This window comes from Pseudomonas sp. REP124 (assembly GCF_020164475.1).
GTDB lineage: Bacteria > Pseudomonadota > Gammaproteobacteria > Pseudomonadales > Pseudomonadaceae > Aquipseudomonas.
The window spans coordinates 1-55,543 of the sequence record NZ_JAIQWX010000026.1; the positions used below are offsets into that span (position 1 = coordinate 1).

General features: G+C 61.7%; 43 protein-coding genes. 28 read left to right on the top strand and 15 right to left on the bottom strand.

What is annotated here, in order from left to right:
* Positions 1-46: 46 nt before the first annotated feature.
* Positions 47-802 carry a precorrin-6A synthase (deacetylating) gene (cobF, locus tag K9857_RS09055; RefSeq protein WP_224535015.1) on the bottom strand — a complete coding sequence of 252 codons (756 nt, stop codon included), beginning with the start codon at positions 800-802 and terminating at the stop codon, positions 47-49.
* Complete coding sequence (locus K9857_RS09060; RefSeq protein WP_224535017.1) at positions 802-1,374, bottom strand: histidine phosphatase family protein; 573 nt, start codon at positions 1,372-1,374, stop codon at positions 802-804. The genes cobF and K9857_RS09060 overlap by 1 nt, the downstream gene beginning before the upstream one ends.
* 588 nt (positions 1,375-1,962) lie before the next feature.
* Here K9857_RS09060 and K9857_RS09065 point away from each other — a divergent pair.
* From K9857_RS09065 to K9857_RS09090, 6 genes are all read left to right on the top strand, one after another.
* Positions 1,963-2,979 (top strand): arginine N-succinyltransferase, encoded by a 1,017-nt coding sequence (locus K9857_RS09065; RefSeq protein WP_224535019.1) that lies wholly within the window; start codon positions 1,963-1,965, stop codon positions 2,977-2,979.
* Between the two features lie 49 nt (positions 2,980-3,028).
* The gene (astA, locus tag K9857_RS09070) at positions 3,029-4,063 is read left to right on the top strand and encodes an arginine N-succinyltransferase (protein ID WP_224535021.1); all 1,035 of its coding nucleotides are present in this window, start codon (positions 3,029-3,031) and stop codon (positions 4,061-4,063) included.
* A 173-nt stretch (positions 4,064-4,236) separates the two neighbouring features.
* A complete protein-coding gene (locus K9857_RS09075) occupies positions 4,237-5,106 on the top strand; it encodes an oxaloacetate decarboxylase (protein WP_224535024.1) in 870 nt (289 codons plus the stop codon).
* Positions 5,107-6,289: 1,183 nt separating this feature from the next.
* Positions 6,290-7,741 (top strand): flavin-containing monooxygenase, encoded by a 1,452-nt coding sequence (locus K9857_RS09080; RefSeq protein WP_224535026.1) that lies wholly within the window; start codon positions 6,290-6,292, stop codon positions 7,739-7,741.
* A gap of 22 nt (positions 7,742-7,763) precedes the next feature.
* Entirely contained in the window at positions 7,764-8,720 is a 957-nt protein-coding gene (locus K9857_RS09085) for an alpha/beta fold hydrolase (protein WP_224535027.1), read from the top strand.
* A gap of 112 nt (positions 8,721-8,832) precedes the next feature.
* Entirely contained in the window at positions 8,833-10,212 is a 1,380-nt protein-coding gene (locus tag K9857_RS09090; protein ID WP_224535030.1) for a VOC family protein, read from the top strand.
* A gap of 188 nt (positions 10,213-10,400) precedes the next feature.
* Here the strand turns inward: K9857_RS09090 and K9857_RS09095 are convergent, their stop codons facing one another.
* The 7 genes from K9857_RS09095 to K9857_RS09125 all read right to left on the bottom strand — a co-directional run bounded on the left by K9857_RS09095 (position 10,401) and on the right by K9857_RS09125 (position 18,658).
* The gene (locus tag K9857_RS09095) at positions 10,401-11,078 is read right to left on the bottom strand and encodes a type 1 glutamine amidotransferase domain-containing protein (protein WP_224535032.1); all 678 of its coding nucleotides are present in this window, start codon (positions 11,076-11,078) and stop codon (positions 10,401-10,403) included.
* Between the two features lie 736 nt (positions 11,079-11,814).
* Entirely contained in the window at positions 11,815-11,985 is a 171-nt protein-coding gene (locus K9857_RS09100) for a hypothetical protein (protein WP_224535033.1), read from the bottom strand.
* 10 nt (positions 11,986-11,995) lie between these two features.
* Positions 11,996-12,238, bottom strand: a complete 243-nt coding sequence (locus tag K9857_RS09105) for a hypothetical protein (protein WP_224535035.1) — start codon at positions 12,236-12,238, stop codon at positions 11,996-11,998.
* A 231-nt stretch (positions 12,239-12,469) separates the two neighbouring features.
* On the bottom strand, positions 12,470-13,543 hold the full coding sequence (locus K9857_RS09110) for a lipocalin-like domain-containing protein (protein WP_224535038.1): 1,074 nt from the start codon (positions 13,541-13,543) through the stop codon (positions 12,470-12,472).
* Positions 13,533-16,004: an ABC transporter permease gene (locus K9857_RS09115; RefSeq protein ID WP_224535098.1), complete on the bottom strand. Its 2,472-nt coding sequence runs from the start codon at positions 16,002-16,004 to the stop codon at positions 13,533-13,535. The genes K9857_RS09110 and K9857_RS09115 overlap by 11 nt, the downstream gene beginning before the upstream one ends.
* A 1-nt stretch (position 16,005) precedes the next feature.
* Complete coding sequence (locus tag K9857_RS09120; protein WP_224535041.1) at positions 16,006-16,674, bottom strand: ABC transporter ATP-binding protein; 669 nt, start codon at positions 16,672-16,674, stop codon at positions 16,006-16,008.
* A gap of 286 nt (positions 16,675-16,960) precedes the next feature.
* Complete coding sequence (locus K9857_RS09125) at positions 16,961-18,658, bottom strand: sulfatase-like hydrolase/transferase (RefSeq protein ID WP_224535043.1); 1,698 nt, start codon at positions 18,656-18,658, stop codon at positions 16,961-16,963.
* 387 nt (positions 18,659-19,045) lie between these two features.
* Between K9857_RS09125 and K9857_RS09130 the strand changes: the two genes are divergently transcribed.
* From K9857_RS09130 to K9857_RS09210, 17 genes are all read left to right on the top strand, one after another.
* A complete protein-coding gene (locus K9857_RS09130) occupies positions 19,046-20,398 on the top strand; it encodes a UDP-glucose dehydrogenase family protein (protein ID WP_224535045.1) in 1,353 nt (450 codons plus the stop codon).
* Positions 20,395-21,450 carry an NAD-dependent epimerase gene (locus tag K9857_RS09135; protein ID WP_224535046.1) on the top strand — a complete coding sequence of 352 codons (1,056 nt, stop codon included), beginning with the start codon at positions 20,395-20,397 and terminating at the stop codon, positions 21,448-21,450. The genes K9857_RS09130 and K9857_RS09135 overlap by 4 nt, the downstream gene beginning before the upstream one ends.
* Entirely contained in the window at positions 21,447-22,193 is a 747-nt protein-coding gene (locus tag K9857_RS09140) for a sugar transferase (protein WP_224535048.1), read from the top strand. The genes K9857_RS09135 and K9857_RS09140 overlap by 4 nt, the downstream gene beginning before the upstream one ends.
* Positions 22,193-22,840 carry a CpsD/CapB family tyrosine-protein kinase gene (locus tag K9857_RS09145; RefSeq protein ID WP_224535050.1) on the top strand — a complete coding sequence of 216 codons (648 nt, stop codon included), beginning with the start codon at positions 22,193-22,195 and terminating at the stop codon, positions 22,838-22,840. The genes K9857_RS09140 and K9857_RS09145 overlap by 1 nt, the downstream gene beginning before the upstream one ends.
* A gap of 25 nt (positions 22,841-22,865) precedes the next feature.
* Positions 22,866-23,891, top strand: coding sequence for a polysaccharide biosynthesis/export family protein (locus K9857_RS09150; RefSeq protein ID WP_224535051.1), 1,026 nt, complete (start codon positions 22,866-22,868; stop codon positions 23,889-23,891).
* Between the two features lie 17 nt (positions 23,892-23,908).
* Positions 23,909-25,501, top strand: coding sequence for a GumC family protein (locus tag K9857_RS09155; RefSeq protein ID WP_224535053.1), 1,593 nt, complete (start codon positions 23,909-23,911; stop codon positions 25,499-25,501).
* Complete coding sequence (locus tag K9857_RS09160) at positions 25,498-26,586, top strand: glycosyltransferase family 4 protein (protein ID WP_224535055.1); 1,089 nt, start codon at positions 25,498-25,500, stop codon at positions 26,584-26,586. Before K9857_RS09155 ends, K9857_RS09160 begins: the two co-directional genes overlap by 4 nt.
* Entirely contained in the window at positions 26,583-27,950 is a 1,368-nt protein-coding gene (locus K9857_RS09165) for an O-antigen ligase family protein (RefSeq protein WP_224535057.1), read from the top strand. Before K9857_RS09160 ends, K9857_RS09165 begins: the two co-directional genes overlap by 4 nt.
* Positions 27,947-28,915 carry a glycosyltransferase gene (locus K9857_RS09170; RefSeq protein ID WP_224535059.1) on the top strand — a complete coding sequence of 323 codons (969 nt, stop codon included), beginning with the start codon at positions 27,947-27,949 and terminating at the stop codon, positions 28,913-28,915. The genes K9857_RS09165 and K9857_RS09170 overlap by 4 nt, the downstream gene beginning before the upstream one ends.
* The gene (locus K9857_RS09175; RefSeq protein ID WP_224535061.1) at positions 28,908-30,044 is read left to right on the top strand and encodes a glycosyltransferase family 2 protein; all 1,137 of its coding nucleotides are present in this window, start codon (positions 28,908-28,910) and stop codon (positions 30,042-30,044) included. The genes K9857_RS09170 and K9857_RS09175 overlap by 8 nt, the downstream gene beginning before the upstream one ends.
* A gap of 11 nt (positions 30,045-30,055) precedes the next feature.
* Positions 30,056-31,057 carry a polysaccharide deacetylase family protein gene (locus tag K9857_RS09180; RefSeq protein WP_224535063.1) on the top strand — a complete coding sequence of 334 codons (1,002 nt, stop codon included), beginning with the start codon at positions 30,056-30,058 and terminating at the stop codon, positions 31,055-31,057.
* Positions 31,054-32,358, top strand: coding sequence for a lipopolysaccharide biosynthesis protein (locus K9857_RS09185; protein WP_224535065.1), 1,305 nt, complete (start codon positions 31,054-31,056; stop codon positions 32,356-32,358). Before K9857_RS09180 ends, K9857_RS09185 begins: the two co-directional genes overlap by 4 nt.
* Entirely contained in the window at positions 32,355-34,274 is a 1,920-nt protein-coding gene (locus K9857_RS09190; RefSeq protein WP_224535067.1) for a hypothetical protein, read from the top strand. The genes K9857_RS09185 and K9857_RS09190 overlap by 4 nt, the downstream gene beginning before the upstream one ends.
* 86 nt (positions 34,275-34,360) lie before the next feature.
* Positions 34,361-35,050, top strand: coding sequence for an N-acetyltransferase (locus K9857_RS09195; RefSeq protein WP_224535069.1), 690 nt, complete (start codon positions 34,361-34,363; stop codon positions 35,048-35,050).
* A gap of 4 nt (positions 35,051-35,054) precedes the next feature.
* A complete protein-coding gene (locus tag K9857_RS09200; protein WP_224535071.1) occupies positions 35,055-36,269 on the top strand; it encodes a GNAT family N-acetyltransferase in 1,215 nt (404 codons plus the stop codon).
* Complete coding sequence (locus K9857_RS09205) at positions 36,241-37,035, top strand: ChbG/HpnK family deacetylase (RefSeq protein WP_224535074.1); 795 nt, start codon at positions 36,241-36,243, stop codon at positions 37,033-37,035. The genes K9857_RS09200 and K9857_RS09205 overlap by 29 nt, the downstream gene beginning before the upstream one ends.
* Positions 37,036-37,238: 203 nt before the next feature.
* Positions 37,239-37,931, top strand: a complete 693-nt coding sequence (locus K9857_RS09210) for a GNAT family N-acetyltransferase (RefSeq protein WP_224535076.1) — start codon at positions 37,239-37,241, stop codon at positions 37,929-37,931.
* A 224-nt stretch (positions 37,932-38,155) separates the two neighbouring features.
* Here the strand turns inward: K9857_RS09210 and K9857_RS09215 are convergent, their stop codons facing one another.
* Positions 38,156-38,959, bottom strand: coding sequence for a class I SAM-dependent methyltransferase (locus K9857_RS09215; RefSeq protein ID WP_224535078.1), 804 nt, complete (start codon positions 38,957-38,959; stop codon positions 38,156-38,158).
* Positions 38,960-39,088: 129 nt separating this feature from the next.
* Between K9857_RS09215 and K9857_RS09220 the strand changes: the two genes are divergently transcribed.
* On the top strand, positions 39,089-39,472 hold the full coding sequence (locus K9857_RS09220) for a hypothetical protein (protein ID WP_224535080.1): 384 nt from the start codon (positions 39,089-39,091) through the stop codon (positions 39,470-39,472).
* Positions 39,473-39,543: 71 nt separating this feature from the next.
* On the opposite strand, the gene K9857_RS09225 is transcribed toward K9857_RS09220, so the two are convergent.
* From K9857_RS09225 to K9857_RS09245, 5 genes are all read right to left on the bottom strand, one after another.
* Positions 39,544-40,974, bottom strand: a complete 1,431-nt coding sequence (locus K9857_RS09225; RefSeq protein WP_224535082.1) for a sigma-54-dependent transcriptional regulator — start codon at positions 40,972-40,974, stop codon at positions 39,544-39,546.
* Positions 40,943-42,439 (bottom strand): ATP-binding protein, encoded by a 1,497-nt coding sequence (locus K9857_RS09230; RefSeq protein ID WP_224535084.1) that lies wholly within the window; start codon positions 42,437-42,439, stop codon positions 40,943-40,945. The genes K9857_RS09225 and K9857_RS09230 overlap by 32 nt, the downstream gene beginning before the upstream one ends.
* Positions 42,440-42,541: 102 nt before the next feature.
* On the bottom strand, positions 42,542-43,678 hold the full coding sequence (locus K9857_RS09235) for an SCO family protein (RefSeq protein ID WP_224535086.1): 1,137 nt from the start codon (positions 43,676-43,678) through the stop codon (positions 42,542-42,544).
* A 29-nt stretch (positions 43,679-43,707) separates the two neighbouring features.
* On the bottom strand, positions 43,708-46,509 hold the full coding sequence (locus tag K9857_RS09240) for a multicopper oxidase domain-containing protein (protein WP_224535088.1): 2,802 nt from the start codon (positions 46,507-46,509) through the stop codon (positions 43,708-43,710).
* A 223-nt stretch (positions 46,510-46,732) separates the two neighbouring features.
* A complete protein-coding gene (locus K9857_RS09245; protein WP_224535090.1) occupies positions 46,733-48,181 on the bottom strand; it encodes an ATP-binding protein in 1,449 nt (482 codons plus the stop codon).
* A gap of 299 nt (positions 48,182-48,480) precedes the next feature.
* On the opposite strand from K9857_RS09245, the gene K9857_RS09250 reads away from it, so the two are divergent.
* From K9857_RS09250 to K9857_RS09265, 4 genes are read left to right on the top strand one after another with little or no spacing between them, the layout of a single operon-like run.
* The gene (locus K9857_RS09250) at positions 48,481-49,827 is read left to right on the top strand and encodes a hypothetical protein (protein ID WP_224535092.1); all 1,347 of its coding nucleotides are present in this window, start codon (positions 48,481-48,483) and stop codon (positions 49,825-49,827) included.
* Positions 49,828-49,862: 35 nt separating this feature from the next.
* Positions 49,863-52,118, top strand: coding sequence for an Ig-like domain-containing protein (locus K9857_RS09255; protein WP_224535093.1), 2,256 nt, complete (start codon positions 49,863-49,865; stop codon positions 52,116-52,118).
* Between the two features lie 59 nt (positions 52,119-52,177).
* A complete protein-coding gene (locus tag K9857_RS09260; protein ID WP_224535095.1) occupies positions 52,178-52,642 on the top strand; it encodes a curlin in 465 nt (154 codons plus the stop codon).
* A gap of 27 nt (positions 52,643-52,669) precedes the next feature.
* Positions 52,670-54,118 carry a curlin gene (locus K9857_RS09265; protein WP_224535097.1) on the top strand — a complete coding sequence of 483 codons (1,449 nt, stop codon included), beginning with the start codon at positions 52,670-52,672 and terminating at the stop codon, positions 54,116-54,118.
* Positions 54,119-55,543: the final 1,425 nt, after the last annotated feature.

A 55,543-nucleotide genomic window follows, 5' to 3' on the forward strand; every position in this document is an offset into this window, starting at 1 on the left:
GGGAGCGAGCCTGCTCGCGATGGCGTCAGCCCGCCCAACCAATGACTCAAGGCTTACGCAACAAATAGGTGTCCATTATCCACCCATTCTCCACCCGCGCCGCCTTGCGCACCCGCTCGATCTCCTGCTCCACATCCCCCAGCCGGCCACTGATCAGAATCTCGTCCGGCGTGCCCAGGTAAGCACCCCAGTAAATCTCGGTGTCCTTGTCCTCCACCTGCTGGTAGGAATCGTGCGCATCGAGCATCACCACCAGGCAATCGGCATCGCTCACCTGCCCCGCCGCCAATCTGCGACCGGTGGTGATTTCCACCGAACGGCCGATCTGGTTCAACGGCACCTTGTGCTGCGCCGCCAGAGCCTGGACGCTGGTGATGCCGGGGATAACGTCGAACTCGAAGGCACAGGTGCCCGAGGCGAGAATCGCCTGCAGGATGCGAATGGTGCTGTCGTACAGCGCCGGGTCGCCCCACACCAGGAAACCACCGCACTGGCCGTCGGCCAATTGCTCGTTGATCAGCTTCTCGAAGGTGCGCTGCTTGGCCAGGTTCAGGTCATCGACGCTGGAGGTGTAGTCCACATCACCGCGCTCGCGTTCCGGGCTCTGGGCTTCGACGAAGCGATAGTCATGATCGGTGATGTAGCGTTCGCAAATCTCCCGACGCAGGTCGATCAGCTTGTCCTTGCTTTCACCCTTGTCCATGAGGAAAAACACGTCCGCCTGATTCAGCGCCTTCACCGCCTGCATGGTGATGTAGTCGGGATTACCGGCGCCAATGCCGATGACCAGGATTTTTTTCATCAAAGGGTTCCTTCGGGCTCGGTGCCCGGCAAGCGCAGTCGCCAGCAGCCATTGAACTGCAGTTCGATGGCCGACAGCGGCTCCACATCAATCAGATTGAACGCCGAACTGTGCAGCACATGGGTCAGCGCGGCGCGGATGATAAACGGATGGGTGATGGCGACGACATGCCCGGGTGTCGATTCCAGGGTCGTCAGCCAGTCGGCGACTCGCTCGATGACCTGTGTCACCGACTCGCCGCCGTGTGGTGCGCTGTCCGGCGCAGCAAGCCAGCCTTCAAGATTTTCCGGCTCGCTCTGCTGCAGGTCTTTGATGCGAACACCGCTCCAGCGTCCGAGATCGCAATCCCGGAGTGCCTCGACAATCTCCACCGTCTCACCGAACAGCTCGGCGGTCTGCCGGGCGCGCAGCTCCGGCGCACTCATCAGCCTGGGAGAGCCCTTGAACTGAGCGCTGCGCGAACCCTTGGCCGATTGCCAATCCATCTCCACGGGCTCGTTTGTAGGAAATCTCGCCAATTTTTGTGCGACGGTTCGAGCGTGGCATATCAGTGTCAAACGGGTCGCCTGCACGAAAAATCTCTCTGTCGTGACTTCAAAAACAGCCTGGGGCCGCGTAATAGAGGGCAATTGTGCCGTAACGAAAGGATCTGGGGGCGTTTTGTTTCAGTTTGAGTCACGCACACCCTCAGGTAATTCTTCCCACAAGAAAGACTTTGTCCGACAGCCTTTCAGGCAGAGGCCTACAAGGTCAATCGACATCCCTGTAGCCCTTTGACCCGAGAGCCCATACCTCATGTTCAGGCACCCGGAACCGCGCCAAAATTAACTAGACATGCAATAGCCGTAGACTAAATACTGGTTTCAAAGGATTACCGTTTTCTCATCCAGCAGGAGCCCGGATGCCCTCATTCAAAGACCCGATCTTCGATCCAGGTCTGGACATTGTTTTCTGGATATCTCCCAGTCCGAACATTGCCCGTCCGAACACAACGCCGAACGCGCCGATGCCCCGAGACTGCGCGTCGCTTGTGGCCATGAAACCGTAATCAATAAAAAAGAGCGGAGCCTGATAACGCGCCCGCCGTTTCAATGCGTGGAAACCGACAGTGATAGTCCGGTCCGGTGCCCGACACCGAGCCTTTGATAAGGAGTGCATCCATGCTGGTCTTGCGTCCAGTGCAATTAAGCGACCTGCCCCAGTTGCAGCGACTTGCCCGGGAAAGCCTGGTGGGCGTCACGTCCCTGCCGGACGATGGCGAACGCCTGCGGGACAAGATTCTCGATTCCTGTACCTCGTTCGAGCACGACGCGTTCAGCCCCGGTCCCGAGAGCTACTGCTTCGTACTGGAGGACCTGACGAACCGCTGTCTGGTGGGCTGCTCGGAAATTCTCGCCACCGCCGGTTTCACAGAACCGTTCTATAGCTTGCGCAACCGGCACTTCAACAGCGCCTCGCGGGAACTGGACATCGAGCATGACGTGCCGGCACTGTCGGTCTGTCATGACCTCAGCGGCCACACCTTGCTGCGCGGCTTCCACATCGATGCAGCACTTGAACGCTCGGCGTTTTCGGAGCTGTTGTCGCGGGCGCGCCTGCTGTTCATCGCGGCTTATCCCCGGCGGTTTTCCGATGCGGTCATCACCGAAATCGTCGGCTACAGCACCGACGAAGGCCATTCGCCGTTCTGGGATGCGGTGGGCAAGCACTTTTACGATCTGTCCTACGTCGAGGCCGAGCGGCTGTGTGGCCTGGAAAGTCGGCGCTTTCTCGCCGAACTGATGCCGCAATACCCGATCTACGTGCCGATGCTGCCCCAGGCCGCGCAGGACTGCATCGGCCGCATCCATCCCGATGGCCAGGATGCCTTCGATATCCTCGAGCGCGAAGGATTCGAGACCAACAGCTACGTCGATCTGTTCGACGGTGGCCCGACTCTTTTTGCACGCACCCAGGGCATTCGCTCGATCGCCAACGGCCACACCACCGTGGCCCGGCCTGGCTCGGTGATCGACGCCCGCGGCCGCTATCTGGTGAGCAATGACTCGCTGGAGAACTATCGGGCCATCGTCGCCGATCTCGATCATGTTCCCGGTCAGCCTGTGACACTGGACGCCAGCATGTGCGCCGCGCTGAAAGTCAGCGAAGGCAGCCCGATCCGGTTGATCGCCCTGTGAGGCTCGATCGGCCCCGGCGCCCGAGCCTGCGCGAAACAGGAGTTGCAGCATGATCGTCCGTCCCGTTGAGGTCACCGACCTGCCCGCCCTGCGTGCCCTGGTCCGGCAGGCGGGCCGTGGACTGAACAGCCTGCCGGCCAACGAAGAACGCCTGAACCACCGTCTGCGCTGGGCCAAACGGACGTTCGCCGAACAGGTCGAGCGCGCCGATGCCGATTACCTGTTCGTGCTCGAAGACGACGACCAGCAAGTGATCGGCGTCAGTGCCATGACCGGGGCCATCGGCCTGCGTGAACCCTGGTACAACTACAGGGTCGGGATGACGGTCAGTTCGTCGGCGGATCTGGGGATCCAGCGGCAGATGCCGACGCTGTTTTTGAACAATGAGATGACCGGGCAATCGGAGCTCAGCTCGCTGTTTCTGCGCCCCGATCAACGTCTGGAAGGTCGCGGGCGGTTGCTGTCACTGGGGCGCCTGCTGTTTGTCGCCGAGTTCCCGCACCTGTTCGGCGACAAGCTCATCGCCGAACTGCGCGGCAGTGCCGACGAGCGCGGTTGCTCACCGTTCTGGGACAGCGTGGGCCGGCACTTTTTCAAGATGGATTTCAGTCATGCCGATCATATGTCGTGGCTGGGCAACAAGGCGTTCATCGCCGAACTGATGCCGCGCCAGCCGCTGTACACCTGCCTCCTCACCGAGCAGGCCCAGGCGGTGATCGGCAAGCCCCATGCGAACAGCGAACCGGCGCTGAAAATACTCTCCGCCGAGGGATTTGCCCACCAGGGTTATGTCGACATCTTCGATGCGGGACCTGTGATCGAGGCGCCGGTCTCGAACATTCGAACCGTGCGTGACAGCCAGTTGCTGGATCTGTCCCTCGGCACCCCGGACGATCAGGCGCCGATGTGGCTGATCCACAACCGGCGCCTGGAAAACTGCCGCATCACCATGGCCCCGGCGCGACGGACGGGGCATTGCCTGACCGTCGATCGGCTGACCGCCAAACGTCTGCAATTGCAACCCGGCGATTCAGTACGTTGCGTACTGCTGCACAACCGGCAGCGACAGGCGGTGGCGGCTTAATCCTTTCAGCCTGTGAGGGGCGATTCAGACGGCTTTCGCGGCCTGCGCCAGACAGAATGGCCGTATTCACCCTAAATTCGTCATCATTCGATACATCCACCCGTGATAGCCTTTAACACTTTCGGCGTTGACACTTTTGCTCAAGCCCTTCCATTTCCATTGGTGGAACTCATATGTCCAGGCTGTCTCATCAAGATTTGCGCCGCAATTTCCGTCAACTGTTCGCGTCCAACACCTGCTACCACACCGCATCGGTCTTCGATCCAATGTCGGCGCGCATCGCCGCCGACCTGGGGTTCGAGGTGGGCATCCTGGGTGGTTCGGTCGCGTCGTTGCAGGTCCTGGCCGCCCCTGACTTTGCCCTGATCACCCTCAGCGAATTCGCCGAACAGGCCACCCGCATCGGCCGCGTCGCCCAGCTGCCGGTGATTGCCGACGCCGACCACGGCTACGGCAACGCGCTCAATGTCATGCGCACCATCGTCGAACTCGAACGCGCCGGCATCGCCGCCCTGACCATCGAAGACACCCTGCTGCCGGCGCAATTCGGCCGTAAATCCACCGACCTGATCACCGTCGCGGAAGGCGTCGGCAAGATCCGCGCAGCCCTCGAAGCCCGCTGCGACTCGGAAATGGCGATCATCGCCCGTACCCACGCCGGGATCCTGCCGGTCCAGGAAATCATCAGCCGCACCAAGCAATACCAGGCCGCAGGCGCGGACGGCATCTGCATGGTCGGCATCAAGGATTTCGACCACCTGGAAAAAATCGCCGAGCACCTGACCGTACCACTGATGCTCGTGACCTACGGCAACCCGCTGCTGCGCGACGACAAACGCCTGGCCGAACTGGGCGTACGCGTGGTAATCGACGGCCACGGCGCCTACTTCGCCGCCATCAAGGCCACCTACGACAGCCTGCGCGAACAACGCCAGATCTTCACCCAGGCCTCGGACCTCAGCGCGACTGAACTGACCCATACCTATACTCAGCCGGAGGAGTACATCCGTTGGGCTGAGGAGTTCATGAGTGTGAAGGAATAACCGCGCGAGGTTTCTGGCAAGGCAACACAACATTGTGGGAGCGGGCTTGCTCGCGAAAGCGGTGTTTCAGTCAACGGTGATGGTGACTGATACACCCCATTCGCGAGCAAGCCCGCTCCCACATTGGTTTTGGGTACATCCGCAAGAATCAGGTCAGCTGTCAGGCCGCCATCGCTGGCAAGCCAGCTCCCACAGATTCTGTAGCTGTACGCACAATCTATGGCGACCCCGAACCACTGTAGGAGCGAGCATGCTCGCGATGGTGGTTAACGATGACGTGGGCTGTCTGAATGTCTGCGGTGCCTGGGCATTCATCGCGAGCGGGTTCGCTCCCACAGTTTTGGTCTGGGTGCATTCGCGAAATCGGGTTGTCTGCGAGGCCGCCTTCGCGAGCAAGCCCGCTCCCACAGTGGGTCGGTGTGCATCCGTGAGATCTGGTCGATTGTCAGGACGAATTCGCGGGCAAGCCTTGCTCCTACAGGGGCTGTGGTGGACGCAAAATCTGCGGGCGCCCCGAACATCTGTAGGAGCTGTCGAGTGGAACGAGGCTGCGATCTTTCAAAATCAAAAGATCGCAGCCTTCGGCAGCTCCTACACGGGACCGTGCCAACAGACAGGTCGAGTGTCAGCTCGCCTCGGCGGCTTTGGCTTTTGATTTTGATCCACCCGCCCCGTCGGCAGGCTGAGTGGAGGCATTTATCCGGGGGTGAGGCGCGTAGCGCCGTGCGGCGCAGCCGCACACATCGAGAGGAGGTGCAGCGAAGCAAACCGGAGGCGATGCCCCCGGATGAATGCCGGAGCGAAGGAACCCCGAGCTCTAGCGAGGGGCCGAACGTTGGGGCAAGACTTTTTGGTTACTTTTGGCTGGGCCGGCATTCCGGGCGTTTGCCAAAAGTGACCCGACCGTCAGGGCGGAACCGACAGCCGCCGCGACCGCAGCAATGGATATGTTCACAGACCAAAAAGCTCGCGAGCAGGCTCGCTCCCACAATGGGGATCTGGGTACATCCGCAATGTAAAGGTCGCCTGTAAGTAAGCCTTCGCGAGCAAGCCCGCTCCCACAGTGGGGCTCTGGGTACATCCGAAGAATCAGGTCGACTACCAGGCCGTCGCCGCAGGCAATACCCCGCACTTTGGCTATACATGAAGGACAAGGGTCAAACCCGTTTCCCTCAGGACGTCCATGCAGACCTTCCAAGTGTTGATCATCGGCAGCGGTTTTGGCGGTCAGTGTGCCGCGGTGAATCTGCTCAAGGCCGGCATCACCGATTTTCGTATGCTCGAACGGCGGGATTTTTTTGGCGGGACCTGGTGCCAGAACACCTACCCGGGCGCGGCGGTGGATGTGCCGTCGCCACTCTATTCCCTGTCTTTTGCCCCCTACCGCTGGACGCAGATGTTCGCCGAACAGGCCGAACTGCATCTCTACACTCGCCATGTCGTCGAGCATTTCGGCCTGCGCGACCGGGTGCAACTTGAGGCCAACGTCGAGCGGGTGGAATGGGACGAATCCGCAAAAAAATGGACCGTACACACCGCCAAAGGCACCTTCCACGCACAGTTCCTGATCAACGCCACCGGGCCATTGAGCCAACCGGTGGTGCCGCACTTCCCCGGCCAGGAACGTTTCAAGGGCAAGACCTTTCACACCAACAACTGGGACCATTCCTACGACTACCGGCAAAAACGCGTCGCCATCGTCGGCAGCGGCGCCAGCGCGGCTCAGGTCATCCCGGCAATCGCCCCGGACGTCGAGCACCTGCACGTGTTCCAGCGCACACCGCATTGGGTGCTGCCCCGGGCGGATCGCACGTTCGGGCGTTTCCAGCGCTGGCTGCTGGGGTTCAAGCCGGCCTACAAACTGCTGCGCTGGATGATCTACTGGCAGTTCGAAACCCGGGTGATCGCCTTCAAATACTCCAAGCCGGCGGTGCGCATGGTCCAGCATCAGGCCCTGCGCTTCATCAAACGCCAGGTACCCGACGCCGAACTGCGGCGAAAACTCACGCCGGACTACACCATCGGCTGCAAGCGGGTGATTCTCTCCAGCACCCTGTATCCGGCGCTCGCCCGGCCCAACGTGACGCTGCACAGTCGCGAACAGGGCATTGCCGAGATCGACGAAACCGGCATCGTCATGCAGGACGGCCAGCACATCGACCTCGACCTGATCGTCTGGTCCACCGGCTATGACGCCACCGACGGGGTGATTTCCTACCCGGTCACCGGCAGACACGGCACCCAGTTGCGCAATGTCTGGGCCGAATACCCCCGGGCCTACCTCGGCACCGCCCTGCCCGACTTTCCCAACCTGTTCATCGTTACCGGCCCGAACACCGGGATCGGCCATACATCGGCGCTGTTCATCATCGAATCGCAGATGAACTACATCCTCGACTGCATTCGCACGCTAAAAAATCGGGGTTTGCGCAGCATCGAAGTGCGCCCCGAGGCAGAACGTACCTACACTGAAATGATCCATAGAGAAATGGAACGCACGGTGTGGAAGTCCGGAGGCTGCCACAGTTGGTATCAAAGCAAGAGCGGTCATGTGGTGGCGATGTTCCCGGGGTTCAGTTTCAGCTTTCATCGACTGACCCGAGCCCTGAAACCGGCCGACCACATATTGTCCTGATCCGTCAGAAGGAAGACGACAGATGCTTTTACTGGTAGTCGCTATCGCGGTGTTTGCGGCCTGGTGCTGGCTGAGCTACCCGGCGGTCGGGTACTGGCTGTACAACTTGAGCGTGGCCGCCGAGGCCAGGCTGTACAAGTTGCACAAAATTGTCGTGCCGATCAACGAGATGACCGTCTCGACCTGGCAGGGCGGCCCCTATGAAGCATCCAGCAGTGTCTTGATGCTGCATGGCTTCAGTGGCGACAAGAACCTCTGGCTGCGTTTTGCCCGGTACTTCGTCGGCAACTACCGGGTGATCATTCCCGACATCGCCGGCCATGGCGAAACCGGCTTCAAGGCCGGTGGCGGTTATGACATCCCGTTGCAGGCCAAGCGCATGATTCAGTTGCTGGATGTGTGCGGGGTCGAGAAGGTCCACGTGATCGGCAACTCGATGGGCGGGTGGATCGCGGCCTGGATGGCGGCGCATTACCCGGAGCGAGTCGTTTCGGTCGCCCTGTTCGATCCGGCGGGTGTGACCTCGCCCGAGCCCAGCGATCTGGCGCGGCACCTGGCTAATGGTCACAACCCCTTCCTGATCGAGTCCCGGGAGGAATTCAAATACTTCTACGCCATGCTCATGGCCGATCCACCGTGGATGCCGCAGGTGGTGCTGGACGCCATTGCCCATCGTTTTCAACAGTCCCGTGATGAACTGGAGGAGATCTTCGACGACTTCCACGCCAGCCCGCCCATGGAGCCGGAACTGCCGGCCATCAGCGCACCGGCGTTGTTGTTGTGGGGACGCAAGGATCGCCTGCTCGACGTCAGCAGCGTGGCCGTCTGGAGCAAGGGCATCGTCGATTTGCGGGTGGAAATCTGGGAAGGCATCGGTCATATGCCGATGGTCGAAGCGCCGGCAGGTTCTGCTCGCCTTTATCGGGAGTTTTTGGCATCCCTGCGCTCGGAAAGCCCTCAGGATCAACGGCTGCATTGAGGATGCAGTCCTTGGCAGAATGAAGTTCGTCAGAAACTTCGTTTGTCGGCGGCGCTGAAGGCTGCGATCTTTTCTCCCATCCTTCACGTCACCCGCGCCAGGAACTCCGTTCATGACTCACCCGAACTTCGTCAGCCCCGACCTGATCCGTCAACGCTTCTCCAAAGCGATGTCCGACATGTACCGCGAAGAAGTGCCGCTGTACGGCGCGCTGATGGAGCTGGTGGAGAAGACAAACCGCCACGTGCTCGACAGCGATGCGCAGGTGGCGAACCAATTGAACAGCACCGGCGAGATCGAGCGCCTGGACATGGAGCGCCATGGCGCGATCCGGGTCGGCACTGCTGCGGAACTGGCCACCCTCGCCCGCCTTTTCGCGGTGATGGGCATGCAGCCGGTGGGTTATTACGACCTGACCCCGGCCGGGGTTCCGGTGCACTCCACCGCTTTTCGTGCCGTACATGAGGCGTCTCTGCAGGTCAGCCCGTTCCGCGTGTTCACCTCGCTGCTGCGTCTGGAACTGATCGAAGACCTTGAGCTGCGCTCTTTTGCCCAGTCGGTGCTGGACAAGCGTTCGATCTTCACCCCCACCGCGCTGACGCTCATAGAGCGCGCCGAACACCAAGGCGGCCTCACCGAAGAGGAAGCCCAGGAGTTCGTGAAACAGGCGCTGGAAACCTTCCGCTGGCATCACAGCGCCACCGTGACCGCCGAGCAGTATCAGAAGCTCAGCGCCCAGCATCGCCTGATCGCCGACGTGGTGGCGTTCAAGGGCCCGCACATCAATCACCTGACGCCGCGCACCCTGGACATCGACATCGTCCAGGCGCAAATGCCGGTGCATGGCATCACCCCGAAAGCCGTGATCGAAGGCCCGCCCCGTCGCCAGTGCCCGATCCTCCTGCGCCAGACCAGTTTCAAGGCCCTCGACGAGCCGGTGGCCTTTACCGATCAAGCCGGAAATCAGGGCAGCCACAGCGCCCGTTTCGGCGAAATCGAACAACGTGGCGCTGCCCTCACGCCCAAGGGGCGCGCTCTGTACGACCGCCTGCTCAATGCCGCCCGGGATGAACTGAAGGACTTCCCCAACGAAGCCAACGCCACGCGCTACAACGCGCTGATGACCCAGCACTTCAGTGAATTTCCCGACACCTACGACGGCATGCGCCAACAGGAACTGGCTTACTTCCGCTACTTCCTGACGGAAAAAGGCCTGGCGGCGGCCGAGCTGCAAACCTTGCCGCTGGAAGAGTTGGTCAGCGCCGGCTACCTGCGGGTTGAACCGCTGGTGTATGAGGATTTCCTGCCGGTGAGTGCCGCGGGGATTTTCCAGTCGAACCTGGGGGATGCCGCGCAGACCCACTATGGTGTGCATTCCAATCAGCAGGCGTTCGAGACGGCGCTGGGGCGCCAGACCATTGATGAGTTGGGGTTGTATGCAGAGACGCAGCGGCGTTCGATCGAGCAGTGTTTTGCGGCGTTGAATCGATAAAAGATAGTTACCTCTGGAGAGGGGATTATTTGTGGCGAGGGGGCTTGCCCCCGTTGGACTGCGCAGCAGTTCCATCTTTTGGGGCCGCTTCGCAGCCCAGCGGGGCGGTGCGACGTTTCGACAAGCCCCCTCGCCACAATGTCCTCATCGCCTGGTCAATCTATTAAACGATTGGCATACGGCGGGCTCTATTTCAACTTGGCCAACAACGCCTCAGCCCCCGCCTTGGACGACGCCGGGTTCTGCCCGGTGATCAGCAGCCCGTCGGTCAGCACATAGCTGGCCCAATCAGGGCCTTTGGAAAATATCCCGCCCTTGGCCTTGAGTTCGTCCTCCACCAGAAACGGCACGACGTCGGTCAGTTGCACGGCGTCCTCTTCGCTGTTGGTGAACCCGGTGACTTTCTTGCCCTTGACCAGCGGCTGGCCGTCCTTGTCCTTGGCGTGGCGCAGCACTCCCGGGGCGTGGCACACGGTGGCAACCGGTTTACCGGCGTTGTAGAAGGATTCGATCAGGGCGATGGAGTGTTTGTCTTCAGCCAGATCCCAAAGCGGGCCATGCCCTCCGGGATAGAAGACGGCATCGTAGTCGCCGGCATTCACCGAGTTCAGCACCACGGTCGAGGCCAATGCCGCCTGGGCGGCGGAATCCTTGCGAAAGCGCCGGGTTTCCTCGGTTTGAAAGTCGGGCTCGTCGCTTTTCGGATCTAGCGGCGGCTGGCCGCCCTTGGGCGAGGCCAGGGTCAGTTGCGCGCCGGCATCCTTGAAGGCGAAATACGGTGCTGCGAATTCTTCCAGCCAGAAGCCGGTTTTCTTGCCGGTGTTACCCAATTGATCGTGGGACGTTAAAACCATCAGGATTTTCATGTCGTCATCACTCCATCTCGGGGCTGCGGAAATGTGCAGGAAGCTGCGCGTTGAGCCTGGCATGTGACCGTTGCGCTGGACTGATCGTTCGGCCTGCCAGGCGATTGACTAAGGTGCGCCTGAAGCCGGTTTTTGTCGCGGGGTTTTCCGAACCGCCGTTGAAAATTGTTCGCTTCTAGGGGCGGGTCAGGATGCCGGGATCGGCAACTTGTGACGCGGATAACGAGCCAAGATCAACGCGCCAAAGATTGTAGGAAAATTCTCTTTTTACCTTGGGATCCCGGGAATATGCGCAATAAAAAAGGGCGATCATTTTGATCACCCTTTTCGGTACAAGTCGCTGGAAGTTTACAAAAAACTCCGCGGTGGTGTCCGCCCAGTGCAATGGCCTTGGCAATCCATGCACTGGTAAAGAGCCCTGACACTGGGCGAACGCGGCGCATTTTAATGGAACCTGGTACGGATGTCCGCGATTTATAAATGAAATTTGCAGATACACACTTCAACAATTTCGGCGCCGAGAGTTGAAGCTCACCAGTCAGCCCAAAGAGCCGCTTATTCCTATACAGAAAGTTGTACAGGGATAACCGCCTGATCCTTAACTTCCGATCTTTCTGCTGACCTTCAAATTGCCTGTATAGATCTGTTGTCCAACTTTCAGTTCGTTGAAATCCTGTTGAACGCCTTGTTGTCCGTAACGACGAACGGCACTGAAAACCGATTCTGTGCCGACCGCTTACCGGGACTGTTTCGCCGTTTCCTGCGCCGTGGACTCTCCGCTGGCCGTGCCTTTACCGCTGTCCTTGCGCCGGGTCGGGTCGGTGGGGCGCAATGCGTCGTTGTCGCGCTCGGTCTCGCCAGGTGGCCGTGGTTCGTCGGGGTGCTGCTGGTCGGCTGTGGGCTTCATGGGGATGTCCTCAGGCGTCGGGATCGTCGACTTCCCGCGCCACGTTGATGGCTGGCGAGTCTTTGTGGGACTGCGCCGCTTTGGCGTTAAGGTCCTGCCACTGCTCAAGGTCGATGGCGCCCTGCCCCAATAGATCGTCGGCCAGGCGCAGCAGTTCGATGTAATGGGCGTCGGGGGACTGTTGCCAAAACGCCTGGTCATCGAACACGCGCTGCCACATTTTGAGGTCGGGTGCTGTCAGGTCTTCACGCATGGCGGGCTCCGGTGCGGGGATTCCTTTGGTAGAGGGTCATGATGGCACCATAGTTCAACACAGATGCAGCTGATTCTTCGTTCCAAATACCTCGCCATTCGTCGACTAACCAAACCCTGTAGGAGCAAGCTTGCTCGCGAAGAACGCATGGACACCGCGGGGTGACAGGTTTCCCGCGTTATCGTTGGCCTCCATCGCGAGCATGCTCGCTCCTACAGTGACGGTGGTGATTCAATAGCCGGTCATTTCCAGGTAACCCTGCCCGCCGTGGCTGCCGCTCAGGCGTACGGGGCCCTCCCAGTAGGGGATGCGCAGATCCATCCAGGCGTTGGGGTTGAGGGCGTCGATGACGATGTCGAGGTGTTTGCCCGGAATCCGGATGGCCCAGCGTACCGGCATCGACCGCCCGGCGACGCGGGCGGTGTCCTGTGGGGTGAGTTGGATGTCGGCACTGTGCAGCATCTGCGTCCCGCCCTGGGCGTCGATCCAGGTGCCGGTCAGGTAAGGCGCGCCGTCCTTGTGCCGCATGCGATAGAGCATCACCTGCTCGCCGCTGTCCAGATGCAGGGAAAACCAGTCCCAACCGGTCTGATTGGCGGTCAGCGGCTGGCTGCTCCATTCGCGATCAAGCCATCCAGCGCCCTTGACCTGATGAACCTTGCCGTCGATCTCCAGGCTGCCGCTGGCCTGAAAAAACGGCTGGCTGTAGTAATACGACGCCTGACCCTGCTCGGATTTCTGGCTGAAGCCCTGCTCCCCTTGCAGCACAAGCGGACGATCCGTCGTCAGCCGCAGTTGATAACCGAAATCCTTGTCCCGGGCGCTCAGTTGCAGATCCGCCAGCGGATCGGCGTCGCTCGACTGACTGGCGAAGCGCCAATCGTCGATCCACGCATTGAACGGCGTCAGGCTCACCCCGGCCTGGCCCACGCCACCACGGGCATAACGTTCGGCGGCATGGTGGACCGTCGCCGAAGTCACCGCCGCGTGCCCGAGCCAAAGGGTCTGGTTCTCCCAGCCCGCCACCTCGGGCGTGGCTTTCAGGGCGCTGCGAAACAGCGTCCACTGCACGCCAAATTCGTTGCCCTGCTCGTCCTTGAGATTGGCGGTGACATACCACCATTCGATGCGAAAGCCGTCATGGGGGCCGTGATCCGCCGGGAAGCTGAACACTCGACCGGGCACCACGGGAGTGAATGCCGCCGCCTGATTGCCCAGCCCGGCGAAGCCTTCTTCCTCGGGCGCCGGTTGATCGCAGCCGCTGATCAACAAGGCCAGCAGCCACAGCGCGCACTTAATCCTCACGGGCAAACGTCCTCAACAGATCCGCCGGCTGCGTGCGATACAAGGCGTACAGCGGCCACGCCGAAGCCAGCAAGGTCGCCACCACCGCCAGCCCCATCAACTGCAGCAGTTGCAGCGGAAACAGCCGCAACGGCAGGCGCCAGCCGAAGGCCTGGACGTTGATCACCGCGTCCAGGCACCAGGCCAGAGCGATGCCCAATGGCAACGCCAGCACCAAGGTCAGCAGCGCCAGCAACCAGGTCTGGCCGAGGTTGAGCAGCATCAGTTGCCGGCGCGTCACCCCCAGCGCCCACAGCGGCGCCAGTTGCCCGAGACGACTCTGGCTTTGCGTCAGCAGGCTGATGAACAGCGCCACTCCGGCCACGCAGAGCGTCAGGCTGTTGAGGGCGGCGGTGGCGGCGAAGGTGCGCTCGAACACTTGGGTGGACCAACCCTTGAGCCGGGCCTGATCGACGATACGACTGTCTTCCAGGGCGAAACGCGCTTGCAACGTCGTGACAAAAGGCGCGATCAACGCCGGCTCGATGCGCAGATTGAAACGATTGGGCGCCAGCTGCGGCCAGCCGCGCAGCAAGTGCCTGACGTTGACCAGAATGTGACCCTTGGGATTGCCGTAATCGGCGTAGATCCCGACGATGCGCGGCGACCACGGGCCGTTGGGCGTGTCGATCGTCAGATGATCGCCCAGTTGCACTTTGAGGCGCCGGGCCAGTTGTTCGCTGAGCATCATCGCGTCGTCAGCGGCCAGGCGCTCCCATGCCGCGTCGCCCAAGGCTTCGAGCAGCGGCCAGTGCTGGCGATAGGTCGGGTGATCGATGACGCCGAAGATGTCCGTCGGCCAGCCCTGCACCTGGACCGCCACCTGCCAGTTGGGCAGCACCGCCGTGGGTTGCGGCTGCTGCTTTAGCCAGCTGTGCAGTTCCAGGGCCTGGGTCGGGTTTTGCGGGTTGAGGTAGAGCTCGGCGGTCAGCCGTTGTTCGAGCCAGTTGTTGAAGGTCTCGCGGAAACCGGCGGTCATGCTGCCGGCACCGATGTTCGCCGCCAGGGCCAGCAGCAGCGCCATCAGGGCCAGGCTCAGGGCCGGCAATTGTTGGCGGCAATCGGCGATGAACCACTGACCGAGCACCGAACGGCTGTGCCCCAACATGCCGTCGAGCACGGCATTGAGGACCACCGGCAACGCCAAAGCGGCGCCCAGCAACAGCGCGGCCATCAACACGAAACCGCTGGCCAGGCTGTCACCGCGCAACAACGCCAGCAACGCGATTGCCAGGGCCAGCGTCGCTACCCAGGCCTGGCGCCGCAACCAGCGTGCATGGGCCTGATGCCAGGCCTGCGGATCGGCCAATGCCAAAAGTGGCAAGCGCGCCGCCCGCCACAAACTGTTGGCCCCGGCGAGCAAGGCGCCGAGCAGCCCCAGCCCGACGCCGCCAAGCCACCACAACGGGCTCAGGGTCAACTGCCCCGCCACTTCGGCGCCGTACAGGCCGCGCAGGCTGGCGGCGACATCCGGCAACAGCACGCTGGCCAGCAGATAACCGCTGACCACCCCGGCCACGCCACCGATCAGCGCCAGCGCCGCCAGTTCCACCGCCAGACAGCCGATCAGCATCCGCGCACTGACTCCGCAAGCGCGCAGGGTCCGCAGCAGGCCGCGACGCTGCTCCAGCGCGAGGCCGATGGCGGCGTGGACGATGAACAGCCCGACCACGAACGACAGAAAGCCGAGCGCGTCGAGGTTCAGGTGGAAGCTTTCGGTCAGGCGCGCGAGATTGTTTTCTTCGCCGCTGCTTTTGAATTGCAACTGGCCTTTCAACGGGTCAGGCAATGGCGCGGTGAAATCCTTGGGCAGCAGCAGGCGCGAAAGCTGGTCCGGCAGTTCGAGGATCTGCTGGGCGAAGCCGATGTCCACCAGCAACAGCCCAGGGGCCATGTCCGTTTGCGCTTTCAAGGGGGGCAGCGCCTGGCCGTTCAGCGCCTGCGGGCGATCGCCTTCCTTCAGTCCCAGCGCCTGCAAGGTCTGCGGAGAAATCCAGGTGCTGCCCGGCGGGGTGAAGAACTCGACCACCTGATCGATGGCCATGCTCTGCCCGGCCACCACGCCGCCCGCCGGCAACGACACCGGCTCGATGCCCATCAGTTGCAGACGCTGATCCTCATGACCCTTGAGCGTCACCCGCCCCTGCAACACCGGCGACACCGGCCAACCGGCGCGGCGCAGGTCGATGAACCATTGCTGAGGAAAGGTCGCGCCGGCAAGAGCGCTGAGGCTGGCCTGGGGTTCGCCGCCGATCAACTGGCTGGCCCTGGCGTAGCTTTCGCGCGCCTGACTGTTGAGCGCCTGCACGCCGATCAGCAGGCTGGTGGCCAGCCACAATCCGGTGAGCACGCTGAAAAACTGCACCGGGTGCTGGCGCCAGTGGCTGAGCAGCGCTCGCAGGGTCTCGCGGAAGATGGGCATCTCAGCGCCCGTCCACACCGGCCAGACGACCGCCATGCAACACCACTTTTTCCGCCAGCCGCGCGGCGACGCTGGGGCTGTGGGTGACCATCAATAAGGTGGTGGGGCTGTCGTCGAGCAGTTCCAGCAGCAGCTTGAGCACTTCGGCACTGGTGGCTTCATCGAGGCTGCCGGTGGGTTCGTCGGCCAGCAGCAGTTTCGGTTGCGAGGCCAGGGCTCGGCCCAGGGCGACCCGTTGTTGCTGGCCGCCGGAGAGTTGTTCCGGATAGCGCTTGAGCACATCGGCCAAACCCAGGCGCTGCACCAGATGCGCCTGCCAGCGCGGATCATGGCGCCCTGCCAGACGCGCCTGAAACGCGAGATTGTCCTCCACGCGCAAACTGCCGATCAGGTTGAACTGCTGGAACACCAGACCGATTTCCGTGCGCCGCCAATTCGCCAGTTGCCCTTCGCTCATCTGCTCCAGCCGATGTTCGCCGCTGCGGATGCTGCCGCGATCCACCTTGTCCAGCCCGGCAATCAGGTGCAGCAAGGTGCTCTTGCCACTGCCCGACTCGCCCATCAACGCCAGGCTGCTGCCGGGTTTGAGACGCAAGTCGACACCTTGCAGCACCGGCAAAGGGCCCTGCGGAGTGGCGTAGCTTTTGAAGACGCCCTGCACTTCAAGCATGGGGAAGGCTCGCTGACGGGAGTGAGCCTAGGATAGCGGAGGGCGAAGGCCGCAGGTGAAGCGTTCTTTGCGGACATCCGCGAAACCATGTAGCAGCTGCCGAAGGCTGCGTCCGGCTGCGCAGCAGTCGTCTCAAGGCTCGAAATCTTACGTGTCGGAGTGACGACCGCTTCGCAGTCGGACGCAGGCTTCGCCAGCTGCTACAGGGTTGTGCTCATCCGGACCTCGAATCGATCATTTGTGGGAACTAGCCTGCTCGCAATTGAATGCTGGATTCAGCGAAAAATCACTGCCCCACCGCCACACTCGTCGGCGCCTTCTCCGGCACCACAATGTTCTGCAAATCGATGTGCTTCCATTCCGGACTCGCGCCCAACCGCGCATTGAATCGGTAGTTGAAGGTGAACTCATCCGCCGTCGGCTCGCTCAGTGGCTTGCCGTACTGCGCCTGCACCGCAGCCAGGTCGTAGCCCATCAACTGCAGCAAGGTCGGGAAGATGTTGTAGTGGCTGGAGCGGTCCTTGTTGTCGGCCAAGTGTGCCTGCCAGTCCAGGGTTTTCAGGCCGCTGCCCTGAATCACCACCAGCGGCACCAGTCCCTCTTCGGCTACCGGCGCGCCGCCGCAATGGGTGTTCAGCCCCGGATTGCCGCGCTCATGCAGATCCTGTCCGTGGTCGGAGGTGTAGATCAGCAAAGCATTGTTCAGATTCGCCTGGGCGAACACCCGGGAAAAGAATTCGCCGACATTCCACAGCAGCGTGTTCTTGTAGGCGTTGCGGTACAGCACCCAGTCGTCGGGCTGGCCATTGAAGCCGTCGCGCTCCCCCGAGTCCGCGACTTCGACGAACTGCCCCCTGGGCAAGGTCGGACGATAAGCCATGAATCCGTCAGGGTATTTATCGTGCACCGGGAAGTGTGCACCCACCTTATTGACGATCACCAGTTGCGGCTGATCGTCGTTGAGCAATTCGATCATTTTCGCCGCTACCGCCATGTCGCGTTCGCGCACGCTGGTCTGGTCGAACTGGACGAATTGGTCGATGTCCTTTTTCTCGGTTTCGCTCATCAGGTTCTGCAAGTGGCCGCCGGTGCGTTGCGCATCGATGTAGACCGTGTGCATCCCGGCTTTTTTCGCGTACTGCCAGATCGAAGGCAGGGTGCTGTTGATGCGCACATAGTCGGCGCGGGTACCGCCGTAGCGCAGGGTCACGTTGGTGTCGACGCTGCAGTTGGCGATCGAGGCGGCGTAGCCGAAGTTGAAAATATCTACGCCAGGACGCGGCTCCTTGAGGTTGCTGTGCACGCCGTAGGGAGTGTTGATATCCAGGTAGTTGCCCGAAACACTCTCGTCGATCACCAGCACGATGTCGTGGCTGACCGGTTGCCCGGTGCGCGCCAGCGTGACCGGTTCGCGCGGGCCAACGGTATTGTGCAGGGCCTCATAGGCGAACAGGTTCAGGTAGGCCAGTGGCGTGTACATGAACGGCAATCCCCGCGCGCCCTCTCCCGCACGCACGAACAACACCGCGCTGAGCAAAAGGGTGGCCATCAACGGTGCCGCCACCAGCCATGCCCCCGGCACCGGTGCACGGCGGCGTGGCTTGAGAGCGATGCCCACGAGCAACGGCAGGCTCGTGAGTACACCGCTGATGATCGCATCGCGGTACTGATACAGCGCCTCTTCGATGAACCCGCCCGAATAAACCAGCGAGACGAAACTGCTGTAGGTCAGGTAGTCGGCCGTCACCCGTGAATACACGTCGAAAAACACTGCCGAGGCAAAGATCACCAGCGCCAGGCAATGGCGGATCAGTGTCTGGCGTACATAGGCCGCCATCAACAGTGCCACGGTCAAAACGACAAACATGCCGCCAAACAGCATCAACGGGAAACCAACGCCCAGCGCACTGATACGACTAAAGTAATAGTCATAATGAGTGGCAAAACTGACAGCCATTAAAATTTCTTTGAGATACCTGATCATTCGCTCGACCACCCAATGACGGGGACGACAGAAACTTGCCGGCCATTTTTTGAAACTAGCACTGTGCCAGCCGAGAGCAAAGAATCCGATGAAAGGAACGTAAGCGTCAAAAAACCGTTTGATTCATTTCTGACACACTAAAGTTGTTACAAACCTTTAAATTCAACACTTTCGACCGTCCATCGTTTTATTGAAATTTTTTTTTGACGCAGCTTTTCGAGGCAAACCCAGCAGGGACAAGCGTTTGATGGCAATTGGCCCCAAAGCTGGGGGATGTATTACCCGTTTTACATGTCATGTGGCTGTAATGCTTTTCCACAGCTGCGCTATACCCCTTTTGTCTTCCCCATTTTTGATCTCTTTCAACCGACTTACGAGGCGGCCGATATGGACGTGAGCGTATTTGGTACGGGCTACGTTGGCCTGATACAGGCAGCGGCGCTGGCCGATGTGGGACATCGCGTCCTGTGTGTCGACATCGATCCAAACAAGATCCGGCAACTGCAATCGGCCGTACCACCGATCAGTGAACCGGGGCTGTCCAGCACGCTGGAAGAAAACATCAAGGCCGGGCGATTGCTGTTCTCCACTCAGGCCAGTGACGCCGTCGAACACGGCGATCTGATTTTCATCGCAGTCGGCACTCCGGCCGATGAGGACGGATCCGCCGACCTCAGCCACGTGCTGGAAGTGACCCGGCAGATCGCAAGCTTCATGGAGGCCGACCGCACCCTGATCATCAAGTCCACGGTTCCGGTCGGCACGGCGGATCAGGTGGCGACCACCGCCCGCCAGGAACTGCACCGCCGCGAAAAGGATTCGCTGCAGGTGCGCGTGGTGTCGAACCCGGAGTTTCTCAAGGAAGGCAGCGCCCTGGCCGACTGCATGCGCCCGGACCGGATCATCATCGGCACCAGCGACGACACCGCGTGCGAGCAGATGAGCGAGCTGTACGCGCCCTTCTGCCGCAACCGCGAAAAGCTTATGTTCATGGACAACCGCAGCGCCGAACTGACCAAGTACGCCGCCAATGCGATGCTCGCCACGCGCATCAGCTTCATGAACGAACTGGCCAACCTCACCGAACTGCTCGGTGCCGACATCGAAGCGGTGCGCAAAGGCATCGGCTCGGACCCGCGCATCGGTTACCACTTCATCTACCCCGGTTGCGGCTTCGGCGGTTCGTGCTTTCCCAAGGACCTGCGCGCCCTGCTGCACACCGCTGAACACAACGGCATGCCGTTGCGCCTGCTGCGCAGCGTCACCGACGTCAACGACAGTCAGCGCCACATCCTGTTCAGCAAACTCAAGGCGCAATTTCCAGAGGGGCTGGCCGGCAAGTCCATCGCGATATGGGGACTGGCGTTCAAACCCAATACCGATGACATGCGCGAAGCGCCCAGCCGTTACCTGATGGATGCGTTGTGGGCCGAAGGTGCCAGCGTACAAGCGTATGACCCTGAAGCAATGGCCGAATGCCGGCGCCTCTACGGTTATCGCAATGACCTGCACCTGTGCGCCACCCGCGACGACACCCTGGAAGACGCCGACGCGCTGGTGATCTGCACTGAATGGAAAAATTTCCGCGTGGTCGATTTCGACCATCTGGCGACCAAGCTGCGCTCGCGGGTGATCATCGACGGACGCAATCTCTACAACCCGGAACATGTTGCGGCAGCGGGCCTTAACTACAGCGGCATCGGCCTGCGCCACATCCTGCCTCAGGTGCTGCGCCCATGAAAATCCTGGTGACCGGCGCGGCCGGGTTCATCGGTGCCCACTGCGCATTGCGTCTGCAGCGCGACGGGCACGAGGTGATCGGGCTGGACAATTTCAACGACTACTACGATCCGCAACTCAAGCACGACCGGGTGCGCTGGGTGTGCGGACAGGTCGGTCCTTTCCAGCTCTCACCGATTGACCTGGCCGATGCTCAAGCCATCGAAACCCTGTTTGCCCGCGAACGGCCCGAGGTGGTGATCAACCTCGCGGCGCAGGCCGGGGTGCGTTATTCCCTGGACAATCCCCGGGCCTATCTGGACAGCAATCTCAACGGCTTCCTGAACGTGCTCGAAAGCTGCCGCCGGCATCCGGTCAGGCACCTGATCTATGCCTCGTCCAGCTCGGTGTACGGCGCCAACCAGCGTACGCCGTACTCGGTCAGTGACGGTGTCGATCATCCGCTGTCGTTGTACGCGGCGACCAAGAAAGCCAATGAACTGATGGCGCACAGCTACAGCCATCTGTTCGGCATTCCCTGCAGCGGCCTGCGGTTTTTCACGGTGTACGGCCCATGGGGACGGCCCGACATGTCGCCGATCCAGTTCGCCCGGGCGATCACCGAAGGCACACCGGTGAAGCTGTTCAACCACGGCGCACACCGCCGCGATTTCACCTACATCGACGACATCATCGAAAGCATTGCGCGCCTGATCGATCAGGCGCCGCAAGCCAACCCCGAATGGAACCGGGAACAACCGGACCCGGCCAGCAGCATGGCGCCCTGGCGGATCTTCAACATCGGCGGTCAGCAGCCGGTGGAGCTCAAGACTTACCTCTCGCTGCTGGAAAAACACCTGGGGCAAACCGCCCTGGTCGAGTTGCTGGCGCTACAGCCGGGAGATGTGCTCGACACCTGCGCAGATGCCGGCGACCTGGCGCGCGCCACCGGTTTCCAGCCACGGATCGGGCTGGATGAGGGACTGGGACGTTTCGTTGCCTGGTTCCGCGACTACTACCCATTGCCCAACGCCCAAGGCGCTCGTGGCGCAAGCGTGTGGAGGACACCATGACTGGACTCGAAAAAGGCATACCGCTGCAACAACTGCGCAGAGACAAGCGCCTGGATCCGGAGCAACGAATGCGCCTTGACGCGGCGATCCACATGCAGGGCCGAGGCTGGGTGACCGGCCGCGACGGCGCGCGGCCATGGACTTTGTCGCGGACCAATCGTGTGCTCTCCTGCCTGGGTGCGCTGGTGATCCTGCTGCTGGCTTCCCCCTTGCTGATCGGCCTGGCGTTGGCGATCAAACGCACCAGTGCGGGACCGGTGCTGTTCGTACAGAAACGCACCGGTTACCGCGGCCGCGTGTTCGGCATGTTCAAGTTCCGCACCATGGTGACCAACGCCGAGGAGCTCAAGGAATCTCTGCGCTACCTCAACAAGCACGGCGCCGACGCCATCGATTTCAAGATCGACAACGACCCGCGCATTACCGGTATCGGCGGCTTCCTGCGCCGCACCAGCCTCGACGAGCTGCCGAACCTGATCAATGTGGTCACCGGCGACATGCGCCTGGTCGGCCCCAGGCCCACCTCGTTCAATGCCTGCCGCTACAAGGACAACCATCTGGCGCGTCTGAGCATCTACCCCGGCATGACCGGTCTGTGGCAGATATCCGGGCGCAGCAATATCGACTTCGACCAGCGCGTTGAGTTGGACCTCAGCTACATCGCCGAGCAGAGCCTGCTGCTTGATCTGAAGATCCTGTTGAAAACCCCCTTCAAAGTATTCAGCGGCCACGGAGCAAGCTAATGGACGGTTCAACTGCAAAGAGTCTCGACATCGCCAACCCAAGCGAATCCAACCTGACATCCACGGTGCTCGACCAGGATCTGCGCATCCTGCTGCTGACCGCCGCCAACCCCGGCGCGGGCACGACCACCAGTGCCATGGCCATGGCCGGTCAACTGGCCCAGATGAGCAGCGGCAAGGTGCTGCTGGTGGACGCCAGCCAGTCAGCCGGCAACCTTTCGCAGCAGTTGGGGCTGACCAAGGAGCGCGGTCTGCACGATCTGCTGTTCAACACCCAGAACCCGCCCTTGCTGCAGGACTGTGTGGTGGACGTGTCCAGTCTGCCCTTCCACGTATTGCCGGCAGGCCGCTTTCCACGCAGTAACGAGCATCTGACACCGGAACGACTGAGCCATCTGCTCGACGACCTGGGCAGCCGCTATCGCTTCGTGGTGATCGACGGCGATGCGGTCTATTCGGCTGCCGACACCCTGGTCATCAGCACCCAGGTTGACGGCGTGATCATGGTCGTGCGTTGCGAAGACACCCGCTGGGAAGTTGCCCAGGCCGCGGCACAGCGCCTGACCCAGGCCGGCGCGACGCTGGTCGGCAGCGTGTTCAACCGGCGCAAGTACTACATGCCCAAGTGGCTGTACAAAAACCTGTAAGCAACCGCCAGAAAGGATGACGCTTATGAACGCCAAGATGCTTGTCCTGCTGTTGCTGCCGCTTGCGGGTTGCACCAGCACTTCAGATACCCGCAGCATGCCGGTGCAGATTCTGACCGCCGCGCCGGCCAACGCCCAGGCCACCGACATGCCCAAGGTCGAACAGACCCTGCGCCCGCAAGACGTGCTGGACGTGATCTTCCACATCAGCACCAGCGGCTCGGATGCCTACCGCATCCAGTCCGGTGATCAGGTCGGCCTTAACTTCACCGCCGCCAGCCAGCTCAACGGCAATCAGCTGGTGCTGCCCGACGGCAGTATCGAACTGCCGGGAGCCAACACGTCGGTGAAAATCGCCGGGCTGACCAGCGACGAAGCGCGCCAGGAAATCCAGCGTGCCTATAACCGCAAGGCGCTGTTCCAGCCCAACCGCAACCAGCTGACCGTGCAGATCATCAGCCCGCTGACCAACGAGCAGAATCTGAAAAGCGCGCTGAACCACCCCGCCACCGGCATGAGCCGCGAGATCACCGTCGGCACCGACGGCTACGCCAGCTTTCCGGAAATCGGTTCGGTGCCGCTGCAGGGCATGACGGTCAATCAGCTCGAAGCGTTCCTCAATAAGAAGTACGCGCAACTGCCGGGACGCATGACCGTCGATGTGCTGCTCAAGTCCACCGCCGGCAACGAGATCTACGTACTCGGCGAAGTCGGTCAGCCGGGCTCCTACCCGATCCGCCGCCCGGTCTCGGTGCTCGAGGCGCTGACCCTGGCCCGCGGCTCCAACGTCAAGGCGCGCCTGGATTCGGTGGTGATCATGCGTCGCAACGGCAACCAGGTCGAAGCCCGTCACTACGACGTGGAAAAAGCCCTGGCGGGCGATGCCTCGCAGATCGCCTACCTGCAACCGGAAGACATGCTCTACGTGCCGAAAACCAAGCTGGCCAGCGCCGGCGAACTGGCCCGGCAACTGGCCGACGTGGTGCTGTTCCAGGGCGTCGGGTTCAGCTTCGGCTACCGCGTCGACAACAAAGACAGCGACAACAACTGACTCTCAGGTGATCTGACATGAATCCAAAGGAAAACTACCTGCACGAGTTCTTCAGGATCTTCTTCGCCAACAAGCAGCTGGTGAAGCGTGTGTTCCTGGTCTTTGCAGTGATTGCCCTGGTGCTGCCGCTGTTGCTCAAGCAGAGCTTCGATATCACCGCGCAGGTGATCGTGCAGTCGAAAAAGCTTTCCCAGGGCGACGCCACCACGTCGCTCAATCAGGAGAACGCCACCTTCATTCCCCCTTCTCTGGCGGACATGGAAACCGAGAGCAATATCCTGCGCTCGCCCGCCCTGATCCGGCAGACCATCAGCGAACTGCGCGATGCCGGTGAGTACAGTCCGCCACCGGGCATGTTCGACAAACTGGTGGCGCAACCGCTGAAAAATCATGTGGTCACGCCGTTGCGCGAGCACATGATCAATCCCCTGAAGTCGGCGTTGGGCATGGAAACCGATCCGGTGCGCGACACCGCTCTGGACGGCTTGACCCAACAAGCGATCGATAGCCTGAAGATCGAAACCCTGCCCGGCTCCAACGTGATCTCGATCATCTACAGTTTCCCGGACCCGGCACAGGGCACGAAGTTCGTCGCGGCGCTGCTGCAAAACTATCTGGTCAGTCGCCAGGCGCTGCAATCGATCGATCTGCCGCAAAGCTTCTATGAATCCAAGAAGACCCAGTATCAGGTGCGCCTCAACGGCCTGGAAGGCAACCGCCAGTCCTTGCTCGAAGCGGTGGGCGCGTCTGATCCCAAGGAAGAAATCACCTTTCGCCTGAACGCAATCAACACCGAGGAACAGGCGCTCAACCTGTACCGCGATCGCCTGCTGCAAAGCCAGCGCTGGCTCGACTACCTGAAAACCAGCCTGGCCGCCGCCAAGGATTCCAAACTCAACGACTACACCTTCCCCTACACCTTCACCACCACCGTGGACAACGTCGCCTTCGAAGATCGCGAGATCAAACAGATGGGCGAGGCGCTGACCAGCCAGGTCAGCCGCTACATGAACGACCTGGCAATTTTCCAGCCCGGCAGTGAACCGATGCTGTTGACCCGCGAGCAGATCGCCCGCACCCGCCAGCAGTTCCTCAAGGTGGTCAGCAATCGCATTCAGGAGCGCACCAACGACCTGGCGATCGTCAGCTCGGTGATCGAGCAGAAGACCGCGCGCATCGCCGAGTACAAGAACCGTATTCACCTGTTGCAGGAAACCCAGAGCAAGTTGCGCCAGGTGGACACTGAAATCGACGCCCTGCACGCGGCATTCTCCACCTACGCCCAGCGTTTCGCCGAAAGCAGCACCGCCCGTTCGCTGGACAACGACCTGTCCAACGCCCGGGTCCTGAGCCCACCGTTCGAGCCGACCGAAGCGGCGTTTCCCAAGCCGATGCTGATCATTCCGTTCGGATTGTTCACCGGTCTGCTGCTGGCGATTGCCCTGGTGTACGTGCGTGAGTTCTTCGACCACCGCTTCAAGCACCCTGCACAAATCAGCCATGAGCTGGGCCTGCCGGTGCTGCTGGTGATCAACGAACAGAACGTCGAGCCCACCAGTGCGAACAAGAGCTGGAGCGTGCCGGGGCTGGTCCATTGGGTGCGCAATTGAACGCGCCCTTCACCCCACCGCTGCCGATCATTCATTTGCTCAGCAGCGGCGGTTTCTACGGCGCCGAGCGGATGTTGCTCGACCATTGCCTTGCGACCCCCGGACAACATCAGGTGCTGTTTCTCGATGCACCCTACGAGTTGCTCGCGCGGTTTCGCGAGGCCGGGGTGGACTGTCGCGGCTGCACGGGACTGGGAGCCTTGCTGGCGCACTTGCGCCAGCGCCGGGCGGAGCGGCCGTTGATCAACACGCACAACTTCAAGGGCCTGCTGTTCGGCTGGATCGGCGCAACCCTGTTGCGCCTGCCGCTGGTGATCACCCAGCACGGATTCACGCCACGCAGTCGCAAGCAGAAGTTCTACACCTGGCTGAGCCTGCAACTGTGCCGCACCGCCTCGGTCAGCCGTGTGGTGTGCGTGGCCGAGAGCATCGCCACGCTGTGTCGCCAGGCCAGCGTGGATGCCGAGAAGCTGCAAGTGATCCCCAACGGCCTGCCCGCCGCTCTCGATGCGCCGTCGCCGGCCATCGACCGCAAGCGCCGGCTGGTCGGTTACGTCGGGCGCCTGAGCAGCGAGAAAGGCCCCGATCTGTTTCTCGATGCGCTGGTCCCGTTGTGCTGGCGCCACTCGCAACTGGACGCGGTGATGCTGGGCGACGGTCCCGAGCGTGACCGTCTACTGGGGCAAATCGAGGAGGCCGGTCTGGCGTCACGCATCAGCCTGCCCGGTTACCAGAACGACATGCGCCCCTGGTGGCGGCAACTCGACGCGCTGGTGATCAGTTCGCGCACCGAAGGCACACCGATGATTCTGCTTGAGGCCATGCAGGCCGGGGTGCCGGTAGTGGCCTTCGGCGTCGGCGGGATTCCCGATGTGCTGCAGGACGGGCACAACGGTTTGCTGGCGACGCCTGCCGACGTCCCCGCGCTCGCCCGACAGATCGACGCCCTGCTGAGTGACCCGGCGCTGGGCCGCGAGCTGAGCTACAACGCCAGACGCACGCAAATGGATCGCTATGACCTCAAGGCCCTGGCTGAACGCTGGTCGCAGCTGTACATCCGCACTGCACGGGAGACACGCGCATGATTTTCCCGCTCTCGATCGTCAGTCTGGTGGGGCTGGTGTGCCTTGCACTGCTGATCACCCCTTATCCATTCCTGGCGCCGGGAGCGGTGTTGGGCCTGATCGGTGTCGCGACCCTCTACCGCAAGCCGTCCTGGGGCCTGCTGGGCATCGCGGCACTGATTCCCCTGGAAGGCTTTTTCAAGGACAGCGCGTTGTCCGGCACCAAACTGATCGGTGCCTCGCTGGCGCTGATTCTGATGATGCAACTGGTGCTGCGGCAGATTCCGGCCGAGCGCCTGCGCAGCAACCTGTGGCGTTATCTGATCGCCTTCATGGCCTTGTATCTGTTGAGTCTGCTCAACACCGACGACATGGGCATGTCCCTGGGTCATCTGCGTGAGTTGAGCGTGGGCTTGATCCTGTTTGTGATCACGCTGCTGATCGGGCGTGAGATGAACATGGACCTGTTCGCCAGACTGGTGACCCTCAGCGTCACCCTCACCTGCGCGCTGGCGATGTTTTCCGCCCGCTACCAGGATCAGGGTCGCGCCGCCGGCCTGCTGGAAGACCCCAACGCTTTTGCCATGCTGATCGCCTTCGCCGTACCGCTGGCCCTGCTGCTGGTGATCCGTGGCCCGAACCCGCTGCATCGGCTGTTCTGGCTCGGCTGCTTCATCTTGCTGCTGGGGGGCATGACCAAGACCGAATCCCGTTCCGGACTGGTGGTGTTGTTCCTCAGCCTGATGATCGGCCTGTGGCACTATCGCGCGCACCTGTCACGCATCCGTCCACGTCATCTGGGCTTCGCCATGCTGGGCCTGACCATCGTGATTCCGCTGGCGATCTACGCGATGCCGGCCGGTTACGTGGCGCGCATCCAGTCCTTGAGCATTCTGAGTTCGGGGGCCAAGGCCCAGGACGAATCCCTCGGCCGGCGCGCGTCCTACATTGTGGTCGGCAGCCAGATGATCAGTGAAAACCCATTGTTGGGCACAGGTCCCGGCACCTTCCCGCTGCACTACGCCACCACCGGTTATGCCAAGGCATTTTCCGCCAATCGCAAGATCGGTGACCTGTATCGCCGTGCCCACAACACCTACCTGGAAATCTTCAGTGAACTGGGGGTTCCCGCCGGTTTGCTGTTCGTCGGCATGCTGGCTTTGGGGCTGTACAACCTGATGCGCGCCCGACGGACCTGGATGCAGCGCCATGACTGGCGACAGGCCGACCTGATGACTCACCTGGGCATGAGTTTCCTCTCGTTGACGTTGTTCCTGATGTTCCTCAGCGCGCCCAATCAGAAATACCTCTGGATCATGCTCGCCATGACCTGGGTGCTGCGCCTGAAGGCCGAAGAAAATCCAGTGACGGAGAAGCATTCATGAGCTGCGTCAGTATCGTGATTCCGATGTACAACGAAGCCGGGCATATCGCCCGCACCTTGATGGCTGCGCAACGCGCCGCCAACTTTGCGGGCCTGGAATGCCAGCTGATCGTGGCCGACAACGGCTCCAGCGACGAAGGACCACAGATTGCCCGGCAGTTCGGGGCGCAGGTGCTGGTGTTGCCGGGCCTGCTCATCGGTGCCTTGCGCAATCGCGGCGCGGCCGTCGCCCACGGCGAATGGCTGGCCTTCATCGACGCCGATATCGAGCTGCCGGAAAACTGGCTGACGCTGTTGCTGCGCATGGAGTCGGAAGGCCGGGGCGATGTCATGGGCCTGGATCTGCACACACCGGCCCAAGCGCCCTGGTACGCCGGCGCGTGGCAACGCCGCACCCTGCGCCCCGGCGCGCAACGTGCCCAGGAGGTGCAGTGGTTGCCCAGTGCCAATCTGTTGATGCGTCGCTGCTGGTTCGACCGGGCCGAAGGCTTCAACGAAAACCTGCGTACCGGCGAAGACAAGGAACTCACTCTGCGCATGGCCGCCAGCGGAGCCTGTCTGCTCGCGGTCAATCAAAGCGTCGCGCTGCACTGGGGTTACGAAGCCAGCTGGCGCGAATGGATGGGCAAGGAACTCTGGCGTCAGGGCAGTCTTTTGCAGTTGCTCCAGGCCCAGGGTCCGAGCCTGCGCCTGCTGCGCTTTCCGCTGCTGTCCATCGCGGCGTGGATCATCGATTTCATGGCCATTTCCGCCCTGCTCGGCGGCTATCCACACCATGCCGCGATCATGCTGATGCTCACTGTCCTGCCTGCCCTGGCGCTAAGCCTGCGCCAGAGTTTCAGGCACCGCGACCCGCTGCTGACCCTGCAACTGTGGGGGCTGCACTGGGTGCGCCTGCACCTGGCAGGCGCCGGTTTGATTCTCAGTCTGTGTCAATGGAATGCCAGGAGGCCTGCCCGTGGCTGAATTCATTTTCTGGTCGTGCCTGTTATTACCGGTCTACGCCTGGCTCGGTTATCCGCTGCTGCTGACAATGCTGGCGCCGTTTTTCCCGTCGCGGCGTCATGCGCCGGCGCCGCCGATGGACGTGAGCATCGTGATTGCCGCACACAACGAGGCGCGGCACATCGAAGAGAAATTGCGCACCGTGCTGGCCCAGGATTATCAGGCGCGCTCGCTGCAAATCATCCTGGCCAGCGACGGTTCCACCGACGACACCGTGGCCTGCGCGCGCAAGGTGGTCGACCAACGGATCACCGTGCTCGACCTGCCACGCCAGGGCAAGGCCGCCACGCTCAATGCCGGCGCCGCCCTGAGCACTGGCGAGATTCTGGTGTTCACCGACGCCGACAATCAATGGGCCACCGACACCCTGGGCCATTTGCTCGCGCCCCTGGTCGATCCCCGGGTCGGCGCCTGCGCCGGGCACATGCTGATCCCGGTGACGGGCAAGGGGCTGAGCATCGGCGACAGCCTGTATCGGCACTACGAAGGCTGGGTGCGCAAGGTGGAAAATCGCACCGGCTGCATGGTCTCGGCCGACGGCGCGTTGCTTGCGCTGCGCCGGGAGCTGTTCCAGAACGTGCCGGCCGAGGTCAACGACGACTTTTTCATCAGCACCTGCGCGCCGGTTGCCGGCAAGCGGATCATCTACGTGCCCCAAGCGCGGGTCACCGACACCGGCGTGGATGAAGCCGACAAACAGTTTCGGCGTCGCCAGCGGGTCACCGTCGGTGGCTTGCAAAGCCTGGCGCAGCGCCGCGAATTGCTCAATCCGCTGCGCCACGGCCTGTACGCAATTGCGTTGATCAGCCACAAATTGATCCGGCGCCTGGCCCCGGTCCTCCTGCTGCCGTTGCTGCTGAGCAATCTGTGGCTGTGGGATGAGCATGGCTTTTACCGCCTGAGCCTGGTCGCGCAGTTGTTCGGTTACACAGTGGCCATCGCCGGCCTGCTGGATGCGCAGCACCGTCTGCCCAAACCCTTTCGCCTGGCCGCATTCCTGCTGGTGACGCTTGTCGGCATGAGCATCGGCCTGTGGCAATTCCTGCGTGGCCAGCGCTATGCGCAATGGAATCCCGAACAGAATCGATGAGATCAGATGCCATGGCGATCAAACAACTCTTCAAGCGAACCAGCGGCTGGCTGTACCTGCATTCTCCAGTCGGACGCCAGCAACTGGACGGCGCCGGCGTGATCCTGATGTTGCACCGGGTGCTGGCCGACGACAACGCCGCCGAACTGCCCCATCGCAATGAATTGTGCGTGGGGCCCAAGGCTTTCGAGCATTTGCTGGTCTGGCTGAAAAAGCATTTCGATTGCGTGCCGCTGATGGACATCCTGCAACCGGGGAGCTTGCGCTCGCACCGGCCGAAAGTGACCCTGACCTTCGACGACGGTTGGCGCGACAACGCGGACAATGCCTTCGCGCTGCTGCGTAAATATCAGGTGCCGGCGAGCATCTTTCTGTCGACGGACTTCATCGGCAGCCGCCAGCGCTTTTGGTGGGAAAGCATTGGCGAAACCCTGTGGAACAGCCATGGCGAACCGGCGCGTCAACGCTTGATCGACTGCCTGCGGCGCATGGATCAGCCGTTGCCCGAGGCGTGTGAACATAGCGACGAGCAACGCCGCAGCCTGGCGCTGCTGCACTTTCTGCAACAGCTCAAAAGCCTCTCGCCACTGGATCTCGATCGCTTGACCGATGCCTGCCCACAGCAGTCCTTGCCCCAGGCCATGGACTGGCATCAGGTGCGCTCGCTGGAGGCTTCGGGGCTGGTGCGCTTCGGCCCTCACGGCGCCAGTCATGCGATCCTAACCGGCCTGGACGATCAACGTCTGGATGAAGAACTGACACGCAGCCGCCAGGCCCTGATGAACGGCTGCAACCGGCCGCTACCGGTGTATTGCTACCCCAACGGCGACCACGATGCCCGGGTGCGACAGGCAGTGGCGGCGCATCGGTTCGGGTTTGCCCTGGGCACCGGAACCGGGATCTACCGCGGCGACCAGGACCCGCTGGCCTTGCCACGCTTCGGTGTCAGTCAGCGCACCGCGCGAAATCCCGAGCTGTTGTCCTGGCGTATTTTTCGCGGGGCACGCCCATGAGCCGTAATCGCTATCTCAAGCATCTGGCCCTGAGCATGGGCACCAAGCTGGCAATGATTGCCCTGCGCTTGCTGCGCAATGTGTTGCTGGCCAGGATTCTCGGACCCAGCGAGCGCGGATTGTTCGCCTTGCTCAGCACCCTGCCGGACCTGATCAGCGCGGCCACCAGCGGCGGCTTGAATTCGGCGGTGGGCTATCACGCGGCCAAGCAACGTTCGATGGGTCTTCTGCTCAGTCAGGTGCTGGTGTTCGGCTGCCTGCTGGCCGGCTTGCTGACCTTGCTGGTGGTGGCGCTGACCCGCGAGTTCGGCAGCGAACTGGACATCACCATGCAGCTCGGTCTGCTCGCCTGGCTGTTGCTGCTGGCGGTGCCGCTGACCGTGCTCAAGAGTGGTCTGCTGACCTTGCACAATGCGTCGGGGGGCGTGGTGGCGTTCAACGCCTTGCGGCTGATCGAATCGCTGGCGCCGCTGCTGCTGTTTCTGGCGCTGTTCTGGATGTGGAAAAGCGCCGCGCTGGAAGCGGCGCTGGTCAGTTGGCTGGCCGGCATCAGCCTGGTGGTACTGGTCGGCTGGCTGTGGCTCAAGCGTAACCAGCCGCTCACCCTGCAATGGGATCGCGCCAGCCAGAACGAGCTGCTGCGCTACAGCGCCCGCAGCCATCCGGACCTGTTGTTCCAGCAAGTGATTCTGCGCTCCGATTACCTGTTCATCGGCGCCCTGCTCGGCAGTACCGCACTGGGTCACTACGCGATGGCCAGCGCCGCCGCCGAGCTGCTGCTGATCGTTCCGGAAGCGGTGACCACGCCACTGATGAAACGGTTGCTGCAACAGGAAGAAGGGATCGAGAAGGTCACGCCGCTGGCCCTGCGGCTGACGGCGACGGTCATGCTCGGCGCCTGCCTGACCATGGCGGTGATCGGCGAGTGGCTGATCGTCACCCTGTTCGGCGCGGCCTATCAGCCGGCCTACCCGGCGCTGCTCGCGCTGCTGCCGGGACTTTTGGGATTGTGCTACGCGAGCATTCTGCGCCTGGACCTGCTGGGCAAGGACCGACCCGGTTCGATTTCGTTGATGATGGGTTGCGGCGCGCTGCTTAACCTGGCGCTGAACCTGTTGTTGATTCCCGCGTACGGCATCGTCGGTGCCGCGGCCGCCTCGTCCATCGCCTATCTGGCGGTCACGCTGGCGATGCTGGTGTTGTATTGCCGCCTCAGCCGGGTGCCGGTCTGGCAAACCCTGATCATCCTGCCCAGCGATCTGACGCCGATGCTGCACATCCTGCAACGGAAGTCGGCATGAAGTACTTCGCACTGGCGGTGAGCATGGGCCTGTCGCTGGATGCCTGGGCGGGGTCGATGCGTTGGGCCGACATCCGCGACGGCAGTCTGTACCTGCAAGCCGATTCTCCGGATAACGTGACCGTGCGCTGGGCGCCGGCCTGGCAAGCCGATGCGAACGAAGAGCATCTGTACCTGCTTGACGGCCAGGGCCGGCTGGCGGGCGAGCGCCGGATCGCCGCCAGTGAAACCCGCGGCACGCAAAGCTGGCCGCTGGCACCGGGTGCCGCCAGTTATCGCCTGGAGATTCCCGGCTACAGTTTCCGCCGCTACAAGATCGAACATGACGAGCGCACGGTGGCGTTGTTCGCCCCGGCCAAAGTGCACTTCAGCAGCGAGACCCGCGACGGCGACGAGTTGTTTTTCAAGGTCGCGGCGGGTGAACACGCCGTTCTGGCCGGCAAGTTCCACGGCGGTGTCGGCGCCTTGCAGGCGCGGCGCGTCGAAGACGGCAAACAGCTGTCGCTGGCGCTCAAGCCGTACCGTGCCTACTGGCAGTTCGATCAGGTTGCCTTGCCGGTTTCCAACGCCGATCAGGTTTGGCGCCTGCGCCTGCAAGGCAGCGGCAAGGCGGCGTTCTGGCTCGACGGCACGGCCAATCTGTTCGCGCAGAATGCGCAGCAGCTCAAACCGCTGCGCGAAGACCAGGGCCAGGTTCGCCTGACGGTGCACGACAAGGTGGTGGGGACCACGCCGAACCTGGGCATCGCCCTGCCCTACGTGATGCCGCCGCCCGCCAGCCATTCCGCGCTCGATGCGCTGAAACCGCGGGCGGGGTCTTACTACAGCTTCGTCGATATCACCGCCCGGCAGCCCGACTACGAAAACGGTTTTCGCCAGCTGTATCAGCAACGCTTCGGCATCACTGAGGACATCACTCTGCTGGCCGGCAGCAAACGCCAGGCCGACCTGCGCGCCGACACCACCAGCAATGCCGGCCTCGACGCCTGGCTCGCCGCGACCCGCGCCCTGGGTGGCAAAGGCACCCATTACATCGGTTTCGCCGACGAGCCCAACCTCAACTATCCGGACTACCAAAGCTACCAGCGTATTTTCACCAGCATGGCCCGCCAGGTCCGCGCCAATCCCGACAACGCCAAGGCCGGCGTTCGGATCGCCATGCCTGCCAGTTCGCGACTGGTCAACGGCCCGCTCGCCGACAACGCCGCCGACAAGCGCGGGATCGACTGGGCCCGACGCCTGCTGGCCGAATCGGGCGACAGCATCGATGCACTGGCGTGGCACGAATGGATGATTCGCGATTTGCTGGCGACTCGGGTCTACCGCGACAGTGTGAAGCGCGCCGCCGAGCTGGTGGGACTGGACGCCAACGGTCGACCACGCAAGGCGCTGCTGCTGGACCAGACCAACATGTCCAGCGGATCGAGCCTGAGCCCCTACGATCAGGAGACCCATTACGCCTCGCTCTGGTGGGCCTCGGTGGCGATCAATTCAGCCCAGGACGGTTTGCTGGAGATGCTCAACTGGTTCCAGGCCGCCGACGAGCCCGAGTACCCCAAGGGCATGCTGCGGGTACTGGGCGACGATCGATTCGAACTCAAACCGGTAGGCCTGGCCCAGCAATTCATCCAGCAACATTGGCTGCACGATGTGCTGTACCTGGAGAACGATGCGTTCGAGGTCGATGTGCTGGCCATGGCCGACGATTCCAAGCGCAGTCTGCTGGGGGTCAACAAGGCATCACGCCTGCAGCGAGTCGACATCGCCGGCGTACATTGCCCGCTGGCCAATGGATCGCTTCGATACTTCGGCGCCGACAACCGTAGCCGCGACGCACCCTCGACCTGCAAAGACGGTCGCGTGCGCTTCGAGTTGCCGGGACAAACCCTTTTCGCCCTGACATGGAACGCCACGTGATTGTCGCTCTGCAGCCTGGTCGTGCCGGCATTCCGGCGCGCACCGGATCATGCCACTTTCGGGTCGACCCGACTGGAGTCAACATCATGGGTGCAATGCACAAACTCAGCCAACACGTTAAACACAATGGCCTGCGTCCGACTTTGAAAAAGGTCTGGAAACACTACATTTTTTCCCATCAGGAACTACTGTGGATGGAGCGCGACCTGGTGACCCCGGTGCCGGCGCACAAGCTCAGATCCTATCCGCCCTTGCAGGTCGTCAGCATCACGCCGGGCAACGCCAAAGCATTCGCCCGCCACTTCGGCGACCGCGTACAGACCATGGCCGAGCTTGCCCGCGAAGGCCATACCGGGCAGATGCATCTGGACGAGAACGGGGATGCGGTGGCGTTCATCTGGGGCGCCGGTCGCGACTACCACGACCGGCATTACTACGGCTGCTGGTTCCCGGTGAAAGACGGCGAGTTTTTCGAATTCGGCGGTGAGTTGAGCCGCAGTTACTGGGGCACGTCGCTGTCCATGGATCTGCAGACAGAACTGTGGAAGGCCATGCTCGAGCAAGGTTTCAACAAGGTTGTGGATGTTTGCGAGTGGCATAACGTGCCGGCCTTGAAACTGCATATCCGCACCGGGTACGAGGAACAGGGGCGGATCACCAACGTGTATCAACTGTTCGGCCGCTGGCGTTTTTATCGCGAAACCCGCTACACCGGCTCACGCCTGGACACCCTGCGCAAGCCGGAACGCTCATCTGCGCAAGCTAAGGTGGTATGACCCTATGACAGTGCGATTGCAATGGCGTGCTTCGTTGTGCGCCGCGGATTTCCCCGCAGAGGCTTATGAGGCTCTGCGGCTGCGGGTGAAGGATCACACGCCGTTCAACGCGCTGGAATGGATGTGTGCCTCGGAACAGGCCCTGCCGGCAGATCAGCGCTTGCATGTGCTGCTCGGCTGGCAGGGTGACGAGTTGCTGTTGTGTCTGCCGCTGGTGACGTGCGTGGAGCGCTTCGGCGGATTGCCCTTTCGGGTGCTGCATCATCTGGGGTACCCGCTGGCCGATCGTCTGGCGCTGCTGACTCGCCTGGATGCCGCGCACATGCGCCAGGTACTGGGCGAGATCCGCCGTCGACTGCCCCATGCGCTGTTGCAACTCAACGAGCTGTGCGAATCGCTCGATGCAGTCGGCGGGCTGGGTCAGTGGCTGGGGCGCAGTTCCACCGGCGAACGGCGCTTGAGTTGTCGGGCGCCTGTCCACCGGATCAGCGAAGCCGATCACCAGGAAGTGTCCGGGGATCCACGCTACAAGCTGCGCCGCGCCCGCAAGCGCATCGCCGCCTGTGGCGCGCAGGTACGCCGCATCATTCCCGATGCCCTGAGTATGCGGCCGCTGCTGGCGATGCTCGCCGAAGTCGAGGCCTTGAGCTGGAAAGGCGACGAAGGCGTGGGCATTTTTGCCGACCCACATCGTCGCCAATGGATGGACGAAGCCTTTACCGCGCTGGCCGCCCGGGGACTGGTGCGAGTGGTGACCCTGGAACTGGAGGGGCGTTGCATCAGCTACCGTCTTGGCTTGCTGGAACAGGGTCGGCTGTATGACTACAACCTGGCCTTCCTGCCGCAGCACGCCGATCTGGGCAGTGGCCGGGTACTGCTCGAGGAGTGGATTCGCTGGGGCCTGGAGGACAACTGGCAATGGGTCGATGCATCGCGAGTGAGCCTGGAAAATTCCAGTCATCAACTGCATGAGCGCATGACCGGGTACATGGAACACTGGCGCTGGAGCTTTTATTCATGGCGCCCGAGCGGCTTGGCCCTGGGGCTTGCCCTGCGGTTCTGGCAGCTTTGCAAACCGTTGTTGCAACAATGGCGGGCCCGTCGCGCCGCAGCGGTCAATGCACCAGCTCCTGTCGCGCCGATCACGGTCAAGGCGACAGCAGCCGTCGACACACTCATGGAGGGCGAACATGCCACGGCAAGTCATAGTCAACGCTGACGATTTCGGCCTCAGTGCCTGTGAAAACGCGGTGATCCTGGGAGCCTTCCAGGCCGGGCTCATCAGCTCGGCCACCGCGATGGCCAACATGCCGGCCTTCGAGGCCGCCTGCGCACTGGCGCGGCATCCGTTGCTCGAAGGGCGCATCGGCCTGCATTTCAATCTGACTTACGGGCGGCCGTTGAGCCGACGCATCCTCAGTCGCCCGGCCTTCTGCAACAGCGCCGGCGAGTTCGATTTGAGCGTGCCACGAACCCGGCTGTGGCTCGGTCACCAGGATCGTCTGGCGGTCGAGCAGGAACTTCAGGCGCAATGGCAACGCTGTCTGGACAACGGACTGCGCCCCAGCCATCTGGATTCGCATCAGCACGTGCACAACATCTGGCCGATCGGCGAGATCGTTGCGCGCTTCGCGGCTCGTCAGGGCGTTCCGGTAAGGCTGGCGCGCAACCTTGGGCAAAACCTCAGCCTGCCCAAGCGCCTGTTCAAGGAGCTGCTCAATCATCGGCTGAGCAGTCTGGCCGGGGCGACTGCCGACTATGTCTGTACCCCGGTGGATCTGCGCAACGCCGCACCGCCCAGCGACGGTCTGCTGGAAATCGTCGCGCATCCCAATCAGCTTGGCGCCGATTTCGGCGACGCCTATCTCGAGCCCGGGGAGTCGTTGAGCGCGCTGCTGGAGCAGCGATTGCCGGGTGTTCCCAGGGTCGCCTATGACGCGGTCCGTCGGGGTGTGGAACAACGCGCGGATACCGTCATGGAATAGCCTTTCCACGGGGTTTTCCATCAGAAAAAAGCGCGCTTCGAGGCGATCGAAGCGCGGCTTTTTGACGCCGGAAAAGTGTGTCAAGCATGTTACACACATTGATACAAAACTAAGACAAGTGCCCGCTTTCTGCGGCGTCCAGCGTGATCTATACCCAACATACCTTCACCCACGCGCGGCCAATTCAGGCCAAGGAGGGCTCCATGAGCCTGATCGACAAACTCGGCGAACGAATCAAACAAAAAGGCCTGAGCCGCACGTTCGGCACCTTGTGGAAACGCTATGTTTTTTTCCACTGGGAGTTGTTGTGGATGGAGCGCGATCTGGTGACCCCGGTGCCGCCGCACAAGCTGCGGCCCTACTCTGGCGTGCGGCAGGTGACCATCACCCCGCAGAACGCTACAGCCTTCGCCAAACACTTCGGCGACCGGGTACAGACCATGGCGGAGCTGGCGACCGAAGGTCACACCGGTCACATGTACCTGGATGAAGAGGGACATGCGATAGCGTTCATCTGGGGCAGCGCGCGCGACTATCACGACCGCCACTATTACGGTTGCTGGTTCCCGGTCAAGGCCGGTGAGTTCTTCGAGTTTGGTGGCGAGATGACCCGCGCCTATTTCGGCAGCAGTCTGTCGGTGGACGTGCAGGTCGCCCTGTGGGAGGCGATGGCCGCACAGGGCTGCAACAAGGTGGTGGACGTCTGCGAAACTCACAACATCCCGGCCTTGAAGTTACACATCCGCATGGGTTACCACGAACAAGGTCGTGTCACTCACGTGTACGGCCTCTTCGGCCGCTGGCGCTTCTTCCGGGAAACCCGCTACAGCGGCTCACGCCTGGACCCGCTGCGCAAACCGGGACGGCCAGTGGTCACCGCAGCGGCACCTACCTGACTGGCACCGGGCTGTCTGCAGACACTCAGACAGCCCGCGTCATCGTTGGCCTCCATTCGCCCCCTGTAGGAGCGAGGCTTGCCCGCGAAGACGTCAGGTCTGGCGACATTGATGTTGGATGTGCCGGCCTCTTCGCGGGCAAGCCTCGCTCCTACAAGGTTTAGCGGCGATCAAAAGATCCTGGAACACCTCCCACAGGGTTTTGGGTGGGTCACAGATGGCTGTCAACGCACAGCCACCAAGGTAAAACACATCGGCAACTGCGCCTCCCGCTGTTCATAGCGGTCGTACAGTTCTTCGCGGTTTGAGTGCGGGTATTCCTGGTAATGGCGGATGTTCAGCCCCGCCGCGATGGCGCCGCCGAAGAGATCTCCAAGGGTGTGGACGAACCAGTACGACGCTGCGGCCTGCTGTTCGACCTTGCCTTCATAGACGATGGGCTCGGTCTGCACAAAGGGCTCGCGGCGGAAGTAGGAGGTGGCCAGGGCGAAGGGGTCGGCGGCTTCGGGGTCGAACATCTCCAGGAAGGGATGGGTTTCGTACATCACCAGTGCTCCTCCCGGCTTCAGCACACTCGCCACATGGCGGAAGAACTCGGCAATGTCCGGCATCCAGCCCAAGACGCCAATGGTGATCAACGCCACATCGAAACGCCCCTGCAAGGCGGGCGGTAAATGATGGATATCGGTCTCGATGAATTCAGGCTGATGAGGTGAGCGCGTGGCCAGTTCCCGCGCCTGGTCGAGAAACGCCGCGGACTGGTCGACGCCGACCACATGCCGCGCGCCCAAGGCAAACAGGGAAAGGCTTTCCCGGCCATTGTTGCAGCCCAGTTGCACCACTTCCTTGCCGTCCACGCCGACCTTATTCAGAACCTTGGTCAAGGTGTCATCAAGACAGGAAAAGTCCCGCTGGGCCACAGCGTTCAGCAGAACCGGCCAATCAGGATTGTCTTTGTGGTGGCGAGCGGAGTCGTTCCAGGCATCGCGGTTGCTGGCGATGGCCTGTTCTTTAGTCGGCATTTCCATTGCACGTTCCATCTGCGGTTTGAAACGACTGACTGTAGCAGCTGGCTGCTACAGGTCGAGGTCAGCCAAGGCGCGCTATAGTTAATCACCTTGGGGATACGCGCGAAAACCGATGCCGCAGGTGCTGCCATGAACACGATCAAACAATCGCTGATGCTTGCCCTTTGCCTGACCGCCGCCACCTGGGCACAGGCCGACGACAGCCTGATGCAAACCGAGCAATCAAGCAGTGAATTCAACTATTACGGGGCCGACCAGCCTTTTGCCCACCCTGCCCCGCCTTCGCTGAGCACCATACCGCCGGGCGCGTACATTCCGACTTCGCCCCAGACGTTCACGCCGGTGTCCAGCGAGCACGTGTTTTCCGACTCCCAACTGCCCACGGTGGCCGATGCCACCGTACGCGTTTTCATCCGCACCTATGACGAAGAGCGCGGTGTCTACGTGAACCAGGAAGTCGAAAACCCGGCCTGCACGCTGTCTTGCCTCAGAGGAAAGATCCCCACGTTGTGAGGGCGGCTGCGCCGCAGCCTCAGGCTACAAGCTTTAAGCCGCAAGCTCGAAGCTGCCAGCTCCGCTGGCCCCTACCACTGCCTCTTGTCCGGCCGCGCCAGCCCGAGTTTCTCGATCCGGTAGCGCAGCATGTCGCGGCTAAGACCCAGCAGCCGCGCGGACTTGGTGACGTTCCAGTCGGTCTTGTCGAGCATCTTGCGCACCATGTCGCGCTCGACTTCCGGCAGGTTCATCGACTCGGTGCCGTTGTAGGCCGGGCGTGGCTCTGCAGCGGGCACTTCATGCTGGAACATCGGCGGCTCGTCCACCAGGCTCATGCACACGTTCAGTTGATGGGCCGCGATCACATCGCTCTGCGCCAGCAATACGGTCTGCTCGAGCATGTTGCGCAACTCGCGCACGTTGCCGGGCCAGCTGTAGTTGAGCAGCAACTCCTCGGCCTGCTCGCTGAAACGCAGGTTCGGTTTGCCATAACGTTTGCCGTGGGCCGCGAGGAAGTGTCGGGCCAGCAACAGCACGTCTTCGCCACGGGCGTACAGGCGCGGCACCTTGATCGAAATGATGCGCAGGCGGAAGAACAGGTCGCGGCGGAACTTGCCTTGCAACACCATCTGCTCAAGGTTGCAGTTGGTGGCGCTGATCACCCGCAGGTCGACCTTGCGCTCCTTGACCGAACCGACCCGGCGAATGCTGCGGTCTTCCAGCAGCTTCAGCAGCTTGGCCTGAAGCAGCAGGTCCATCTCGCCCACTTCGTCGAGAAACAGCGTGCCGCCATCGGCCGCTTCCACCAGGCCCAGGCGACGCTCCTTGGCATCGGTGAACGCGCCCTTCTCGTGACCGAACAGCTCGGCCTCCACCAGATTGGGCGGAATCGAGGCGCAGTTGAATTCAATGAACGGACCCTTGGCGCGCGGACCGTCGAAATGCAGGGCGCGGGCCACCAGTTCCTTGCCGGTGCCGGTTTCGCCTTCGACCAGCACGGGAGGCAGATCGGTGTTGGCCATGCGGCGCTCGGCATCGAGCAACTGAGTGATGGTGCTCTTGAGGTAAACCATCGGTGCCGAATCGCCGATCAGCGCCTGGACCCCGGACTTCTGCGCCTCGCGTTCCTGATAGAACGACAGCGTGCGCTCCATCCGGTCGGTGGCCAGGGCCTTGTCCAGCAGCACCTTGAGCTCCGGCAACGCCACCGGCTTGGTCACGTAGTGGAAGGCCCCTTCCTTCATCGCCACCACGGCGTCTTCGACGTTGCCGTAGCCGGTCATCATGATCACCTTCAGATCCGGCGCGCTGACGCGCAGCTTCTGGATCAGGTCGTGACCACTCATGCCCGGCAACGAGTTGTCGGTCAGCACCACATCGGGAACGAAAGTCTTCAATTGCTCCAGTGCGTTTTCCGCCGAGTGGCAGACCGTCACCTCGAAGTCCTTGCGCTCCAGGTAAGTCTGAATATTCTCGGCAAGGAGTTCATCATCCTCGACCAGCAGTATGCTGTGTTCCATATTCCCCTCCCGTTGCCACTTTAAAATTCAAACAAACGCGAGTTCCTTCCCGCTCCTGGCTGGTCAGTTCGACCGAGCCTTCGAAACGCTCCATTATCCGTTTGACCAGAGCCAGACCTACGCCCAGCCCTCCTTGTTTGGTGGTGAAGAACGGCTTGAAGACCATTTGTTGCTGCTGCTTGGTCATGCCCTTGCCGGTGTCATTGAGAATCATGCTCACCCGATCTGGCGCAGGCGTTTCAATCTCGATACTCAATACGCCTCCCGTGGGCATCGCCTCCAGCGAATTAGCAAACAGGCTATTGAGTATTTGCGTCAGCAGCACCTTTTGGCTGACGACCGGCGGTACGCTTTTGGGAGTGAAACGCACTTGCACATCGGAGCGCTTGATCAGCGCCTCGAACGCTCCCAGGGTGTCTTCGATGGCTAACACCAGATCCACCTCATCGACGTCGTCATTGACCGGTCGCAACGACACAAGCAATTCCCGTACCCAACGCGACATGCGGTCAACCTGACCGATGATGTCGCCAAGATTTTTCTGCGCGTGCTGGCTGGCGATTTCCTGGGCCAATTCGGCGCTGGTTCGGATATTGGCCAGCGGATTGCGCAGGCTGTGGGCGACCGCCGAAGACATCTCGCCCAAGGCGACAAAGGTTTCGTTGGCCACCAGTTGCTTTTGCTGACTGTGCAGCAGCAACGCGGCGCGACGCACGATCCAGAACAGTCCCAGATAAATCGCCGCCCCGCCCAGCAGGGTCGCCAGCCAGATCGCCTTGAACCCGCGCTGGATGCGCGCCACCAGATCCGCCGGCTCCTTGTAGATTTCCACCATGGCGACCACTTTGCTTCTGTCGGCGTTGAACATCGGGATGTAGTTCTCGATGAACAGGTATTGAGGTTCATGCATCAGACGCTGTTCGGGACGCTCCTCATCGATTTCGTGATAGCTGGTGGACACGGCCTCCTTCATTTCGAAGGACTCGTCCAGTTCGTCGTCATCGTGGATGCGCACGCCGATCAGCTCGGGGTTGGTCGACCAGACCACCGTGCGATCCAGGGCATAGACGTTGGCCAGCAGCAGGTCCGGCAGGTGTTCCACATGATCGAGAAACTCGATGCGCGCATTGGCCCGTGCACCGGGTTCGACATCCGGGTAGTCGTTGTCCATTCGGGGATCGAGCATCTCCCCCATGGTTCGGGACGGGGTGATCTCGGCGTGGCGGATTTCCGCATCGCCGATGGCCTGGATGAATTGCGCGGTCAACATCGAATCACGCTCGATACTCTCTTCCACCACGAAACGCGTGGAAATGTACCCCAGCCCCAACGCCACGGCGGCGATGATGAAAAAGCTTGCCAACGAGAACCAGCGCACCAGATTGAACGGCGGTCGCCAGCCCTTGATCTGCTCTGCTGCCGGTGTTTCCGACGCAGGTATTTTTTGTTCTTCCAGTGTCTGCATGGAACTGTCCTGGTCGCGGTTCAACAAGCCTTTTCAGCGGTGTTTCGCCTCAGTGTAGGTGGCATTGACCAACACGGGCGGCGCAATGAAAGTATTTAGCCACTATTGCATCTGCGTCGGTCCCTGAGCGCTGCCGGGCGCTGCGACGGCGTGGTGGTGCTCGGGCTCTTCATTCTCGGCAGTCAATGCATTTTTCGCTGGATGCTGCCGCTCGGTTTCCTCCTGGAGGAACTCGATGATCGATTGCGCGGACTTCTCATCCAGGCGCAGGTTGGGCATCGGAATCCTGTTGTAGCGTTCGAACAGCTCCATTGCGATCGGGTCCTTTTCCGCCAACACGCGATCCGGTTCGCGGATCCAGCGGTTGAGCCAGGCCGGATCACGCTGCAGGGTCACGCCGATCAGGTCCGGACCGATGCTGCGCATGCCGATGCCCTGCCCATCCGTTGGCCCGAGGCTGTGGCACGAGGCGCAACGGGTGCGGAACAGCTCCTCGCCATTGCTCGGCGGGCGGATCTCCGGAGCATCGGCATAACTTTCGCCAACACTCTGCTGTTTCCAGTTATGCAAGGTATTGGCCAACTGATCGGCCAGGATCCACGGGTTCTCGAACGGCGAGGCTTTCATCCAGCGACCGGTCTGCTGGTTGCCGACGATCAGGCTCAGGTTGTGGTCCTTGCTGCGGCCGTTGTCGACGCCTTCGATGAACAGGCCAAGCTTCTTGCGCAGTTCCGTGACGTCGGCGAACTCGCCGGTGAGGAACAGCCAGCCCGGGCCGACCTGGAAGCGTTGTGAATAGACCTTGAGCACCTCGTGGGTATCGCTCAGTGGATCGATGCTGATGGAGTAGAAAAAGATGTCCTTGCCGACCCGGTCGCCGAGCAGCTTCTGCACCTGGCGCAGCCGCGCGGTTTCCAGCGGGCAGGAGTCGCTGCAGGAGGTGAAGATGAAGTTGATCACCACCACCTTGTCTTTGATCAGGTCATCGAAAAAATGCACCTGCCGACCGTTCTGATCCGTCAGCAAGGTGTTGGGGAAATAGTCGCCACCCCAGGGGGTGGCGGATTCGCTGGTTTCGGTTTTTTCCGCCGTTACGGTGGCAATGGCCTCGGCGGATGCGGGAGCGGGTGTCGACGGCACCGGGTTGGCGATCAGCAGCCGGCTGGCCAGCAAACCGGTGACCAACACCAGAATCAGGTGCATGCCCAGGGCGCGTGTGCGTGGCGTATGCATCTTCATGTCGACACCCTCCCGTTTTTTTTCTTGTTTTATTTCTTCACAGCAACTTTCGGGCCGGAACCGTCGCCGGAGCGGAAGGTCGGCAGTGCGGCAGAGCTCACATAGCGCACGCCATCCCAGCCTGGCAGCGGTGTCGGCATCAACTGGAATTGACCGGGGTGTTCAATGTCCCAACGCAGCAGCATCGAGTTGTCCTCATGCTGGGTGTTGTGACAGTGCTCCATGTAGGTCCCGGCAAACTCGCGGAAGTTGATTGCCATTTCGACGCTGTCCAGACCATCGTTTTCCGAACCGATGCGGTAGACGTCCTTGCGCGCCCATTTTTCCCATTCAGGCGGTGCCTTGCCGCCACGACTGAGGATGATCCCCTCCTCGAAGTGCACGTGAACCGGGTGGCTCCAGCCCTTGCCGCCGAGCTTGATATTCCACACTTCCATGGTGCCGAAACCTGTGGTGCCGGCATCGGTAGGACCGGTTTTCAGCTGGGTGGCCGCGTTCAACCGACGTGGGTCCATGTGATAGCCGAAACCGCCATCGGTCTTGACCGTCCAGGGGGCTTCGTCGGTGCCGTCGGAACGGCCGAAGATGAAGCTGCGGTGACGGGCAGTCGCCAGCTGTGCCATGTCGGCGGCGTTGTCGCGGTGAATCTTCAGCGGAATCATCACCAGACCTTCAGCCTTGCCGGGTTTGGCCGGTTCGTACTTCGAAGGGTCCATGGACAGGTCCTGTCCGGTGTAGGCCTTGACGTTGAGTTGCAACACCTTGCCCACCGCCGGATCGCCCTTGTCCCACTGCGGTCCCTTGCTGGACTGCTTGATCACTGCCAGGTATTTCTCCGACAGCACATCAGCCAGGGAAATCGGCTCTTTCGGGCCTTTGCCGTCGTCATGGGCCAGCAGGTTGACGAAGAAGATCTTGTCCCCCGGCTGGATGCCGTTCTTGGCGAAGTTGACGATGATGTCGAACCGCTCGGCGATGCCCTGGGTCGGCAGGATTGCGTTGTGGTTCTGTTTGTCGCCGTCGGCGTCCAGGTCCATGGTGCCGTCGAACGGCACGGCGTGTTCCATGATGTTGCCGTCGTTGGCGATCATGTGGAACGGCACCCGGGCATAGGACACGCCTGAGCCTTTGGGTCCCTGGAATTCGCCGCTGGTGCCCTTGATTTCCCGTACCAGAGCGAACTTGAAGTAGCGCGATACCGAGCCGTTGAGCATGCGGAACCGGTAGCTGCGGGCCCGCACGTCCAGGGTCGGTTTCCAGCCCCAGTTGACCACCACCTGGTCCCCCAGGAAGCCGTCGGTGTTGAACGGGTTGAACCACAATTGACCGTTCTGATCCCAGGCCTTGTCGGCGAACAGCAGGTTGACGTCGTAGTCGCGGTTACCCCACGGCAAGGCGCTGCCGCTGGGGAAACGCAGGTTGACGCCGTCGTTCACCGACTCGTTGCCACGGTCCAGGGCGCTGTAGTAGTTCATCATCGCCGCGTTGCCCTTGTAGACGTTCTGCGCGGTGAAATCGAGCATGTGGTCGTGAAACCAGTGGGTGCTCATGGTCTCGCGCCAGTCACCGCGGATCTTGATGGTGCCGTGATCGCAAGTCTTCAGGCCCGGACTCGTGTCATTGGTCCACAGGGTTTCACCCGGCGAGCATGGGAATGCCGCGCGCGGATCTTCGGCCTTGGTGTTGATGCTGTCGTACCCGGCAAGCTGCATCGGCCAGCGATAGTCGTAGTACTGCCCGGGGAAGAAAAACGCGTTGGCATAACCGTCGCTTTCCGCCGGTGAGTGACCGTTGTGTTCGTGGGTACTGATGGTGTGCAGGCCAAAGCCCATGTTGGCCGACGGATCGATCGGCAGGCCGTTGTAGTGGCGCATCAACAGCGGTTGGCCATAACGGACCATCAGCAGTTTCGGCGGCAGAGTGCCGTCGAAGGTCCACACCGAGTTGTGGTTCTGGATCGGCATCTTCGGATGGAGGCGCATCTCCACGCCCTTGGAGGTGCCGTCTGTTGCCGGTACGCCCGTGACGTTGTGATACAGGCCACCGGGGCCGAACTCGCCCACGGCGTAGTGGTGCATTTGCCGATCGTCACGCAAGCCGCCGTTGGTCCGCGCACCGGTCTGTACGGTCTTGTAGGCGTTCTGCGGATAGAACTCGTTCCAGCGCTGATGTGACCAGCCTTTTCCTGGTGGACGACCTTCGGCCGACGAGCCGATATGGCGGTTGAGGAAGATCTCGATCTGCGCCTGCCACGGGTTGCGGTCCACCGCGTTGGAGAACTGGCTGGGGAACGGGGTCAGCCCCGGTTGACGCAGGAAGTTGTCCAGCGCCAGGCCCGGCGGTGCGCTGCGGGCCGCGTTGTTGGGGTCCTGGGCGGGTAACGGGCCGATCCCCGGTGGCGGGAATGGCAGCTGCGCCGCGGGCGTGGTGGGGTCGAGTTTTTCCGGCCCGAATTCCTCGAACAGCATGATCTGCTGGGTGAACGGCAGGGCTCCGTATAGCGGACTGGGCTTGCCGTTGGTGGGGTAGTTGAAACTGGTCTGTTGCGACGGCGGCAGCTGGTTTTCCACCCGTTCGGTGTTGCGGGTGCCTTTGACGCCGTCGGGCAGATCAAAAGAATCCTCGTTGGCCTCCGGCATGCTGAGGATCGCATTCAGTGCCGCTGGCTCATCAGCCGGTTCGTCGTAGTAGGCCGAAGGGTCCGATGGCTCCGGCTGTCGCTCATCGTCGATCGGGCTAGCGCGCAGCATCCCTGTGCTTATTGTCATCGATAGGACGACGCTCAAGGGCGTCAACAACCACTTGGAGGGGTACCGCGCTTTTGTGTCCATCACCTGCCGCCTCTATGCGTGAAGGGGGTGATGGGGGATTTGCAAATCCTTCGCCAAATTTGTAACTAATTTTTACAAAGTCCCGAAAGCTTGAAAAACAGTGGCTTAGCAACATCAATTTGCCATAACTTGGGAGCAGCGACTGGGGAATGACACCCGCTAGCGGGGAAAGTTCACACCCATTTTGGGGAAGCGAGCGGTGCACCCGGCTTGGGGTATTCGTTCAGGAGACCAGCTTGAACGACAGGCGCACCGAGGTGCCCTCGCCTTCACGGCTGTCGAGAGTCACGGTGCCGCCAAAGCGCTCCATGATCCGTTTGACCAGGACCAGCCCGACGCCGAGCCCGCCCTGCTTGGTGGTGAAAAACGGCCGGAAGGCCATTTTGCGTTGCTCTTTGGTCATGCCCTTGCCGGTGTCGCTGACGACCACCACCACGCCCTGAGCATCGGCCGGCGCCATGACAATCGTCAGCGTGCCGCCTTCGTCCATAGCCTCCAGCGCGTTGGCCAGCAGGCTGTTGAGGATCTGCGTCAGCTGTACCTGCTGGCTGACCACCATGGGCGTTTCCCTGGGCTCGAACACCACATTGATCCGCCCCTTGGCGATCTGTTGTTCAAAGGCCATCAGGCTGTCGTACAGCGAAGCCACCAGATTCACCGACTCGGCCTCGTCATTGAGCGGACGCAACGACTGCAGCAACTCGCGCACCCACTTCGACATGCGGTCGACCTGACCGATGATGTCGTTGATGTTCTTGTGCGCCGCGCCGCTGTCGAATTCCAGCGCCAGTTCTGCGCTCGAACGAATGGTCGCGAGAGGATTGCGCAAACTGTGCGCCACGGCCGATGACATCTCGCCCAGGGCGACGAAGGTTTCGTTGGTGATCAGCTGTTTTTGCTGGGTCGCCAGCAATATCGCCGCACGTCGCACGATCCAGTACAGCCCGAAATAAATCAGCGCCCCGCCCAGCGCCGTGGCCACCCAGATCAGCACCAGCCCACGCTCCATGCGATTGATCAGGTCCTTGGGTTCCTTGTAGATCTCGACCATGGCCACTACGTTCTTGCCTTCGATGTCGAACAGCGGAATGTAGTTTTCGATGAAGATGTATTCCGGCGCGGTGATGAACTTCTGCTCCATGCGCGTCTTGTCGACATCGTGATAGCTGGCTGAAACCGGGGTCTTGGTGGAGAAGGCCTTGTCGAGATCTTCGTCGGTATGAATCGTGGTGCCCATCAGGGCCGGGTTGGTGGACCAGATCACCATGCGGTCAGGGGCATAGATATTGGCCAGGATCACATCCGGCAAATGCTCGATGTGGTCGAGAAATTCGCCACGGGCGTTGGCCCGGGCCAGCGGGTCGACATCGGCAAATTCCCGGTCCTTGCGCGGATCGAGCAGTTCGCCCATGGTCCGCACATTGGGAATCGCCACGTGGCGCACCTCGGCCGAAGCGATGGCCTGGATGAATTGTGAGGTCAGCAATGCATCACGCTGCACGCTTTCGGTAATCACGAATTTGGTCGACACCGAGCCCAAAGCAACAGCCACAGTGCCGATCACCGCCAGGCTGATCAGGGAAAACCAGCGCAGCAGATTGAACGGTTGTTTGCGCGTGCTCAAGCGGATATCACCTTTGTCCGACTGCAGTGTCTTGGCCAGCGTGGTCATGAATGCCTTTTCCCCAAATGCCCCTATAGCTTTATAGCCCACTGCTGGCAGTTTGCCCGACTGCGGGGACATTCCCCACTTTCCCCCCACCCATCCCCCCACCCATCTTGAGCCCCCACCTACCCCCAATTATGGGGAAAAAGGCCCGTTCCCACATTTGGGGGAACCGTCCCCCAACATCAGGTCAACGCCTGTGTGCCGGGCCTCTCGCGGCTGAATTCGGCAATTGGCATGGGAGTTGCCGAAGACCTGCCAACTGACCCATTTCAAGGGACAGGTCTTTGATAGAGGGAATACTCATGCACCCTTTACTGTCCAAAACCGCGATCGCACTGGCTGTGACCGCCCTGGCCCAAGGCGTTGCTCAAGCCGCGTTGTTCGCTGTAGATACCGGCCCTTACCTGCCAGCAAACGGAAACTTTGCTGCCTGGTATCAGGACACCCACGGAAGGACCCTTGATCTGTGCCTGACAAAAGCTGTCAGTTCCAGGGTTGCCGGCGCTCCAGGCGCCCCGGCCTACATGTGCCTTTTGAACCCTAATCCTGGCATCTTCGACGACACGCAGCCCATCGTTTTCCCGACCAATTTTCCCGATGAAGCGTTCTGGTTTACCGGTGATGGTTCGATCGTCGACGCCGCCCGCGGTATCGATCTGACCTACGTCAGCGCCCTGGAAGCCGCCTTCGCCGCCGAAGATCCGGTCGAGGGTGATCAGGTCAGTTTTGGCCGGATCCGTATCCGGGTCGACGTGCCCGTTGCCGGCACCTATGTCATCACCCACCCCTACGGCGTGGATGTGTTCAACGTCGATACCCCCGGCCGTCGCGCGATCAACATGACCCGCGATATCGGCATCGGCTCGCCGAAAACCTACGACGGCGCACTCAAGAGCGACCTCGGCCCATTCCTGCGCAGTCTTAACGGTCCTTACACCGAGACCAACCCGGTTACCGGTGCGGCGGAACAGTTCGTGGGTGACCCGAACGTGGAAGAAGCCTTCACCGGCAGCCCGTTCAACACCAACTACATCCGCATCGAAGGCCCTGGCGGGATCGACCTGCGCACGACGGTGATGGCCATCTCCGGCAAGTTGTCGACCGTGGCCCGCCCGACTCCGATCATTGCCGAGCGCAGCACTTACTCGCGCAAGGCCGGTGCCAGCGCACCGGTCGCCCAGCAGGACGTGTTCGTGATGGCCCCGCCACCACCGGCCACCGTGACCCTGACCAGCAACACCCCGGCACTGAACCTGACCGAGGCCGACACCACCGGCCACTGGTACGCCCAGTCCGCCACCAACCCGACGTTGCCGAGCACCTTGTCATTGATCGCCGACAACCATGTGGCCATCCCCAGCAGCACGCCGACCACGGTGGCTTCGCCGCTGACCGACCTGGTGGTGATCTCCCAGGCTGAATACAACCTGCACACCGGGCAGCTCACCGTCGTGGCCTCCACCAGCGATGAAGTTTCACCTCCGGTGCTCACCGTCACCTCCGGTACCGGTGTCGCGATCGGCGCCCTGAGCGGCGACGGCGCGGTGAAATCGCTGTCGACCGGCATCTCGCCGATTCCGCCGGCCAAGGTCAAGGTGACGTCATCCAATGGCGGTACCGACATCGAAGACGTGGTCATCGTGCAATGAACGCACTCATGCCCAGATCCGTATCAGGAGGCATCATGAACAAGTGGCCACGCTTCGCACTCAACGCGCTCGGGCTGACGATCTCGCTCTCCGGCAGTGCTGCGTTCGCGCAACTCGCCGCGGTCGACCCCGGCCCCTACACCTTCGCCACGGGGAAATTCCCCATGTGGTATCAGGACAACAACCTGCTTTCGCTGGAACTGTGCCAATCCAAGGCCACCAGTACCCGGGCGCCTGGCGCTCCCGGCGCTCCTGCCTACATGTGCATCCTGAACCCTGAGCCGGGAGTCTTCGACGACACCCAGCCTCTGGTGTTCCCCGACAACTGGCCACCAGAAGCCTTCTGGTTCCTGGCTGAAACCAGCATCGCCAACAACGCCGCCGGTTATGGCGTGGATGCCTATGTGGCCGGGATCGAAGCGGCATTCGCTGCGGAAAACCCGGTCGAAGGCGACCAGCAGAGCTTCGCGCGGATTCGCATGCGGATAAACATTCCCGTCGCCGGGACCTACACCATCACTCACCCCTATGGCCAGGAAACGGTCAACGTCACCGCACCGGGCCGCCGGGCGATCAACATCACCCGTGACGTCGGCATCGGCGCACCGGGCAATTTCACTGGCGCGCTCGGTGGTGCGATCGGTCCATTCCTGCGCAGCGTCAACGGGCCTTACACCGAAGTGAACCCGGAGACCGGCGCCATCGATACTTTCGTGGGCGACCCGAACATCAGCGAAGCGGTCACCGGCAGCCCCAACAACACCAACTTCCTGCGCATCCAGGGTCCGGCGGGCACCATCCAGACCACACTCTTTACCGTCTCCGGCAAAGTGCTCGACAACCGTCAGCAAACCCCTGTGGAAATCGGTCGAGCCACATACCGCCGAACCTCTACCGGCCCCGGCACCAGCAGCACCCAGGTGGAAGTCTTCGGTAAATCGCCGACCGGTTCCAGCCTGTGCTTCCGCGAAACGGTGGCACTGCTTCCCGGACCACCGCCCACACCTTGCCTGACCGCCATGGTCGGCGACCCCAATGGCCAGTTCTTCGCCCAGCGACTGGTCGGCCCCAACGTGCCACCGGTGGTGGTGGTGACTGCCACCAATCCGAGCGGCACCACTCGGCCAACAGCCGTATCGAGCAAGGTCTCGGACGTTGTGAAAGTGCAGACTGCGCGCTACAGCTGGAGCGATCACACGCTGCGCATCGAAGCCAGGTCCACTGATGAAGTGGTGGTTCCGGATATGGTTGCCCAGGGTTTCGGTCGCCTGACCAAGTCCGGCACGCTGCAAACCCTGACGGTTACCGATCTGCGCCAGCCACCGGCCAGTGTCACCATCAAATCCGCCGCCGGCGGTGTCGATGTCGAACCTGTGGTCGTGGTCGGTACAGCGCCGGATACCGGTGAGAACCAGGCACCGATCTCCATCGCCGACACCGGCAACACCAGCTTCGGGGTGCCAATTACCCTCAACGTGCTGGCCAACGACAGCGATCCGGATAACAACAATCCGCTGAGCATCACCGCGTTGACTCAACCACCTGCAGGCCAGGGCACCGTCGTACTGAGCGGTACTACCGCGGTCGTCTACACCCCGCCAGCGGTCGTCAATGCTCCGCTGACCACGTCATTCACCTACAAGGCGCAAGACGTGAAAGGCCTGGCCTCGACCACGGCGGCAACCGTGACCATCACCGTGGCGCCTAACCAGGCTCCGACGGCGGTGGCCGACAGCGCCACGACATTGGGTGTGGCAATCCCTATCGATGTGCTGGTCAACGACACCGATCCGGAAAACAACCTGCCGCTCGCCGTCAGCAGTTTCACTCAGCCACCGGCAGGTCGCGGCACCGTTACCAACAATGGTACCGGCCTGACCTATACCCCACCGGCCACGGTCACGACGGCCTTCACCACGACCTTCGCCTACTTCGTCCGGGACAGCTTCGGCGCCGTCTCGACGACTCCGGCAACGGTCACGGTGCAAGTCTCGCCACGGCCTGCTGCGGAAACCTTCGCGGTGACCACGGCGACGGTGTCGGCCCGCTCCAATAACCGCTTCACCTGGGACTTTGCAGGGACCTCGTCGGTGACCACAGGCAACACCATCACCATCAGGGTCAGTACCCCGACCGGGCTGCAGACCCTGGGCACCACCACGGTGCCGGTGACCGGTCGCTGGAGGTTCACGGCGAACAACATCACCACAGTGGTTCCGTCGGCGAACCCGACCGCCACCATCACCTCGTCCCAAGGCACCACCCGCACAGTTCAGGTGATTTCGAACTGAGCCCACGCCCCCTCCACTCACCGGGTGGAGGGGCCCGATTCTCGCGAAGGGAAGACGCCATGAAAAAGTCGACCGCCGCCCTGCTCTGCCTGCTCCTGCTTTGCGGCACTGCCGGGGCGCGGGCCGACGATTTGATGGAGAACGATGACCTGGCGCCCGGCGCCGATCTGGGTGAGCTGCCACCTGTAGTGATAGGCCAGCACGCACTGATCGACCAGAACGGCCAGGCCAACATCGCACTGGTGCAACAGAACGGCCAGTCGCTGCTCGGCCAGATCGTGCAGCAAGGGAGCAATCAGGAAGCCTACATCCTGCAACAAGGCAGCGACCTGATGGCATTGATCAACCAGCAGGGTTACGGCAACTCCGCGTCGATTACCCAGACCGGCAGCAGTAACCGCGCACAGATATCCCAGAACGGCAACAACAACGACGCCAACATCGTCCAGGCTGGCACGGGGCAGCAGAGTGCTGTGACCCAGGCAGGAAATGGAATGAGCGTTTCGGTCACCCAATATCGCTAAAGCACTGCACTTCTTGGAGGTTTCATCATGTTCAAATTGACGCCCCTTACCGCCGCAATCCTGGTTGTTGTCAGTGTCCAGGCAATGGCCGATGAAAGCGAATCCACCCAGGGCCAATACGGTACCGCCAACATCGCCGACGTGAAGCAGAGCAACGCGCCCGGCAGCACCATTACCCAGCTGCAGGTCGGCTCCGGCAACGACGCGGCCGGCGTGCAGGACACCGCCACCAGCACCATCACCCAGAACCAGGTCGGCGATTACAACGCCGGTTACGCCGAGCAGTTGTTCGAAGACGGCAGCGTCATCACCCAGAACCAGCTCGGCGCCCTCAACGTCGCCCATGCCAGCCAGTCGATCGGTGTCGGCAGCGGTGAGGTGTTGCAGCAGCAGGAAGGCAACGGCAACTTCTCGTTCGTCTATCAGGACAGTCAGGAAGGCACCACCGGCCATACCTTCCAATATGGTGACAACCACCAGGCCAACATCGAACAGATCCAGGTCGGCGGCGGCAACAACTCCGTGCTCATCCAGTACGGCGACAGCAACTACGCCACCGCCGAACAGATCGCTCAGATGAACGGGCAGATCAGCATCAACCAGTCCGGCAACGTCAACTACGCCTATGCCGATCAGCGTTACGGCGACGGCAGCACCACGACCATCAACCAGTTGGGCGACGAAAACGGCACCGAGGTCTGGCAGGACACCCAGGTCGCCAGCTCGGCCACCATCAACCAGTTCGGCAACACCAACGAAACCATCGTCGACCAGAGCTACGGCTCGGATAACGTGGCCAATGTGCTGCAAGTGGGTGACCTCAACGCCATCTATGCCGACCAGTTCGAGTCCATCGGCTCCACCGTCGGCATCTATCAAGAAGGCGTTGGCAACGTGCACTTCACCTACCAGAGCGGCGACAGCCATGTGCTCAATGCCAACTCGGTGGGTAACGACAACAAGGTCTACGCCAGCGACTGGAAAGGCCCGCAACTGGGCGGCCAGTTCGGTTCCAGCCAGCGCGCCACCGTCAACCAGAACGGCGATGGCAACGTTGCCAGCTTCAAGCAGGATGGCATCGGCCACATCATGACCACCAACCAGACCGGTACCGGCAACAAAACCACGGTCAGCCAGGCCGATTCCTATAACGAGTTGTACTTTGACCAGAACGGTAGCGACAACGTCCTGATCGCCGATCAGCGCGGCACCACCAACCTGGCCCAGGGCAGCACCAACGGCACCGGCAACAGCACCGAGTTCAACCAGGAAGGCACCGGCAACCAGGCGTACACCACGCAGCTGTATGGCGAGGACAACATGATCACCGTCAAGCAGGCTGACACCATGAACGTGGCCTACGTTACTCAGGGCGGTACTGGCAACATCACCAGCGTCGACCAGGGCGGCAATTCCCAGACTGCGAACGTTCAACAGTTTGGCGATGCCAACCAGGCGACCGTGTATCAAAGATAATCGCGCGGCGTGAAAACCGCGGCCCTTGGGGGAGGGTCGCGGTTTTTTTTATGGCTGGGATTTGGTGAGTGAGATATCTGCGGGCAACGCTGAATCTCTGTGGGAGCTGGCTTGCCTGCGATGGCGGCCTTAGAGCCGACCTTTATCTCACGGATGTACCCAGATCCATTGTGGGAGCCTGCTCGCGATGCTTTTCTGAGTACATATCCATTTCTGCGGTAACGGCTGCTATCGGTTCCGCCCTTACGGCGGGTCACTTTGAAAAGCGCAAAGTAACCAAACGCTTTTATCCCCTGACGTACGGTGCCTCGCTGTGGCTCGGCATTCCCTCGCTCCGGCCCTGCTCCGTGGGCCCGCCGCCATCGGCCATCCATGGCCGGGGGCGGCTAACCCGGCATCCATGCCGGGTTGCCCACTGCGCAGAACCTGCGCTCGGCCTTCCGACGGGGCACATCAAAATCAAGAGCCAAAGCAAAAGCAAAAGCGAGGCGGCCTACCGGCCGGCCTGAATTTGCGGATGTACAAAAAAACTGTGGGAGCGGGCTTGCTCGCGAAGACGCCGGCACATCCAAATCATCGGCGTCGGACACACCGCCTTCGCGAGCGAGCCCGCTCCCACATTGGGTTCGGATACATCCGCGAGATCTGGTCGGCTACAAGGCCGTCATCGCTGGCAAGCCAGCTCCCACAGGTTCTGTAATGAACACAAAATCTGTGGCCGACCTCGAACCACTGTAGGAGCTAGCTTGCTCGCGATGGTGGTCAACGATGACGCGGGGCACCTGGATGCCCGCGGTGCCCGGGCATTCATTGCGAGCAGGCTCGCTCCCACATTGGGTTCGGATACATCCGCGAGATCAGGTCGGCTACCAGGCCGCCTTCGCGAGCAAGCCCGCTCCCACATTGGGTTCGGGTACATCCGCGAGATCAGGTCGGCTACCAGGCCGCCATCGCTGGCAAGCCAGCTCCCACAGGTTCTGTGATGAACACAAAATTTGTGGCCGACCTGGACCCAGTGTAGGAGCGAGCATGCTCGCGATGGTGGTCAACGATGACGCGGGGGACCTGGATGCCCGAGGTGCCCGGGCATTCATCGCGAGCAGGCTCGCTCCCACATTGGGTTCGGATGCATCCGCGAGATCTGGTCGGCTACCAGGCCGCCTTCGCGAGCAAGCGCGCCCCCACATTGGGTTCGGGTACATCCGCGAGATCAGGTCGGCTACCAGGCCGCCATCGCTGGCAAGCCAGCTCCCACAGGTACGTGTGCATGTCGGGGAACGCGGAAAACCAACAGGTCGAGTGTCAGCTCGCCTCGAGCGCTTTTGCTTTAGATTTTGACCCACCCGCCCCTTCGGCAGGCTGAGTGGAGGCGTTTATCCGGGGGTGGGCGCGCAGCGCCGTGCGGCGAAGCCGCACACATCGAGA

Coding starts and splice junctions, on each gene's coding strand:
- K9857_RS09215 (WP_224535078.1), bottom strand. CDS start 38,959: ATGGAAATGCCGACTAAAGAACAGGCCATCGCCAGCAACCGCGATGCC.
- K9857_RS09075 (WP_224535024.1), top strand. CDS start 4,237: ATGTCCAGGCTGTCTCATCAAGATTTGCGCCGCAATTTCCGTCAACTG.
- K9857_RS09240 (WP_224535088.1), bottom strand. CDS start 46,509: ATGGACACAAAAGCGCGGTACCCCTCCAAGTGGTTGTTGACGCCCTTG.
- K9857_RS09145 (WP_224535050.1), top strand. CDS start 22,193: ATGGACGGTTCAACTGCAAAGAGTCTCGACATCGCCAACCCAAGCGAA.
- K9857_RS09185 (WP_224535065.1), top strand. CDS start 31,054: ATGAGCCGTAATCGCTATCTCAAGCATCTGGCCCTGAGCATGGGCACC.
- astA (WP_224535021.1), top strand. CDS start 3,029: ATGATCGTCCGTCCCGTTGAGGTCACCGACCTGCCCGCCCTGCGTGCC.
- K9857_RS09105 (WP_224535035.1), bottom strand. CDS start 12,238: ATGCGTGAAGACCTGACAGCACCCGACCTCAAAATGTGGCAGCGCGTG.
- K9857_RS09235 (WP_224535086.1), bottom strand. CDS start 43,678: ATGAAGATGCATACGCCACGCACACGCGCCCTGGGCATGCACCTGATT.
- K9857_RS09225 (WP_224535082.1), bottom strand. CDS start 40,974: ATGGAACACAGCATACTGCTGGTCGAGGATGATGAACTCCTTGCCGAG.
- K9857_RS09120 (WP_224535041.1), bottom strand. CDS start 16,674: ATGCTTGAAGTGCAGGGCGTCTTCAAAAGCTACGCCACTCCGCAGGGC.
- K9857_RS09260 (WP_224535095.1), top strand. CDS start 52,178: ATGAAAAAGTCGACCGCCGCCCTGCTCTGCCTGCTCCTGCTTTGCGGC.
- K9857_RS09200 (WP_224535071.1), top strand. CDS start 35,055: ATGACAGTGCGATTGCAATGGCGTGCTTCGTTGTGCGCCGCGGATTTC.
- K9857_RS09085 (WP_224535027.1), top strand. CDS start 7,764: ATGCTTTTACTGGTAGTCGCTATCGCGGTGTTTGCGGCCTGGTGCTGG.
- K9857_RS09210 (WP_224535076.1), top strand. CDS start 37,239: ATGAGCCTGATCGACAAACTCGGCGAACGAATCAAACAAAAAGGCCTG.
- K9857_RS09095 (WP_224535032.1), bottom strand. CDS start 11,078: ATGAAAATCCTGATGGTTTTAACGTCCCACGATCAATTGGGTAACACC.
- cobF (WP_224535015.1), bottom strand. CDS start 802: ATGAAAAAAATCCTGGTCATCGGCATTGGCGCCGGTAATCCCGACTAC.
- K9857_RS09165 (WP_224535057.1), top strand. CDS start 26,583: ATGATTTTCCCGCTCTCGATCGTCAGTCTGGTGGGGCTGGTGTGCCTT.
- K9857_RS09190 (WP_224535067.1), top strand. CDS start 32,355: ATGAAGTACTTCGCACTGGCGGTGAGCATGGGCCTGTCGCTGGATGCC.
- K9857_RS09205 (WP_224535074.1), top strand. CDS start 36,241: ATGCCACGGCAAGTCATAGTCAACGCTGACGATTTCGGCCTCAGTGCC.
- K9857_RS09135 (WP_224535046.1), top strand. CDS start 20,395: ATGAAAATCCTGGTGACCGGCGCGGCCGGGTTCATCGGTGCCCACTGC.
- K9857_RS09155 (WP_224535053.1), top strand. CDS start 23,909: ATGAATCCAAAGGAAAACTACCTGCACGAGTTCTTCAGGATCTTCTTC.
- K9857_RS09230 (WP_224535084.1), bottom strand. CDS start 42,439: ATGCAGACACTGGAAGAACAAAAAATACCTGCGTCGGAAACACCGGCA.
- K9857_RS09150 (WP_224535051.1), top strand. CDS start 22,866: ATGAACGCCAAGATGCTTGTCCTGCTGTTGCTGCCGCTTGCGGGTTGC.
- K9857_RS09125 (WP_224535043.1), bottom strand. CDS start 18,658: ATGATCAGGTATCTCAAAGAAATTTTAATGGCTGTCAGTTTTGCCACT.
- K9857_RS09250 (WP_224535092.1), top strand. CDS start 48,481: ATGCACCCTTTACTGTCCAAAACCGCGATCGCACTGGCTGTGACCGCC.
- K9857_RS09065 (WP_224535019.1), top strand. CDS start 1,963: ATGCTGGTCTTGCGTCCAGTGCAATTAAGCGACCTGCCCCAGTTGCAG.
- K9857_RS09090 (WP_224535030.1), top strand. CDS start 8,833: ATGACTCACCCGAACTTCGTCAGCCCCGACCTGATCCGTCAACGCTTC.
- K9857_RS09255 (WP_224535093.1), top strand. CDS start 49,863: ATGAACAAGTGGCCACGCTTCGCACTCAACGCGCTCGGGCTGACGATC.
- K9857_RS09115 (WP_224535098.1), bottom strand. CDS start 16,004: ATGCCCATCTTCCGCGAGACCCTGCGAGCGCTGCTCAGCCACTGGCGC.
- K9857_RS09170 (WP_224535059.1), top strand. CDS start 27,947: ATGAGCTGCGTCAGTATCGTGATTCCGATGTACAACGAAGCCGGGCAT.
- K9857_RS09080 (WP_224535026.1), top strand. CDS start 6,290: ATGCAGACCTTCCAAGTGTTGATCATCGGCAGCGGTTTTGGCGGTCAG.
- K9857_RS09220 (WP_224535080.1), top strand. CDS start 39,089: ATGAACACGATCAAACAATCGCTGATGCTTGCCCTTTGCCTGACCGCC.
- K9857_RS09265 (WP_224535097.1), top strand. CDS start 52,670: ATGTTCAAATTGACGCCCCTTACCGCCGCAATCCTGGTTGTTGTCAGT.
- K9857_RS09100 (WP_224535033.1), bottom strand. CDS start 11,985: ATGAAGCCCACAGCCGACCAGCAGCACCCCGACGAACCACGGCCACCT.
- K9857_RS09245 (WP_224535090.1), bottom strand. CDS start 48,181: ATGACCACGCTGGCCAAGACACTGCAGTCGGACAAAGGTGATATCCGC.
- K9857_RS09140 (WP_224535048.1), top strand. CDS start 21,447: ATGACTGGACTCGAAAAAGGCATACCGCTGCAACAACTGCGCAGAGAC.
- K9857_RS09195 (WP_224535069.1), top strand. CDS start 34,361: ATGGGTGCAATGCACAAACTCAGCCAACACGTTAAACACAATGGCCTG.
- K9857_RS09130 (WP_224535045.1), top strand. CDS start 19,046: ATGGACGTGAGCGTATTTGGTACGGGCTACGTTGGCCTGATACAGGCA.
- K9857_RS09180 (WP_224535063.1), top strand. CDS start 30,056: ATGGCGATCAAACAACTCTTCAAGCGAACCAGCGGCTGGCTGTACCTG.